The following is a 57,671-nucleotide window of genomic DNA, read 5'->3' as shown; positions in this document are numbered from 1 at the left end:
ATAAACAGAGTAATAGATAGAGAATACAAAGAAGCTAACAGGCAGACTTTCCTTGTATTAGATGCTACAACAGGACAAAATGCAGTGCAGCAGGCTAAGCAGTTTATGGAGGTTTGTCCTGTGAATGGTATAATACTTACTAAATTAGACGGAACTGCTAAAGGAGGGATAGTAATATCTATAAAACATATGTTAAATATACCAGTAAAATTAATAGGAGTTGGAGAAGGTATAGATGATTTACAGGAATTTAAAAGTAAAGAGTTTGTAGAAGCATTATTTTAAGTGTTAAGTAAAAATACTTGACACCTTCTGTGAATTTTGATATTATAAAATACGTTAAGAAATTTTAAATTGAGAGGGTATTATGGAAGAGAGAGTACAGCTTTCCATATTACTTGATATATATGGTAAGCTTTTAACAGAAAAACAGAGAAATGTTATGGAACTGTATTATAATGCAGATCTATCCCTTGCAGAAATAGCTGAACATACTAATACTAGCAGGCAGGCAGTATATGACATTATAAAAAGATGCCATATGATTTTATTACAATACGAAGATAAACTTAATTTAATGAAAGATAAAAAAAATATGGAAGAAAGTAAGAAATCTATTCTTAATTTTATAAACTCACTGTACCGTAGTGAAAATAAAGAACTATTAGATAAGATAAAAAATTATATAATAAATAATATTTGAGTTTAGGAGGATTAGCATGGCTTTTGAAGGATTAGCTTCTAAGCTCCAGGAGACCTTAAAAAAGCTTAGAGGTAAAGGCAAACTTTCTGAAAAAGATATAAAAGATGCTATGAGGGAAGTAAAACTGGCTCTTTTAGAGGCAGATGTTAACTATAAAGTAGTAAAGAATTTTGTTAAAGGTGTTAGTGAAAAATGTTTGGGAGAAGAAGTACTAAAGAGTTTGACTCCAGCACAGCAAGTTATAAAAATAGTAAATGAAGAACTTACATCTTTAATGGGTAACAGCCAGAGTTCTATTGAATATGCTTCTAATGGATTAACTATAATAATGCTAGTAGGACTTCAAGGTGCAGGAAAAACTACAATGTGTGGTAAATTGGCCCTACAGCTTAGAAAAAAGAATAAAAACCCACTTTTAGTAGCTTGTGATGTATATAGACCTGCAGCAATAAAACAGCTTCAAGTGGTTGGAAAAGAAATTGATATACCTGTATTTTCTATGGGAGATAAAGTAGGCCCAGTAGATATATGTAAAGGTGCTGTATCCTATGCTCAAAATAATGGTTTAAATGTAGTTATAATAGATACGGCAGGTAGACTTCAAATAGATGAAGAATTGATGGATGAATTAAAACAAATTAAAGAAAATATAAATCCCCATGAAATAATGCTGGTAGTGGATTCTATGACTGGTCAGGATGCTGTCAATGTGGCATCTAGCTTTGATCATCAGCTTAACATAAGTGGAGTTGTGCTTACAAAATTAGATGGAGATACAAGGGGTGGAGCGGCTCTTTCCATAAGAGCAATCACCGGTAAGCCTATAAAATTTGTAGGTGTCGGGGAAAAAATGAATGATTTTGAAGTGTTTTATCCAGATAGAATGGCCTCAAGAATATTAGGAATGGGAGATGTACTTTCACTTATAGAAAAGGCACAGCAGTCAATTGATGAAGAAGAAGCCAAAAAGTTAGGAGACAGAATGCTTAATAAGGAATTTAACTTTGAAGACTTTTTGGCAATAATGGAGCAAACTAAAAAACTAGGACCTATAAGTAAAATTATAGAAATGGTTCCTGGGGCAAATATGAAGGAATTAAAGGGAATAGATTTATCCCAGGGAGAAAAAGAACTTGTAAAAATTGAAGCCATAATTAATTCTATGACTTTAAAAGAAAGAAGAAAGCCTTCTATTGTAAGTGCTTCTTCTTCAAGAAAAAAAAGAATAGCAATGGGTTCTGGTACTACTATACAGACAGTAAATAAACTTCTTAAAGATTTTGAGAAGATAAAGAAAGCAATGAAGCAGTTTAGCGGAATGAAGAAAGGTTTTAAAAAGGGCCCATTTGGGAAACTTCCTTTTTAAAATATAATAATAGTATTTTAGCTTTTATACTACTAAGGAGGTGATATTAATGGCAGTAAAAATAAGATTAAGAAGAATGGGTGCTAAGAAAGCTCCATTTTATAGAATTGTTGTAGCAGATTCAAGATCCCCTAGGGATGGTAGATTTGTGGAAGAAATAGGATACTATAATCCTACAACTGAGCCAACTACCGTTAAGTTTGATGAAGAAAAAGCTGTAAAGTGGATAAAAAATGGTGCTCAACCAACAAATGTTGTAAAGAAGCTTTTTGATAAGGCAGGGCTGAAGGATAAGCTTGGTAAGTAATTAACTGGGGGTGTATTGAATGAAAGAATTAGTGGAAATTATCGCTAAATCGTTAGTGGATAACCCAGATATGGTTCAAGTAAATGAAATTGCAGGTGAGCAATCTATAATTCTTGAATTGAAAGTTGCACCAGAGGATATGGGAAAAGTAATAGGAAAGCAGGGGAGAATAGCTAAAGCTATAAGAACTGTAGTAAAAGCGGCAGCTATAAAGGAAAACAAAAGAGTTGTTGTAGAGATAATATAAGAGTTAGCTTACCTAACTCTTATATTATTATAAAATGCATTTTATGATTTTCTAATATTTAGCGAAAACGAGGTGAAATTGTCCTGGTTTATTTATAAAATATTTAATTAGTTATAATACAGGACATTATGTTCTATGAAAGAATTTATAACTGTAGGACAAATAATAAATACTCATGGAATAAAAGGAGAACTAAAAGTGTATCCTTTAACTGACGATATTAAAAGATTTAAAGACTTAAAATCTGTATATGTAGAAGGTATATTAAAAAATATAATTGGATGTAAACTTCAAGCAAAGAAGGTTATACTTAAAATTGAGGGTATAGATTCTATAGAAAAAGCCATGGCATATAAAGGAAAATATTTGGAAGTACCTAGAAAAGATGCAGTCAAATTAGAAGAGGGAAGATATTTTGTTGTAGATATGATAGGCTGCAGGGTAATAGATGAAAAAGGAGTTTATTATGGGAAGATATCAGAGGTATTGCATACTTACCGAAATGATGTTTATTGGATAAAAGGCCATAAGGAACTTTTAATTCCTGCAATAGAAGATATAGTTGTAAAAGTAGACGTGGAAAAGGGAGAAATAATTATAAAGCCGGTGGAAACATGGATGTAAAAATAGATATATTAACTCTTTTTCCAGAGATGTTTCATATATTTAACTGCAGTATAATTGGGAGGGCAATTCAAAAGAATATTTTAAATATAAATACCTTTAATATAAGAAATTTTACTGAAGATAAGCATAGAAAAGTAGATGGTTATCCTTATGGCGGGGGAGCAGGAATGATAATGACTGCCCAGCCTATTGTAGATTGTATAAAAAGTGTAAAGACTCAAAATGGAGGAAATGTAATAAGCTTAGGACCCAGAGGCAAAGTTTTTGATCAATCCATGGCAAAAAAATTATCAAAAGAAAAAGAGTTAATATTTTTATGCGGCCATTATGAGGGAATGGATGAGAGAATTTATAAGTATGTAGATTTAGAAATATCTATTGGCGATTTTGTAGTAACTGGTGGAGAAATGGCCTGTATTCCTATTGTAGACAGTATATGCAGGATGATACCTGGCGTACTTTCAAGCAGTGAAAGTTACACTGATGAATCTTTTTATAATGGGGTACTTGAGTATCCGCAATATACAAGACCAGAATGCTTTAGGGGAGAAAGTGTACCTGAAGTTCTTATATCAGGACATCATGAAAATATAAGAAAATGGAGAAGGGTAAAGTCTCTTATGTTAACTAAAGATAAAAGGCCAGATTTATTTAAAAAAATAAAATTATCAAAAGAAGATGAAAAACTAATAAACTTATATGAAAATGGATATACTGACTAAATGGTGTACATATAGATTTTAAGTTATAAATTGAAGATTTAAATTATAGGTTGAAAAAAATATATCATTGTGATAAAATTTTTTTTGTGCCATACCAGCGTTCCTCTATTTATAAATCATATTGGATAAGAACGTTGAATAATTATTTAGGAGGTTATGCACAATGTTAGACATAATAAAACAAATAGAATCAGAATATATTAGAACTGATTTACCGAACTTTAACATAGGAGATACAGTAAAGGTTCATGTAAAAATCAAAGAAGGAAATAGGCAGAGAGTACAGGTTTTTGAGGGTATAGTTTTGAAGAAACAAAATGGCGGCGTAAGAGAAACCTTTACAGTGAGAAGAGTTGCTTATGGTGTTGGTGTTGAAAGAACATTCCCAATTAATGCTCCTATAATAGAAAAAATAGACGTGGTAAGAAGGGGTAAAGTAAGAAGAGCCAAATTGTATTATTTAAGAGATAGAGTAGGTAAAGCAGCTAAAGTAAAAGAAATATTAAAATAGAAAAGGGGCCTTATAAAGTCCCTTTTTTGTATGTTAAGGTGGTGTGAGATTTTGTTAAAAGAGTTGATAGAGCTTGGTAAATCAATAATAGTAGCTATTATAGCGGCATTTTTAATCATAACTTTTGTGTTTGAAACTGTAAGCGTAGATGGTCATTCTATGGATCCTACCTTAAATAACAAGGATCGATTGATTGTAGAAAAAGTGAGTTATTATTTTAGAGCACCAAAACCTGGAGATATAGTAGTAATAAAATATCCGGCAGACCCCAAAGAGAAATTTATTAAAAGAGTAGTTGCTGTAGGTGGAGAAAGAGTAAAAATTGAAAATGGAAAGCTTTATATAAATGATGTACTTAAGAATGAGCCTTATATATTGGAGCCTATGGTAAGTGATTTTAATGAAGTTACAGTACCTGCAGATACGGTATTTGTACTTGGAGATAACAGGAATAACAGTAGGGATAGCAGATTTTCCGATGTAGGTTTTGTGAGTTATAAAATGGTAGTGGGAAGAGCAGCCTTTAGAATATATCCCTTTAATAGAATGGGAAGTTTAAGTTCAGCTGCAAATTAGAGAGGAAGGGAACATATGGCTATAAATTGGTTTCCTGGACATATGGCTAGGACTAAAAGGGAGATAAAAGAAAATCTGAAGCTAGTAGATGTTGTTATAGAAATGAGAGATGCCAGGATTATAAGAAGTAGTAAAAATCCAGATATAGATAATATCTGTAATAATAAACCCAGAATAATATTATTAAATAAAAGTGATTTAAGTGAAGAAGTTATAACTAAGAAGTGGATAAATTGTCTTTCACAAGAAAATATAAGGGTTTTGGCAGTAAATTGTAATACAGGTCAGGGATTGAAAAGTATAAGACCTATGTTAAATGAATTATTAGAAGAAAAGCATAATAGAATGAAAAAAAAAGGTGTTTCAAAAATAGTTGATAGAGTTATGGTAGTAGGAATACCAAATGTAGGTAAATCCTCGTTTATAAATAAAATGGCTAAAAGCAGTATAGCCAAAATAGCAGATAGACCGGGAGTTACAAGAAGTAGACAGTGGATTAAAACTAAATTAGGAGTAGAACTTATGGATACACCAGGTATACTGTGGCCCAAACTGGAAAGTGAAGAGACACAATTACATTTAGCTTTTACTGGGGCTATAAAAGATGAAATTATGGATATAGAAAATCTAGCATTGAGTCTTTTAAAAACCCTGTGCAAAGATTATGCTGACAGGATAATAAGTAGATATAAATTAGATAGTTTGAATGAGGATGCTTTAGAGAATATGGATACTATAGCAAGAAAGAGAGGTGCTATAGTATCTGGTGGAGGAATAGATTATAATAGAGTTTCTATAATGATATTAGATGAATTCAGAGGAGGAAAATTAGGGCCTATTTCTCTTGAAAGACCTTAAAATAATGTATTATTGAAATGAATTTTTTGAAAGGTGTAATTTTATATGGCTGAAGACAGGAATAAAATAGAAAATTTATTTTGGGATAACTTAGAAAAATTTAATTTTGAAAAAATAAAAAAAGAAGTTAATAATTTAAAACAAAATTATTTTAATTATGATAACCACCATAGCTTTATGAGGATTTTGGAAAATTTGAAAATGGATAAGAGAAAAAATGTAAATAATTTATATTTCAGTTTTTATAAATTTATTTTAAATAAAAAAAAGGAAATTGAAAGAGTAAAAAGCATGTATAAATTTGACAAGCGTTTTGGGAATTATACATATGTGGCAGGAACAGATGAGGTAGGAAGAGGTCCTCTAGCAGGTCCTATAGCTGCAGCTGCTGTTATATTGAACTTAGATTATGAAGAAGATAGTAAATTGATTTTGGGTATAAAAGATTCTAAAAAGCTTACTCCAAAATGTAGATATGAATTATCGGAGATCATAAAAGAAAAAGCCTTAGACTATAATATTGCAGTTATAAATAATAGGGAAATAGATAAGAGAGGAATTTCATGGTGTAACAATGAGGTTCTAAGAAGGGCTGTGTTGGGTTTGAAATTATCTGTAGATTTAGTTCTATCTGATGGTTATGTAGTTAGAAACTTACCTGTTCACAATGAATTTATAATAAAAGGTGATTCAAAAAGTGTAAGTATAGCATCAGCTTCAATTATAGCTAAAGTATATAGAGATGAGCTTATGAAAGAATATTCCAAAATTTATACCCAATATAATTTTCAGAATAATTCAGGATATGGAACTAAAGAACATATTGGTGCCATAAGGAAGTACGGCACCTGTAGAATACATAGGACCAGTTTTTTAAAAAACATAGTATAAAAAGCAGATAAAGTTATATTTGAAAAGCGTCTTTAATAAGTTTTATAGATGGAACATCATTATAGGTATTAAATATAATTTCTATTATATCAAATCTAAAGTTAAATTTAAATAACTTTTTTCTCATTATATATATATTGGCTGTTTTGTAGATTTTAAGACGCTTAGAATAATTTACAGATTCGCAGGGATTCCCGTATAATTTTCCATAACGGGATTTAACTTCTATAAAACAAATATAATCACCATCTCTTCCTATAATATCTACTTCACCTACTTTACACCGGAAGTTTCTCTCAAGTACAGTGTATCCAATTTGGTTTAAATAATTTTTAGCAATATCTTCGCCCAGGGAACCTATATCCTTGTTAAAAGAATGCATAAATTTTCCCCTTTCATTTGAAAACTTTTTTATTATTATATCATTTGTGATAAAAATTTGCTATGTGTACCTTATTTTTTATGTAGCAAATTTATAATAAACTATAACTATTATTTATTCATTCTGATTAATCCCCAATTTAAGTTGTGTATTAGATTAGGTATGTATATATTTATGAAAATTAATAAAAAAAATATAGAAAGTACACTTCCAATGCTTATAATATCAGTATTCCTCGTTTTTATTCCAATTAGAAACAATATAAGTCCAAATGTTAACCCAAGTATAACAGATATAAAATACATATAATCACCCTATTTCTTATAATTTTTGTATGAAATAACTTTTATTATACATATTATATAATTTTTGTAAAATAAAATAAAGATTTTTTTAAAAAATTCTATAATTTACAGTAAATTGATGCTATATAAAATCTTTATCCACAAATTTTCTGTAGTATAGGGCTTCTTTTATATGAGGTTCTTTTATATACTGGCAGTTTTCTAGGTCAGCTATAGTTCTGGACACCTTCAATATTTTACCATAAGCTCTAGTAGTTAAATTATATTTGGTATAAATTCTTTTTATTAGTTCTATAGATTTTCTATTAAGTTTACAGTATTTTCTTATAAGTGTACTGTTCATATCTGAATTGTAATGTATATCTTCTTTTTTAAATCTTTCTTTCTGGATTTTTCTGGCGTTCTCCACTCTTTTTTTTATATTTTTAGAGGATTCTCCTTTTGAATGATTTTCAATGTACTTAAAATCAAGGGGATTTACAGATGCAAATAGATCTATTCTATCGATAAAAGGCCTAGATAATTTTGATATATATCTTTTCCTCTCATAGTCAGTGCAAGTGCAAGGTCTATTAGATGCGAAATTTCCACAAGGACACAGGTTAGTAGCTAAAATAGTCATAAAGTTACATGGAAAAGTAACACTGCCAGAGGCTCTATTTATAACTATTTTTTTCTCTTCTAAAGGCTGTCTTAAAACTTCAAGAACATTTTTTTTGAATTCTAATATTTCATCCAAAAAGAGTATTCCATTATGGGCAAGAGATATTTCACCTGGCATTAGATTTTTTCCCCCTCCTACTAGAGAAATGGGGGTACTGGTATGGTGGGGACTTCTAAATGGAGGATTAGTTAGGAGTCCTTCGTTTTCAGTTAAATTTCCGCTTATACTGTATATTTTAGTAACTTCCAGGGCTTCTGCGTAACTTAAATTAGGTAATATGGTGGGCATTCTTTTAGCCATCATGGTTTTACCTGAACCAGGAGGTCCTGCCATGAGTATATTATGGTTCCCCGCAGCAGCAACTTCTAGGGCACGTTTGGAACTTTCCTGGCCTAATATATCTGAAAAATCAAGTGAAAAGTGTCTTTTTTGATATGTTTTTTTATAATTGTAGGGAAGCAAATCTCTATATTTTATAAAATATGATACTTCTTTTAAATTTTTAAAGGCATAGCAGTTACTTCCCTTTATTGAAGAGCATTCTTTTGCATTATTTAGAGGAACTATAAAATTTGTTATATTATTTTTTATGGCTTCCATTGTTATTGGAAGTACTCCTCTTATTTTATTTAAATCTCCGTACAGTGAAAGTTCCCCCATAATTAAAAAATCTTCTGAATCATGAAAGTTTATTTGATTTGTGGCAATCAATATTCCTATAGCTATAGGTAAATCAAAAAGGGAACCTACCTTTTTGATATCTGCAGGAGCCAAATTTACTGTTATTTTTTTTACGGGAAATTCAAATCCAGAATTTATAATAGAAGCTCTTACTCTCTCTTTAGATTCTTTTACTGAAGTATCTGCAAGACCTACTATATTAAAAGACGGGAATCCACGTTTCACATCTACTTCAACTGATATAATGTTTCCGTCTATACCTAAAAAAGAAGCTGTATTTATTTTAATAGACATCTATGTTATCACCTCTAGTTAATTCTTGACAATAACACGATAGTTTAATCTCTTAATGTAAAAATGTTATAATTTTTCATAGGTATTTTTCAGCAGCAGGGAGTCTTTTTCAAGTATAGGGCTCTCACATATTATGCACCCTTTCACCTGAAAGTTTTTTAAAGCCCTCAAGCATTCTATATAATTAAAATCACTTTCAAGAAAAGGTAAATGATTTAGCTCACCTTTTTGGCTGTAACGTATGCCGGATATATGTATATGCATATCCATTAAAGCTTCTTCGCCAAGATTTTCTTGTATATATTCTAAAATTTGTGCAAAATCATTATAATCTTTTAATGCGCCGTTATACCTGGCATGTATATGTGCAAAGTCTACGCATAATTTACAGGAAGGAACATCTTTGCATAGAGAGACCAATTCTTTTAAACTTCCAAATTGGCTGCCTTTACCTGTAGTTTCTAGGCGATAGTCTACATGCTCATAGGGTAATTTTAGTAAATTTTGTTTTATGGTATTATAAGTTTCTTCTTTAGAACTTTTTAAATAAAAGCCAGGATGAAATATTAAACTTCTTCCGTTGACTTTAGATAGTGCAGACGCACATTTTGAAATTCTTTCTAAGGATTGTAATTGTTTTTCTAATTCATCTGCATTCAAATTTATAAAATATGAGCCATGAGCAGAGAGATAAAAATTATTTTCTGTTTTTTTCTGCAGTATGGAATCTTTGTTTTTATCTGTTACATTTATGAAGCGGACAAAGGGTAATTCCATAGCATCAAGACCTAAAGAGGCTAGGTAGTCTATAGCAGAGGAATAATTAAATTTAGTAGTACCATCTCCTAATGGAAGTCCAGATATTCCAAATAATAATTTATTCATAATTATAATCTCCTCAATAAAATATATTATTTAATAAATAATATAACATATATAAACTATGTATGTAAATGTAACTTTTAGAAGGTGAATAGATTGTAAGTAAAATTTTATTAATTAGGAATAAAATATTTAAATTGTGAGCATAATTTTTACATATTATTGGCAAGGGGTGTGAATAGCACATGAATGTATATGATCTATGGTTTGCTTCTGTTAGGATATCTAATAAAATAAAAATTAATATTTTAAAAAAGTTTAAGAGTATGCAGGAAATATATGAACAAAATATTTGTAATAATAGTTACATATACTCTAGTAAGAACTGTGACAAAATATATATGGAATTAAATAAAGCCTGGGATATGGAAAAATTGAAAAGTATGCTGGAGTACTGTTTTAAAGAAGAAATCAAAACTGTAAACTTTTATGAAAAGGAATATCCTGAAAAGTTAAAAAATTATGAAGATTGCCCAGCAGTTTTATTTTATAAAGGTAACATTGAAAAGTTAAATACTAATTTAAGTGTTGCTATTGTAGGAGCTAGAAACTGTAGTTTTTATGGAGAAAATGCGGCTTCATTAATAAGTAAAGAAATTTCTGTGAACAATATTAATGTAATAAGTGGTATGGCTAGAGGAATTGACAGTTGTGCTCATAGAGCTTGTGTTGAAAATGCTGGATATACTTGTGGAGTACTTGGTTCAGGTGTAGATGTAATATATCCTGCTGAAAATAAAAAGTTATATGGGAATATTTCAAAAGATGGATGCGTATTATCTGAGTTTATTCCTAAAACAAAACCCTATCCTTACAATTTTCCATTAAGAAATAGAATCATAAGTGGACTTAGTGATCTTGTAATTATTGTTGAGGCAGAAGATAGAAGTGGAGCTTTAATAACGGCCAGTTGTGCATTAGAACAGGGAAAAGATGTTATGGCAGTACCTGGTTCTATATTTTCTTCTAAAAGTAAGGGAACAAATAAACTTATAAGAGATGGAGCTTATGTTTTTACATGTTTAGAGGATTTATTCCAGTTATTATCTTTACAGTATAGGAATAAAAACCATATAAAAGAGGACAAATTAAATGATAAAGAGGAAAAAATATTTAAGATTATAGGACAAATTCCTATACATATAGATGAAATATGTAGAATTACTAATGTTGACATAAAACAATTATATGAGTTATTATTTGAATTGCAGTTAAAAAATAAAATAATGTGTCTTTCTGGTAATTATTATGTAAAAATTGAAAGTGCTAAAAGTATTATAAAATAAGGTATATTTATTTAAATAAAGAATAATATTTAGTTAATTAAAGAGACTAAATATTAATGGGTAAAATAAGGGGGTGCAGTACTCTGGATTAGATTTCTATAATAACCAGAGCATAAAATGGGACAAAAATTAGTTATAGTTGAATCACCGGCAAAAGCTAAGACTATAGGAAAATATTTAGGCAAAAATTATGTAGTGGAAGCTTCAATGGGCCATGTTAGAGATCTTCCAAAAAGTCAATTGGGAGTTGATATAGATAATGAATACAATCCTAAATATATAACTATAAGGGGAAAAGGAGTGCTTCTGGATAAACTTAAGAAAGAGGCAAAAAAGAGCGAAAAAGTATATTTAGCTACAGACCCTGATAGGGAAGGAGAGGCTATTTCTTGGCATTTATCACATGTTCTTAAGTTAGATGAAAGTGAAAAGTGCAGAATAGAGTTCCACGAAATTACTAAAAATGCTGTGAAAGATTCCATAAAGTCTGCAAGGGCAATAAATTTGGATTTAGTTAATGCACAACAGGCAAGAAGAATACTGGATAGGCTAGTTGGATATAAAATAAGTCCAATACTCTGGAAAAAAGTCAAATGGGGATTAAGTGCAGGTAGAGTACAGTCTGTAGCACTTAAAATGATATGTGAGAGAGAAAAAAAAATATTAAGCTTTGTACCCGAGGAATACTGGACTGTGGAGTGTATGCTTCATAAAAAGGATGAGAGTAAGTGCTTTACTGTAAAACTTACTACTTTTAATAAAAAAAAGATTGAAATTTCTAATAAAGATGAAGTGGATAAGATTATTAAGGAGCTGGAAAGTGGAGATTTTATTGTAAAATCTATTAAAAATACCTGTAAAAATAAAAATCCTCTACCTCCGTTTATTACAAGTACTCTTCAGCAGGATGCATATAAGAAGCTGAATTTTTCCACTAAGAAAACTATGTCTATAGCTCAGCAGCTTTATGAGGGAGTGGACATAAAAGGTCATGGTACTGTGGGTCTTATAACTTATATGAGAACGGATTCTGTAAGGATTTCTAAAGAAGCTCAACAAGTCTGTAGGGATTTTATAACAGGGGAATTTGGAGAAAAATATATTGAAGCTAAGCCTAGAAATTTTAAAAGCAAAAAGAATATACAAGATGCTCACGAGGCCATAAGGCCTACCAATGTGGAAATAACTCCAGGTAAAGCTAAGGAAGATTTGAAACCGGATCAATATAAGGTTTATAAATTAATATGGGATAGATTTGTGGCAAGCCAAATGGCATCTGCAAAAATTGATGTTACCTCTATAGACATAGTTAATAATAATTATGGATTAAAAGTTGGTGGATCCAAAATAAAATTTGATGGATTTATGAAAGTATATGAGTATTTAACAGATGAAGAAAAATTGGATATAGTTTTACCAGAATTAGAGGAAGGAGAACTGGTATTTAAAAAATCTATAAATGGAAAGCAGCATTTTACACAGCCACCAGCTAGATTTTCAGAAGCGACTCTTGTAAAAACTCTTGAAGAAAACGGTATAGGGAGACCTAGTACATATGCTCCTATACTATCAACTCTTTTAGACAGAAAATATATACAAAGGGAGAAGAAAACTTTAATACCAACAGAATTAGGTGATATAGTAAACAATATACTTAGTGAGTATTTTAAACAGGTAGTAGATGTGGAATTCACTGCGGAAATAGAGTCGAAGCTGGATAATATTGAAGAAGGAAAAGATAATTGGAATAATGTGGTGGGGAAGTTCTATGAACCTTTAAAAAAATCTATTGAAATAGCTGAAAAAGAAGTCGCCAGAATTACTATAGAAGATAAGGTTACAGATATAAAGTGTGATAAATGTGGAAGAAATATGGTAATAAAGCATGGAAGATTCGGCGATTTTTTAGCATGTCCTGGATATCCAGAATGTAAAAATACAAAACCTATATTAGAAGAATTAGACGTCAAATGTCCTAAATGTGGAGGAAAAGTTTTAGTAAAGAAAAGTAGAAAAGGTAGAAAATTCTATGGATGCAGCCATTATCCAAACTGTGATTTTGTAAGTTGGCTAGAGCCTACAAATGAACAGTGCCCGTTATGCCACAGTTATATGCTAAAAAAGTATAGCAAATCAAAAGGAAATTATTTAGAATGTTCTAATTCAGAATGTAAACATAAAGAATATAAAAGCCTAGAAGATAATAAATGATAGTATGGAAGTTTAAAATGCAGAAAAGATTTAATGTTTAGATTAGATACTATATATTTAAGATTGTGTTAAAATACCTAGAGATATTTTATTAATTTTTTAAGAAATTTTAAAGTAATAAATCGGCATATGTTAGTAAATCATAGTTGAATTATGACAACTATTATGTTATCATAATTAATGGATAAAACATAATTCTAAATATTTTAAAAAATCAAAATTGTTAGCACTATAACTTAAAAATTTCTTTATATTGTTTTTGAAAAATATGTTGTTTTTTCAAATATAATTATATAATTAGGCTGTTATGTGTATTAAATAAATTTTAGTGGCAATGAGGAGGGTATAAATGGCAACATTATTAGATAAAACAAGAAAACTCAACAAGATATTACAAAAGTCAGGAGTAGAACCGGTAGTTTTTGATGATATATGTAAAATATTGAGTGAAGTTTTAGGCTGTAATGTCTATATTATAAGCAGAAGAGGTAAAGTATTAGGGTATAATTTTCCGGATGGATTTGAATGTGATACAGTAAAGAACAAAATAATAGGAGAAATGAGATTTCCAGAACAATATAATAATGAGTTGTTAAATTCTCATGAGACTCTTTCAAATTTATCAAATCATGGAATTTGTGTTTTTGAAGATGGAACCTCTTGCAATTTAGATAATAAAATTACAACTATAGTTCCTATAATAGGGAATAGAGAAAGATTAGGTACGTTGTTATTAGCAGGTTTTGGAGAAAAATTCACAGATGAAGATCTGGTGCTAGGAGAATACAGTGCTACTATTGTAGGCCTTGAAATATTAAGGGCTAAAAATGATGAGATAGAAGAAGAGGCTAGAAAAAAAGCTGTAGTTCAACTAGCTATTGGAACATTATCTTATTCAGAATTGGAAGCTGTAGAGCATATATTTAATGAGCTGGATGGAAAAGAAGGATTACTTGTGGCATCCAAAATAGCAGATAAGGTTGGTATAACCAGATCTGTAATAGTAAACGCGCTTAGAAAATTTGAAAGTGCCGGAGTAATAGAATCCAGATCTCTTGGAATGAAGGGAACTCATATTAAAATATTAAATGAGAAATTATTGGATGAGTTGAAAAAGATAAAATAATTTTATTACGGTTAAATATTGTAATTTTTTATTGAATAGATTTATACCATATGATATACTACATAAGGTATTAAAATACACACATTATCTAATTTATAAATAGGTGCCTTACAGGTTAATTTATAAATATGAAGATGATGGAGGGAGAACCTAGGAGGGAAAATATAATGTCAATTATTTCAATGAAACAATTATTAGAATCAGGTGTTCATTTTGGACATCAAACTAGAAGATGGAACCCTAAAATGGCTTCATACATTTTTACAGAAAGAAACGGGATCTATATAATCGATTTACAAAAAACAGTAAGAAAAATTGAAGACGCTTATGAATTTGTAAAGAAAGTTTCAGCTGATGGTAAAGATATATTATTTATAGGTACTAAAAAGCAGGCACAGGAAGCTATTAAGGAAGAAGCAAAGAGAAGTAATATGCACTATGTGAATAATAGGTGGCTTGGAGGTATGCTGACTAATTTCTTAACTATAAAAAATAGAATTAAAAAGTTAGAAGATTTAGAGAAAATGGAAGAAGACGGCACATTTGAAATTCTTTCAAAAAAAGAAGTTATAAAATTGAGAAATGAAAAACAAAAATTGGAGAAAAATTTAGGCGGAATCAAAGCCATGAATGCGGAAAACGTAGGTGCATTGTTTGTGGTTGATCCAAGAAAAGAAAAAAATGCTATTTCAGAAGCTAAAATTTTGGGTATTCCAGTTGTGGCTATAGTAGATACGAATTGTGATCCTGACGAAGTTGATTATGTTATACCTGGTAATGATGATGCGATAAGGGCAGTAAAATTAATCACAGCTAAAATGGCAGATGCCGTAATTGAAGGAAGACAGGGAGAACAATTAGCGGAAGAGTAGTTTAAATTCATAAAAGTATATATATTAGGGTCAAATACAAGTTAGGAGAGGAGTTGAAAAACCGTTATTGATAATTTTAACAATTGTCAGGTAGGGTGTGAAGCATCCGAATTTAAGCCCTGGGAGTACTGGACCAAATAGAAAGCATAGGCTTTAAATACTATGAACAGGGAAGTAAGTATAAGCTTTTCATCATGAAAAGTCTTATAATTTTACATAACGGGATATTTATGATAACTGCACAGATGGTAAAAGAGCTCAGGGAAAGAACTGGAGCAGGGATGATGGATTGCAAGAAAGCTTTAAATGAGGCAGGTGGAGAGCCTGAAAAGGCTGTTGAGATATTAAGAGAAAAGGGATTAGCAGCTGCAGCTAAAAAATCTGGTAGAATAGCTTCTGAAGGATTAGTTAAAACATATGTATCAGAAGATGGGAAAGTTGCTTCTATAGTAGAAGTAAATTGCGAAACAGACTTTGTAGCTGTAAATGCAGATTTTGTAGGCTTTGTTGATGATTTAGCAAAACAAATTTCTCTATCTAAGTCTGCTGCAGTGGAGCAGTTAGATGAAGAAAAATATATATCAGACAATACTAAGACTGTAAAAGAAACATTGGTAAATTTAATTGCAAAGCTTGGAGAAAACATGGCAGTAAGAAGATTTGATAGATTGTCTGTTTCAAATGGCTTAATTGAAAGCTACATTCATGGCGGTGGAAGAATAGGAGTTCTTGTTAAGCTTGAATGTGAAAAGGAAAGTGGAATTTTAAAAGAAGTTGCAAAAGATATAGCTATGCAGGTTGCTGCCACTAACCCACTATTTTTAAATAAAGAGGCAGTTGATGATTCCACTTTAGACAAAGAAAAAGAAATATATAAAGTTCAGGCGTTAAATGAGGGTAAACCTGAAAAAATTGCTGACAAAATAGTTATGGGAAGAGTTCAAAAGTACTATAAAGAAAATTGCTTAATTGAACAAGTGTGGGTGAAAGATTCTGATTTAACTATTGATAAATATTTAAAGAATAAATCAAAAGAAGTTGGAGCACCAATAAAAATATCTGCTTTTGTTAGATTTGAAAAAGGTGAAGGTATAGAGAAAAAAGAAGAAGATTTTGCTGAAGAGGTTAGAAAGCAGATAGAAGGTAAATAGTAACTGAAAAGAGGACACTGCGTGTTCTCTTTTTTGGGGTGTTAAAAAATATTTTTATTGTAGTTTCATTTTACTATAGTTTGGAGGTATAATATATATGTGTAAGCCTATGTACAAAAGGGTAATGCTCAAACTTTCGGGAGAAGCTCTTTCAGGAAATGCTGGATATGGAATAGATTTTGACATAACAAAAAGTATAGCGGTGGAAATAAAAAGATTAATATCCATGGGAGTATCAGTAGGAATCGTTGTGGGCGGTGGAAATATATGGAGAGGTAGAAGCGGAAAGGGAATGGATAGAACAACAGCAGATTATATGGGAATGCTCGCTACATGTATAAATGCTCTGGCACTTCAAGATTCACTGGAAAATTTAGATATAGATACTAGGGTACAGACGGCTATTGAGATGAAAGAAGTGGCAGAACCTTTTATAAGAAGGAGAGCAATGAGACATTTAGAAAAAAATAGAGTAGTAATATTTGCAGCAGGTACAGGAAATCCTTATTTTTCGACAGATACTACAGCATCTCTTAGGGCGGCAGAAATAGAAGCGGAAATTATATTGCTTGCTAAAAAAGTAGATGGTGTGTACGATAAAGATCCTTATAAATATAGTGATGCTCAGAAATTTGATAAATTAACTTATATTGAAGTACTGGAAAAGGGACTTCAGGTTATGGATTCTACAGCTACATCACTTTGTATGGACAACGATATACCTATTTTAGTATTTGGGCTGGATAAGCCGCAGAACATAAGTAAAATTGTTCTTGGTGAAAAAATTGGTACACTTGTTTGTAAAAAATAGAAATAAGGAGGTATTTTTTATGATTAAGGATATTTTAAATAAGGCAGATGAAAAAATGAATAAGACTGTAGATATTTTAGTTAAAGAATTGGCATCTATGAAAGCAGGAAGAGCTAATCCTGCCATATTGGATAAAATAGAAGTAGAGTACTATGGTGCCATGACCCCTGTAAATCAGTTGGCAGGTATATCTATTCCAGAAGCCAGAATACTTGTAATACAACCGTGGGATAGAAGTGCGCTAAAATCAATAGAAAAGGCAATATTGAAATCGGACTTGGGCATAAATCCATCAAGTGATGGAGAAGTAATAAGACTTGTAGTCCCTGAACTTACAGAAGAGACCAGAAAAAACATAGTTAAAAACGTAAAAAAAGTTGGTGAAGACTCAAAGATTGTTATAAGAACCATAAGAAGAGAATGCAACGATAAATTTAAGGCTTTAAAAAAGAAAAATGATATTTCAGAAGATGAAATAAAAAAGGGCGAGGAACAAATACAGAAAAAAACTGACAGTTTTATAAAGAATATAGATGCAATACTTGAAAAAAAGGAAAAGGAAATTATGTCATTATGATTAGATTTTAAAACCTGCCAACTTGCAGGTTTTTATTAAATATAAAATAAATTAACAACCAATATAAATTGTAATGAATGGAGATACACTTATGTTAAAGTTTTTTAATTCTCGTAAGAACAAAAAGTACAAAAGTGAACAAGTACATATTGATTTAAGTAATATTCCAAAACATATAGCTATTATAATGGATGGTAATGGAAGATGGGCTAAGGAAAGAAATTTTCCAAGAGTTATTGGACATAAAGCGGGTGTAGAAGCCATAAGAGAAATTGTAAAAGAATGCAGCAATTTAAATATAAAATATTTGACCCTTTATGCCTTTTCTACAGAAAATTGGAAAAGACCTAAAGAAGAAGTAAGCGCTCTTATGAATCTTCTTGTGGAATATTTAAAGAAAGAATTTAAAGAATTAGATGATAATAATGTTATAATAAATTACATAGGAAATATACATAGATTACCATCAGCGTGTGAAAAACAATTAATTATATCCCAGGAAAATACCAAAAATAATACGGGACTAACTTTAAATTTAGCATTGAATTATGGCGGAAGAAATGAAATAGTTAGAGCCTTTAAACTTATGTATAACGATATAGAATTAGGAAAGATTAGTAAGGATGATATAAATGAAGATACTCTAGCTGGATATTTATATACAAAAAATATGCCAGATCCTGATTTGATAATAAGACCAAGCGGAGAACAACGTTTGAGCAATTTTCTCTTATGGCAGTGTGCATATTCTGAGTTTTGGTATTCTGATATAAAATGGCCAGATTTTAAGGTAGAACACCTGCATAAAGCTATTATTGATTATCAAAATAGGAGTAGAAGATTTGGAAGTGTATAATTATATATAAAATCCCTACAATCTTTGACTTGTTATTTGTTAAAAGATACCTTATTGTGGAGGTGAAATATAGTGAATAGTAGATATTTGGGAGCCATTACATTGATACCCTTTATTCTCATACTATTTCTAGGTGGAGTTTATTTGAAGTATGGTGTTATGGTGATTTCTCTCATGGGAATGTATGAGTTCTATAAAGTAATCAAAATGAAAAATCTAAATCCAATAAATATAATAGGATATTTATTATGTGTAACTTATTATTTAAGTTTAAGAACAGAAGTAAATTACAAATTTTTATTTTTTACGGTTATGGTGTCGGTTTTTATGCTGTTATGTGTTTTAGTTGTGGATATAGAATATAATTTTTTAGATGTAGTTAGTACTTTATTTGGATTTTTATATGTAGCATTATTTTTTAGTACCATAACATTGGTGAATCAAGGTCCTTATGGGAAATATTTGATATGGATTATAGTTATATCGGCCTGGTGCTGCGATACTACAGCTTATTATACAGGTAAATTTATGGGTAAAAAAAAGCTTTGTCCAAAGGTAAGTCCCAAAAAAACTGTGGAAGGTGCTATAGGAGGAGTAATAGGAAGTACAGTAGTTTGTACTTTATTTGGATGGTTTGCCATTGTAAAAGAAATACCATTGTCTTTATATCATTACATAATATTAGGGATACTATGTGGAGTTTTTTGTCAATTTGGAGATTTAGCTGCTTCTTCAATAAAAAGATATGTAGGAGTAAAAGATTATGGCAATTTGATACCAGGGCATGGAGGTATTTTAGACAGATTTGACAGTATACTTTTTTCGGGAATTGTAGTGTATTATTATTTAATGTTTGTTGCATGTATTTATCCATACTAAAATTTATATTTACATACTTTATATTAAGAAATATATTTTGTATATAATTTACAGGATGTATTTCTTTATTATTTAAATTGTATTTTGCTTGGTATATATTTTAAATATTTAAAAATACAATAAATAATGTAAATTATATGAAAATAATAAGGTTATTTATTTTATAACATAAATATGGTATAGTTAATCATATTAAAATTGTGTTTGATTTGCAGTTGTATTAGAATGAGGAGTTGTTATAATGAAAAAAATTTCAGTCCTTGGTGTTACTGGTTCTATAGGCACTCAGACTTTAAATATATTAAGAAAGGATAAGGAAAATTTTAAACTTTTGGCAGTATCTGCACACAGTAGTGTAAATGAGCTTTTAGATATAGTTGATGAATTTAATCCTTCCTATGTTGTATTAACTGAAGAAAATGCTTACTTAAAATTTAAGGATTATTGTAGTAATAAAAATGTAAACGCGAAAGTATTATTTGGAATAGAGGGTTTAAATACTATAGCTAGTTTACCTGATGTTGATATGGTGGTTACCTCAGTGGTAGGGATGGTGGGACTAGTTCCAACCATAAATGCTATTAGGGCAGGAAAAGACATAGCATTGGCCAATAAGGAAACACTAGTAGTAGGAGGAGAACTGGTTACAAAATTAGCCAGGGATAATAAAATAAAGATAATTCCAGTGGATTCAGAGCATAGTGCCATTTTTCAATGCCTTAAAGGAAATGATTCTGATGATGTAGAAAAATTGATTTTGACTGCTTCAGGGGGGCCTTTTAGGAGAAAGACAAAAGAACAGCTTTTGAATGTTACTGTAAAACAAGCACTGAACCATCCCAGTTGGAAGATGGGTAAAAAACTTACTATAGATTCTGCTACTCTTATGAATAAAGGATTGGAAGTTATAGAGGCTCATTTTTTGTTTAATATATCTTACGACAAAATAAAAGTAGTAATTCACCCGGAAAGCATAGTTCACTCTATGGTAGAATATAAAGATGGAAGTGTTATAGCACAACTTTCAAGTACAGATATGAGGCTTCCAATACAGTATGCATTAAATTATCCTAAAAGAAGGGAGGCTGTAGTAGATAGGTTAGATTTTTATAATATGAAAAATTTAAGTTTTGAAAAACCTGACCTAGATACTTTTAAGCCACTTAAGTTAGCCTATGAGGCGGGAAGGATTGGAGGTACAATGCCAGCTATACTAAATTGTGCTAATGAAGCAGCAGTAGAGTTGTTCCTTTCTAATAAAATTAAATTTTTAGATATAATACGTATATTAGAAGAATGTATGAATAAATTCACTTATTGTGGTAGTTATACTTTAGAAGATTTACTCCATACAGAAATAAAAGTTAAAGAATATGTAAAAAATAAATTTGGTAAATAAGAAGTATAGTTAGGAGGAATACCATTTGTATATAATAGCGGCTATAATAGCCTTTGGCGTGTTAATTATAATTCATGAATTAGGACATTTTATACTAGCGAAAGTAAATGGTGTTAAGGTAGAGGAATTTTCTGTAGGTATGGGACCCAAACTTTTTGGGATAAAAGGAGGCGAAACTGAATATTTAATAAAGCTTTTTCCTATTGGCGGATATGTAAAAATGCTTGGTGATGAAGGAAAAAGTGAGGATCCGAGGGCATTTAATAATAAGAGTTCTATTAGAAAACTGAGTATTGTAATAGCAGGACCTATAATGAATTTTATATTGGGGGTAGTATTATTTTCTATTATAGCTTCTGCAAGAGGATATCTGTCACCTGTAGTAAGTAGAACTCTTTCTGGTGGACCTGCAGCTATGGCAGGAATTAAGGCTGGTGATAAAATAACCCAGGTTAATAATTCTAAAATATCAACTTGGGAAGATTTTGTAACAGAAATATATACTGCAAGTGGCAATTCAGTTAACATAACTTATGAAAGGCAGGGAGGGGTAAATCAGGTAAATGTAACCCCTGTAAAAGATGAGAAAGAAAATAGGTATATTGTAGGAATTGAGGGGACCCAGGTAAATAAACCCACACTAACCCAGTCTGTATCTTATGGATTTATAGAGACTAAATCCTTAATAAAACAAACAGTTAGCTTCTTTAAAACGTTATTTAAAGGTAAAGCATCCATGAATGATGTAGGAGGTCCTTTAACTATAATAAAAATTTCTGGCGCAGCGGCTAAAGCAGGTATATTAAGCTTACTTGCATTTTCAGCTTATATAAGTATACAGCTTGCCATATTTAATATAATACCATTTCCTGCTTTGGATGGAGGGTATATATTCCTATTTTTGTTTGAAATAATAACAGGTAAAAAAGTAGATGATAACAAAGTGGGAATACTAAACTATGTGGGTTTTGCCATACTTATGGCATTAATGGTATTAGTGACAGTAAAAGATATATTTTATCCCATAAAGTTTTAGCTAATGTCAATGCATATTATTGTTAAAGAAGGTGAAAAGGTGAATAGGGCAAATACTAAAAGAATAAAAGTAGGAGGTATAGCTATAGGAGAAAATTCTTCTATAGCTGTACAGTCCATGACTAATACAGATACAAAAGATGCATGGGCTACTATAACGCAAATACGTCAGCTTCAGGAGGCAGGATGTGATATAGTGCGGTGTGCAGTACCTGATATGGAAGCTTGTGATGCCTTGAAAACCATTATAAAAGAAATATCTTTACCGCTGGTGGCAGATATACACTTTGATTATAAATTAGCTCTTAAATCCATAGAAAATGGAGTATCAGCACTTAGAATAAATCCTGGAAATATTGGTGATATAACTAAAGTAAAGATGGTGGCAAAATTAGCAGGTGAGAGAGAAATTCCAATTAGGATAGGGGTGAATTCGGGTTCTCTGAAAAAAGATATTTTGAATAAATATGGTAAGGTATGTCCAGAAGCACTAGTGGAAAGTGCTTTAGAACATGTTAGAGTATTGGAAGACATAGGGTTTTATAATATAGTCATATCTATAAAATCTTCAAATGTAAATGATATGATAGAAAGCTACAGAAAAATATCTAAAATAGTAAATTATCCCCTTCATCTTGGAGTAACAGAAGCAGGGACTGTTTGGCGTGGTACCATAAAATCCAGTGTAGGAATTGGAACTCTATTAATGGAAGGAATAGGAGATACTATAAGAGTTTCTCTTACGGGAGATCCGCTTCAAGAGGTCAGAGTAGGCAAGGAAATATTAAAAGCCTGTGGATATTTAAAAGAAGGAATAGAATTCATATCATGTCCTACTTGTGGTAGAACAAAGATTGATTTAATTAAAATAGCCGAAGAAGTAGAAAGAAGACTTTCTGCTATGGACAAAAATATAAAGGTAGCTGTTATGGGATGTGTGGTAAATGGACCTGGAGAGGCAAAAGAAGCTGATATTGGTATAGCAGGAGGTGAAGGGGAAGGTCTTATATTCAAAAAAGGAAAAATATTAAGAAAAGTGAAGGAAAAGGATTTAGTAGAGGCGCTTATAGATGAAGTAAAAAATATTTAATTTTTCAAAGCATATATTTTTAAGTAGTTCGCTCTCACATACCATCTTTTTCAAGTTATAAGTAAAGGAGGTAAAAAATGGGCGTGGATATTGTAAAGATACTGCAGGAGGATTTAGATTTAGACAGTAATACTATGGGAGAAGATATAAAACTTTTAAAAATACAGTATCTTAGAAAAAGTAATAGATTAAAAATAATATTGAAGTCATCAGAGAATTTAGATGCCCGTATACAGAATAAAATACGGGATATAATTAATAAAAAACTAGAAGGCTTTTGTAGTATTGAGCTTATATGTTATAAAGATATATCTAATGTATGTCTAAAAGATATAAGTGAAGTTTATTGGATTGAACTTACAGGTATAATGGCTTCATATATTCCTATCTGCAAGGAACTTTTAGAAAAATGCTCCAGAGAAATAGAAGGTGATATACTTAAAATCTTTACTGGAAATGAGTTTATATGCAACCTATTAAAAAATAAAAATATAGAAAAGCTCATGGTTAGAACCATAAAGGATTTATTTGGTGTTAAGTGTTCCATAACTTTAAATTATGATAGAAAACTAAATGTTAAAGATTATCTGGAAGAAAGTAAAAATGAAGAAAAAAAATACATAGAAAACATTTTAAAGCATAGGGAAACTCACAATGCACCTATTGCATTAGAACAAAATAGAGAACATAAAATGTCAAATGAAAAGGAAGTTTATGCTGAGAAAGGACCGGTTATAATAGGGAAGATCATAAGTGGAATTCCTATGGAAATTGTAAGTATAACTGATATATCTAAAACAGTTATATTAAAAGGGGAAATATTTAAAAAAGAAATCATAGAAACTAAAACAGGAAGAAAAATAGTTACTTTTTACATAACTGATTATACAAGTTCCATTACAGTTAAATTTTTCCCTAAACCTAAAGATGCAGATAGGATAATAGGAGAGATTAAAGAAGGACTTTATTGTATGGTAAAAGGGGAAGCTGTAAATGACATTTATGCAAGAGAATTAGTTATAATGGCTAAGGATATAGTAAAAATAAAGAAAGAAGAAAAGATGGATACCTCAGAAGAAAAAAGAGTAGAACTCCACTTACATACTCAAATGAGTGCCATGGATGCCATTAGTTCTGCATCAGATCTTATCAAGAGGGCGGCTGTATGGGGACATAAAGCTATCGCAATAACTGATCACGGTGTGGTTCAGGCTTATCCGGAAGCTATGGATGCAGCTAAAAAGAATAATATTAAACTTATATATGGTATAGAAGCGTATATGGTGGATGACGGTATTCCCATTGCTGTAAATGGAGACAAAAAAACATTGGATGATGTTTATGTGATTTTTGATATTGAAACTACAGGTTTCTCCATGACAAATGATAATATAATAGAAATAGGTGCTGTAAAGATAAAGGAAGGAAAAATAATAGATAGATTCAGTGAATTTATAAATCCGGAAAGGCCAATACCTGAGCCTATTGTGGAGCTTACAGGCATCACTGACGAAATGGTAGCAAGCTGTAATAGCATAAAATCTGTTCTGCCTAAATTTATAGAATTTATAAATGATTCTGTAGTAGTAGCACATAATGCTAATTTTGATGTGGGATTTATAAAAAAGAACTGTATTGACTTAAATTTGAAATTCAAAAATCCAGTTATGGATACTGTACTTCTTTGCAAATTTTTATTTCCAGAACTTAAAAAATTCAAATTAAATGTAGTTGCAAAACATTTAGATATATCTTTAGAAAATCATCATAGAGCTGTAGATGATGCTGGAGCCACTTGCCAAATACTTTTAAAATGTTTTAAAATGCTTAGAGAAAAGAATATCTTAAATCTTGGAGATTTAAATAAAGAATTCTTAAGTAATGTGGATGTTAAAAAACAACCTATGTATCACCTTATAATATTGGTTAAAAATCAGATAGGACTTAAGAATTTATACAAAATGGTATCTGAATCTAATTTGAATTATTTTTTTAAAAAACCTAGAATGCCTAAAAGTCTTATAGCAAAATATAGGCAAGGTCTTATAATAGGAGGTGCCTGTGAAGCAGGTCAGGTATATAGGGAAGTATTAGGAGGTAAGAGCGATAGTGAGTTAAAAGATATATTAAACTTTTATGACTACTTAGAAATACAACCTGTAGAAAATAATTTGTTTATGGTGAGAAATGGTCTGGTGAAGGACATAGAACAGTTAAGAGATATAAACAGAAGAATATGTGAACTTGGCCATAGTAATAATATTCCCGTGGTAGCTACAGGAGATGTACATTTTATGGATCCTAAAGACGAGATATTTAGACGTATAATAATGGCAGGACAGGGTTATTCAGATGCTGATAACCAGCCTCCTCTTTATTTTAGAACTACTTATGAAATGCTTTCTGAATTTGAATATTTGGGTGAGAAAAAGGCAAGAGAAGTAGTAATTGAAAACACTAATAAAATTGCAGATATAATAGAAGAAGTAAAACCTATACCTGATGAGACCTTTCCTCCTAAGATAGAAGGTGCAGAGGAAGAAATTAAAAATATGACTCTTAAAAAGGTACACTATATATATGGAGATAATCTGCCGGAAATTGTACAACAAAGGCTAGATAAAGAGTTGAATTCCATAATAAACAATGGATATGCTGTACTTTATCTTATTGCACAAAAGTTAGTGGAAAAATCCTATGAGGATGGGTATCTGGTAGGTTCTAGAGGTTCTGTAGGATCTTCTTTTGTGGCAACTATGTCTAATATTACAGAAGTTAACGGACTGCCACCTCATTATGTATGTCCCAATTGTAAATACAGTGAGTTCTTTACGGATGGTTCTATAGGCTCTGGAGCAGATTTACCAGATAAAAGTTGTCCTGAGTGCGGTGAAAAACTTATAAAGGATGGTCATGATATACCTTTTGAAACTTTTTTGGGATTTGCAGGGGATAAGGAACCAGATATAGATTTGAATTTTTCTGGTGAATACCAGCCAGTAGTGCACAAATATACAGAAGTTTTATTCGGAAAAAATCATGTATTTAGAGCAGGTACTATAGGTACTATAGCAGAAAAAACTGCTTATGGGTATGTTAAAAAATACATATCAGAGAAGAATATGATTTTACCTCAGGCTGAAATAGAAAGACTCACAAAAGGATGTACTGGAATAAAGAGAACTACAGGACAGCATCCTGGAGGAGTTATGGTAGTTCCAGATGATAATGAGATATATAATTTTACACCAGTACAGCACCCTGCAGATGATAATAATACGGAAATAATAACTACACATTTTGATTACCATTCTATAAGCGGAAGACTTTTAAAACTTGATATACTGGGACACGATGATCCCACTGTACTTAGAATGCTTCAGGATTTAACAGGAGTTGATCCTAAAACTATACCTCTTGGGGATCCAAAGGTTATGAGTTTATTTACTTCTCCAGATGCCCTTGGAGTTAGTGAAAAAGATATTAGTTGTCCTGTAGGTACTTATGGATTGCCCGAGTTTGGAACTAAATTTGTAAGACAGATGTTAGTGGATACCCACCCTAAAACCTTTGCAGATTTAGTTAGAATATCAGGACTATCCCACGGTACAGATGTATGGCTTAACAATGCCCAGTATTATATAAAAGAAGGATATACTACATTAAGAGACTGTATAGCTTGTAGGGATGACATAATGATATATTTAATTCAAAAAGAACTCCCTCCCAAAGTATCTTTTACAATAATGGAAATGGTAAGAAAAGGAAAAGGACTTAAAGAAGAACATGAAGCCATAATGAGAGAACATAATGTACCAGATTGGTATATTGAATCCTGTAGAAAAATAAAATATATGTTTCCTAAAGGTCATGCGGTGGCTTATGTAATGATGGCAGTTAGGATAGCATATTTTAAGGTATACTATCCCAAGGCTTATTATGCTGCTTACTTTACTGTAAGAGCAAATGAGTTTGATGCAGACATAACTGTTCAAGGGGAAGATGCTATAAAGAAAAAAATGGATGAACTTTATGCCCAGGGTAATAATCTAACTCAGAAGGACAAAGGATTGCTTACAATATTAGAGTTGTGTTATGAGATGCATAAAAGGGGAATTAAATTCCTAAAGGTAGATTTATATAAATCCCATGCAGTAAAATTCTTAATAGAAGAGGATGGAATTAGGGTTCCTATAAATTCTCTTGCAGGTTTAGGAGAAAATGCAGCTAAAAATATAGTAAAGGCCAGAGAAGAAGGGGAATTTATATCTAAAGAAGATTTAAGAATGAGAGCAAAAATTTCTAAAACAGTAATAGATACTTTAAATAATCATGGATGTTTAAGAAATCTTCCAGAAACCAATCAATTGTCTTTATTTGCATAAGCTAGCATACTGTGCTTATTTCTTTGAAGGTACATTACATTCCTGAAGTTTTAATTGATAAAGTCTATAACTATTTACTGCCTTAAGTTATATATAATTTTTCTTGAAATACAATGTATGGTGTGTTAAAATAAAAGTGGTAAATCTACAGCAATTTGTTTAGTATGTAGGAGTGGGGTTGAACCCGCTCTTTCTATTTGTTAAAAACGCAGCGAAAGTTGCGTTTTTAAATTATTAATACTGTTAACATTTTTTTAAAAAACAATGTATAACATTATAAGTAAGGAGGGTACAAAATGGATAATAATATATTAATAAAAAAAATAGTAGAATTTATAAAACCAATAGTTAATAATTTAGATTTTGAATTATACCATTTAGAATTTAAAAAAGAAGGAAATAACAATTATTTAAGAATATATATAGATAAAAAAGAAGGAAATATATCACTAGAAGACTGTGAAACCGTAAGCAGGGCAGTTAGTGATATATTGGATAGAGAAGATCCCATAAAAGATCCTTATTATCTGGAAGTTTCATCACCAGGTATAGAGAGAATACTTGACAGTGATGAACATTTCAAAAGATACACTGGATATAATGTGCTAGTTAACATACATGGACTTTTAAAAGGAAAGAAAAAGTATGAGGGAGAACTTTTGTCCTTTGATGAGGATGCATTAAAAGTTAGTTGTGAAGGTGAAGAGATTATTATTCCAAGAAATAAAATTTCAACTGTAAATTTAAAAGGCGATTTTTAGGGGAGGTATATTTTAAAATGAATCAGGAATTTATAGAAGCCTTAAAAGAAATAGTTAAAGAAAAAGGTATAAGTGAAGATTTATTATTTACAACTATAGAAGATGCATTAGTTGCTGCTTATAAAAAAAATTATATGGGACATGGAGTAAGCAACCAAAATGTTAAGGTTACTATGAATAGAGAAAATGGAGAAATTCATGTTTATTCACAGAAAAATGTAGTAGATACTGCAGTAGACAACGTAAGTGAAATAAGTATAGAAGATGCAAAAGAAATAGATACCAATTATAATATAGGAGATATAGTAAATATAGAAGTTACCCCTAGAAAATTTGGAAGGGTAGCTGCACAGGCTGCAAAACAGGTAGTGATACAGAGAATAAAAGAAGAAGAAAGAAGAATTATATATAATGATTTTGTTGAAAAAGAAGATGATATAATAACGGGAACTGTAATTAGGAAAGATAAAAATAATATATTGGTAAACTTAGGTAAAACAGAGGCAGTTCTTGGACCTAATGAGCAAATACCTGGAGAAAGGTATAATTTCAATGATAAACTTAAATTGTATATTGTAGAAGTTAAAAATACTACTAAAGGAGCCCAAATTGTAATATCTAGAACTCATCCAGGCCTTATAAAGAGATTATTTGAACTTGAGGTACCAGAAGTATTTGATGGAACTGTTGATATAAAATCTATAGCAAGAGAAGCAGGGTCTAGAACTAAAATTGCAGTACATTCAAATGATGAAAATGTGGATCCTATGGGAGCTTGTGTTGGACCTAAAGGTGTAAGAGTTCAAAATATAGTGAATGAGTTAAAAAGTGAAAAAATAGATATAATAAAGTGGAGTAAGCTTCCAGAGGAGTATATAGCTAATGCACTCAGTCCTGCTAAGGTTTTAGATGTGACTTTAGATGAGGAAATGAAATTTGCCCAAATTGTGGTAGATGACAGCCAACTGTCTCTAGCTATAGGTAAAGAAGGTCAGAATGTGAGGTTAGCAGCAAAACTTACAGGATGGAAGATAGACATAAAAAGTAAATCACAAAGTGATATACAGGATGAAAAAATTGATTAAGAGGTGGTGTTTACATGAAAAAAAAGAAGGCGCCGCAGAGAATGTGTACAGGATGCATGGAAATGAAGCCTAAAAAAGAACTGATAAGAATAGTAAAGAATAAAGAAGGGGAAGTGTTTGTAGATCCTACAGGCAAGAAAAATGGAAGAGGTGCTTATATATGCAGAGATATTCAGTGCCTTGAAAAAGCTCTTAAAAATAAAAGGATTCAAAAAAACCTTGAAATACAAATAGATGAGGCATTATGTGATAGCTTAAAGGAACAGATAGAAAATGAAAAATAAATTTCTAGGTTTTATGGGAATAATAAAACGTGCAGGAAAACTTTTGGAAGGATATAATATATGTGAAGAAAAAATAAGAAAAAATAAAGTCTATTTTATTGTAATGTGTAATGATATTTCTGAAAATACGTGGAATAAATTTTTAAATTACAGTAATAAATATAAAGTACCAATTGCAAAGCTGCCATATAGTAAAGAAGAGCTTGGAAATGCAATAGGAGTAAAAGAGATAAAAATTATAGGCGTTGCAGATAGGGGTATGGGAAAAAAATTACTTGCTTTATGGCAAGAAGAGGAAAACTTTAGTTTCGGGGGTGAATAGTTTGTCAAAAATAAGAATTTATGAATTAGCTAAAGAATTAAATATATCAAGCAAAAAGTTAATTACATTACTCTTAGAGGAATTTGGAGTAGAGGTAAAAAATCACATGAGTGTAATAGAAGAAGAAGATGCAGATTTAATTAAAGAATTTATTGAAGAAAATGAAGGTAAGGATGAAGGATTGGAAGATAAATATAAAACTTTAGTAGAAGAAAAATCTGAAAAATTTAAGAAAAAGTCCACAGATGCGGTTAAAGTTGTAGATAAAAATAAATATAAATCTGATAAAATAACGAAAGATTTAAAAGAAAAAGCTTTCAGAGCAAATAAAGGAGAACAGGAAGAACAGGAAAATTGTGAAGTGGAAATGGAAGATACCATAACAGTAAAGGAGTTTTCTGAAAAAATAGGTAAACCAACTACTGAAGTTATTAAACAACTTATATTTATGGGAGTAATGGCAGCTATAAATCAGGAAATAGATTTTAGTACTGCAGAAAAATTAGGGGAAAAATTTGATGTTACAGTATTAAAAAAGGAGGAAGATATTGATAAAGGTGTAGCAGAACAAGAAGAGGATGAAGATGAAAGTATTAATCTAGAAAAAAGACCACCTGTTGTAACTGTTATGGGACACGTAGACCATGGAAAAACATCTTTACTAGATGCTATAAGAAAATCTAAAGTAACTGCCACAGAGGCAGGAGGAATAACACAGCATATAGGTGCTTACACTGTTACTATAAATGGAGAAAAAATAACTTTCCTGGATACTCCAGGACATGAAGCTTTCACCGCTATGAGAGCTAGAGGAGCTCAAATCACAGATATAGTTATTTTGGTAGTAGCTGCAGATGATGGAATAATGCCTCAAACTGCGGAAGCAATAAATCACTGTAAGGCAGCAAATGTTCCTATGGTTGTGGCTATAAATAAAATAGATAGACCAGGAGCTAATGTAGATAAAGTAAAGCAGGAACTTACAGAGTATGAACTTATACCAGAAGACTGGGGAGGAGATACTATATGTATTCCTGTATCTGCACATACCAAAGAAGGAATTGATACGCTTTTGGAAATGGTACTTTTAACAGCAGAAATGCAGGAATTGAGGGCAAACTCAAATAGAAATGGTAAAGGTACGGTAGTAGAAGCTAAATTGGATAAGGGTAGAGGAGCAGTTGCAACACTTCTTATTCAAAATGGAACACTTAGTGTGGGTGATTCTATAATAGTTGGAAGTACTTATGGTAGAATCAGAGCCATGTTTGATGATAAAGGAAATAAAATTAAATCAGCAGGACCTTCTATACCTGTAGAAATACTTGGATTATCCGAGGTACCTGCAGCAGGAGATAGGTTCCATCAGGTTAAAGATGAAAAAACTGCAAGAGATATAGCTGAAAAGAGAAAACAAAAAATAAGGGAAGAATATTTGCAGTCCACTCATAAAGTTTCACTGGAAGACTTATATAATCAAATAAAAGAGGGAAAAGTAAAAGAACTGGGTATAATAGTAAAGGCAGATGTTCAGGGTTCTATAGAGGCATTAAAGCAGTCTCTTCAAAAACTTTCCAATGAAGAAGTAAAAGTCAGAGTAATACATGGGGCAGTAGGAGCTATAACGGAAACAGATGTAACATTAGCTTCTGCATCAAATGCTATAATAATAGGATTTAATGTAAGACCTGATAGTAATGCACAGGCTGCTGCTGAAAAAGAATCTGTGGATATAAAGACTTATAGAGTTATATATAATGCTATAGAAGACATAAAGGCTGCTATGGTAGGAATGCTTGAACCGGATTACAAGGAAGTTATACTTGGAAAAGCAGAAATAAGACAGATTTATAAAATATCCAATATAGGTACTATTGCAGGATGTTATGTGCAAGAGGGTAAAATGGTAAGAAACTGTAAAGTTAGAATAATAAGAGATGGAATAGTTATATTTGAATCCCAACTGGCATCTCTAAAAAGGTTTAAAGACGATGTAAAAGAGGCAGCAGAAGGATATGAATGCGGGCTGTCTGTTGAGAAATTTAATGATATAAAAGAAGGGGATATTATAGAGGGCTATGATATAGAAGAGATTAAGAAAAAAGAGTTATAAATGGAGAGGTGATAATTTATGACTAATTATAGAAGTGGAAGAATAAATGAAGAAATGAAAAGAGAAATAAGTAATGTAATTAGAAATGATATAAAGGATCCCAGACTTAGTGCCATGGTAAGTGTTACAAAAGTTGATGTGACAAAAGATCAAAAATATGCAAAAGTATTCGTAAGTATTTATGGAGAAGATAGCTCAAAAGAAGATACATTCCAGGCGCTGAAAAATTCAGAGGGCTTTATAAGGAGGGAAGTAGGGCATAGAGTGAAACTTAGGAATACCCCGGAAATAATTATAGAAATGGATAATACCATAGAATATGGTATGCATATAAATGAACTCCTCCATAAAATAAAGGAGAATGAAAAACATGATAATGAATGATATAATTAACAAAATAAAGGCATGTGACAAAATAGCAATAACTTTTCATTCTTCTCCAGATGGAGATGCTATTGGAAGTTCGCTTGCATTATTCCAGGGATTAAAAAAAACCGGGAAAAAAGTTGAAATACTGGCAAGAGAAGAGGTACTGGGGGATTTTAAATTTTTATGTTGTAGTGAAAATATGGATGGTAAGAGTTTCCAGGTAAGTAATGATACTGAATGTGTAATAGTATTGGATTGTGGAGATGTAAAGAGAATAAATGCAGATTTGAATTTTGAAAACAAAGCGTATACTCTAATAAATATAGATCACCATGTATCAAACGAGTTATATGGAGATTTTAATTATGTGGATACAAATGCAGCGGCGGTATCAGAAATAGTGTATCAGATGCTTAGGCTTATGGGTATTACCATAGATAAAGGTATAGCAGAGTGCCTCTATACTTCAATAATTACGGATAGTGGTTCTTTTAAATATCCTTCTACTACTTCTGTAACCCATACAATAGCTGGAGATTTAATAAATACAGGTATAGACTTTAGTAAAATACACAGGATAGTTTTTGAAAATAAGAAGTTCGAAAGAATTAAACTTTATGGAAAAGCAATGGAAGCTATGGAATTGGCTGGGGATAAAATTTGTGTTATAGAAATTACAAAACATATGCTTTTAGAGGTAGGAATAACAAAAGATATAGATACTTCAGATATTATTGATATGGGCATGAAAATAGATACTGTAGAAGTTGGAATTCTATTAAAGGAAGTAGAAAAGGGAGTAAAAGTAAGTCTTAGATCTAAGTCAAAGGTGGATGTGAGAAAAATAGCAGAGGTTTTTAACGGCGGAGGACATTTAAGGGCTAGTGGACTCACTGTTTTAGATAAATCTATAATAGAGGTAAGAGATATGGTATTAAAGGAAGTTGAAAAAGAGTTTTTATGATGGATGGGATTTTAAACATAAATAAGCCTGAGGGTATGACTTCATTTAATGTAGTTAGAAAGGTAAAATCTATATTGAAAAATAAAAAAGTAGGTCATACAGGTACCCTTGATCCTATTGCCTCAGGAGTACTTCCGGTTTGTGTAGGCAGAGCTACAAAATTTGCAGATTATATAGTTGAAAGTAAAAAAGTATATTTGGCTGAGCTAAAACTTGGGATTACTACAGAAACTTATGATAGAGAAGGTAGTATAGTAAATACCAGAAGTGTTGATTTAGAAGAGAAAAATGTAGTTGATGGAATTTTAAGTTTTCAGGGACAAATAGAACAAATACCGCCTATGTATTCTGCTCTAAAAGTGAATGGCAAAAAGCTTTATGACCTGGCAAGGCAAGGCATAGAGATAGAGAGAAAGAAAAGAAAAATAACAATATATTCTATAGATATTGCGAATATAGAATTACCATATGTATTATTTGAAGTAACTTGTTCAAAAGGTACTTATATTAGGAGCCTATGCCATGATATAGGAAACAAATTGAATTGTGGCGGTACCATGTGGAATTTAAAGAGAATATCTACAGGTAATTTTAACATCAAAGATGCCATTAAGCTTGAAGATTTAAATGATGAAAATATATTACAGAACATCATACCTATAGACAAGGCTCTTAACAGGTATCCTGAAGTTATAATAGAAGACAAATATATAAAAAAGATATTAAATGGAATGAGTATAAAAGATGAAGAATTTTTGAATAAAATAATGACGGATCAGTTATATAGAGTTTATATACAAAACAATAAGTTTGTAGGTATGGGAATGAATAAAGATTTTCAATTTAGAATGGTAAAATTGTTTATTTGAGGTAGTTGAATATGATAGTGATGGAAGATAATTTTAAAAAGCATTTTATGAAGAATACATATATTGCTTTAGGAAGTTTTGATGGGCTTCATTTGGGACATATGAGTCTTATAAATAAGACTATTAAGCTTGCCAAAAATAATGGTGCAAAGAGTATGGTATTTACATTTAAAAATCATCCCCTCAGTACTATAAATCCAGATTTAGCACCTAAAATTTTAATGGATAATGAATCTAAAGTAAATGTATTAAGAAATGTAGGATTGGATATAATAAATATGGCAAACTTTAATGGAGAATTTATGAAAATATATCCTGAGGACTTTATAATTCATCTTCTAAATAATTACAGAGCTGAAGGCATTGTAGTTGGATTTAATTATAGATTTGGATATAAAAATTTAGGCGATGTGAGTTTATTAAAGAAGATGAGTAAAAATTATAAATTTTCTCTGAATATAATAGATTCCATAAAATATAAAGGGCAAGTAGTTAGCAGTTCAATTATAAGGACAGTTATATCAGATGAAGGTGATATGAAAAAAGTTAATAGGCTTTTAACAAGACCTTTTGTAATACAGGGAAAAGTAATACATGGAAAGCATTTGGGTAGAAAGCTAGGTTTCCCCACAATAAATTTGGACTATGACAAGAAGTTTGTAGTACCAAAAGGTGGAGTATACTATACTATGGTACAACTCGACAATAATATATTTAAGGGCATAACAAATGTAGGTTACAATCCCACTACATGTGATAATAAACTCGGTATTGAAACCCATATATTAAATTTTAATGAAGATGTATATGGTAAAAATGCAAAGATACACTTTATTGAAAGAATTAGAGACGAGTTAAAGTTTAATAGTTTATCAGAATTGGCACATCAGCTAAAAAAAGACAAGATATATGCAAGTAAGAAAAAATTACAAATTAATTTTAAAAATTAATTTACAATAACCACTTTATTTGTTATAATTACAGGCGTGATCCTTATGCTAAGAATTTCGATTTGCCGACGATATTCTTGGGATAAAGGGGAATAACAATTGGAGGTGTAACACAATGGAAAAGGCAGTTAAACAAGAAATAATGGAAAAATATGCAAGACATGAAGGAGATACAGGATCTCCGGAAGTTCAAATAGCATTGCTTACCACAAGAATTAATCATTTAAATGAGCATTTAAAGATTCATAAGAAAGACCACCATTCAAGAAGAGGTCTTTTAATGATGGTTGGTAAAAGAAGAGGACTTCTCAACTATTTAATTAAGCAAGATATTGAAAGATACCGTGCTATTATTAAGGCATTAAAATTAAGGAAATAATTTTTGGAGCGGCTTTTACCGCTCTATTATTTTAAAAAATTGTAATTCATTGAGAGGAGGTAAATTTTTAATGCAAGAAGTTATTCAAACTACTATTGCAGGAAGAACCTTAAAGGTTGATTGTAAAAAAGTAGGTATGTTGTCTAATTGCGGCATGCTTATAAGTTATGGAGATACAGTAGTTTTAATCAATGCAAATGCTTCAGATAGGCCAAGAGAAGGAATAGATTTTTTCCCTTTAAGCATAGAATATGAAGAAAGATTATATTCTGTAGGAAAGATTCCAGGAGGATTTATAAAAAGAGAAGGTAAGCCTTCTGAAAAAGCAGTATTGCATGCAAGAGCAATAGATAGACCGCTTAGGCCATTGTTTCCCAAGGGATATAGAAATGATGTTCAGGTAGTGTGTACTGTATTATCAGTAGATCAGGACAATTCACCTGATATATTGGCTATAAATGGAGCATCTTTAGCCTTATGCATGTCAAGTATTCCCTTTACAACTCCGGTGGCGGCTGTATCTGTAGGTCTAGTGGATGGAAATTTTATAATAAATCCCAACTTAGAGAATAGAGAAAAAAGCACTTTAAATCTTACAGTATGTGCCACTAAAGAAAAGGTCATGATGGTAGAAGCCGGAGGCGAAGAAATACCAGAAGATATTATGTATAATGCTATAATTTTTGGCTTTGAGGAATGTAAAAAAATAGCCTTGTTTCAAGAAGAGGCCATGAAGGAATATGGAAAGAAAAAAGATGAATCTAAGCTTTATAAAGTAGATGAGGATTTAGAAAATGAAGTAAAAGAATTTGCTTTCGATATGATAAGAGATGCCATGTATATAGTAGATAGAGATGAGAGAAATACAGTGCTAAAAGAAATTGATGAAAAGCTTGGGGAACAATTTTCTGAAAAGTATCCCGATAATGGAAGCGATATTTCAGATGTGGTATATAGAACAAAGAAGGAAATAGTGAGAAATATGCTTTTAAGGGAACACAGAAGGATAGATGGTAGAGGATTCGATGAAGTGAGGCCTATAAATTGTGAGGTAGGATTTCTTCCAAGAGTTCATGGTACAGGGTTATTTACTAGAGGATTGACCCAGGTAATGACTGCTGTTACACTAGGATCTTTAGGTGATGTACAGATACTTGACGGAGTGGGTCTTGAAGAGTCTAAAAGATATATGCATCACTATAACTTCCCATCTTATAGTACAGGAGAAGTAAGACCTTTAAGAGGACCGGGAAGAAGGGAAATAGGCCATGGCGCATTAGCGGAAAAAGCACTGGAACCACTTATACCTATAGAAGACGAATTTCCGTATACTATACGACTTGTATCAGAAGTTTTAAGTTCTAATGGTTCTACATCTCAAGCTAGTATATGCGGAAGTACATTAGCTCTTTTAGATGCAGGTGTCCCAATAAAAAGGCCTGCTGCTGGAATAGCTATGGGACTCGTAACTAACGAAGACTTGTCTCAAGAAGAAATATTGACGGATATACAAGGTTTGGAGGATTTCTTTGGAGATATGGACTTTAAAGTAGGTGGAACTGAAAAAGGTATTACAGCTATTCAATTTGATACAAAAATTCATGGACTATCCAATAAGTGTATAAAAGAAACTCTTGAGAAAGCAAGGGCAGCAAGGCTATATATATTAGAAAAAATGCGTCAGTGTATTCCAGTACCTAGAACCGAGGTGTCAAAGTATGCACCTAAGACTTATATTATGTCCATAGCACCTGAAAAGATAAGGGATGTAATAGGAGCAGGTGGAAAGGTTATTAATAAAATAATAGCAGAAACCGGAGTTAAAATAGATATAAAAGAAGATGGCAAGATATTTGTTATGTCGGAAGATAGCGAAAGTGCTAAAAGAGCACTAAAAATAATAGATGATCTTACTAGAGAAATAGTAGTGGGAGAAATATATTTAGGTAAGGTTACCAAAATAACTAATTTCGGAGCTTTTGTGGAAATACACCAAGGAAAAGAAGGCCTAGTTCATATATCAAAACTAGATTTTACCAGAGTCAACAAAGTAGAAGATATAGTTTCTGTAGGAGATGAAATATTAGTTAAGGTAATTGAAATAGACAGTCAGGGTAGGATAAACCTTTCAAGAAAAGACGCTATAAAAGATTCAGAGAAAAAGGATTTAAATGAGAAGGACATACAAAAAAAGGTGACAAAATAGAAGGGCGTAGGTGCCTTTTTATTTTTTAGATTAAACTATTTTTAAAATTTAGGAATTATTAATATGAAAGGGGTGACTTTCTATTGTATAATGTGTTTAAATTGGATAACGGTCTTAAGGTAGTTGTAGAAAATATAGAGTATGTGAACTCTATAAGTGTAGGGCTATGGGTAAAAAATGGTTCAAGAAATGAAAATGAACAAAACAATGGAATTTCTCATTTCATTGAACATATGTTTTTTAAGGGAACTACTCATAGAAGTGCCCTTCAAATAGCAGAATGTATAGAAGATGTAGGAGGCCAGATAAATGCATTTACTGGTAAGGAGGCCACATGCTTTTATATAAAAGCACTAGATTCACATCTGGAACTGGCCATAGATGTTATATCAGATATGTTATTTAACAGTAAATTTTTACCAGAAGATATCGAAAAAGAAAAAGGAGTTATAGCTGAAGAAATAAATATGAGTGAAGATTCCCCGGAAGACGTACTTTCTGATCTCCATAGTAAAGCTATGTGGGGAGAAGATTCTATATCTCTTCCAATATTAGGAATCATAGATACTGTAAAATCCTTTACACGTGAAGATTTAATAGAGTATATATCCTCCTATTATATACCGGAAAATTCTGTAATTTCTATAGCGGGAAATGTAAACTTAAATAAAGTTGAAAGATTAGTAGAAAAATATTTTGGTACATGGAATACACTAAATAAAAAAGTAACTAATTACTCTAAACCGGGGTTTTTAAACAATCATTTTTTTAAAAAGAAAAATATAGAACAGCTGCATCTTAGTTTAGGCATACCGGGAATTGAAAGTGGCAATGAGGATCTTTACTCTCTTTTGCTCCTAAACAACATGTATGGAGGAGGAGCTTCCTCTATATTGTTTCAAAAAATAAGGGAGGAAAGAGGACTTTGTTATTCAATTTACTCCTATATAACTTCTTTTAACAATGTGGGGGCAGTAATCGTTTATGCAGGATTGAATGTGAAATATGCTTATGATGTAATATGTAGAATAAAAGATGAAATGTTGAAATTTTCAACAACAGCTATAACAAAAGACAAATTAAAAAAAGCCAAAGAACAGCTAAAAGGTAATTATATATTAGGACTTGAGAGTATTAGCAGTAGGATGTTTAATAACGGGAAATCACTTTTGCTTTTAAATAAATTAAATATTCCATCAGATATTATAGATAAAGTAGATAAAATAGATGGAGAAAATCTTGAAAGAATAATGAAAAATACATTTTATACAAGTATAGTAAATTCTTCTTTTGTAGGAAAAGAAATAGATATATCTCTCATGGAAAATTTATTTGAAAAAGATACAATTTCATTTCCAAGATCAAAGAGCACTTTGATTTAAAAGCTTTGTTAAATATAGTATGGTAAATTTATTGATATCTAAACTCTGTAATAAGTAGAATATATTACTCATAATATTAGTATAACAGATAGAGTGGAGGAGATATCAATATGGATGAAAATATAAAGTTTTATAGTGAAATGGAAAGATATGAAATTATAAATGTAAATGATGGCAATAAGTTTAATTTTCTGGGTAATAATGACATAATAATGGATTCTTCAGGAAACTTAAGAATGCTTATTTTAAGTGATGGTAAATCAAGATTTAGTCTTTTTGGTAAAAGTGAATTTATAGAAGTACCTTGGGAATATGTAAAAAAAATAGGTACTAAAACTATTATAATAGATGTAGATGAAAAATCACTTAAAAAACTGCGTTAATGGTATACTTTAATAACATATTATAAGCCATTAGCATATTGTATATTATTAAGAAGTAATTTAAAACATATTTTTTAGAAATTTATATATTATGAATTTGTACTGAAATATGTAGTGGAGGATTAAAATGAGAATAATAATTCAGAAATTTGGAGGGACTTCTGTTTCTACCCATGAGAGAAGAGAGCAGGTAGTAAATAAAATATTAAAAGCAAAGGATAAAGGATTTCTTCCAGTTGTAGTAGTATCCGCTATGGGAAGAAAAGGGGAACCTTATGCTACGGATACACTGCTTTCTCTAATAAAGGAGGATTTCAAAATTAAAAATCCTTTAGGAGTAGATTTGCTTATGAGTTGTGGTGAAATTATAAGTACTGTGATTTTAGCAGATGAACTTTCAAAGTACAACCTAAAAGTTGTACCCTTAAGTGGGGGACAAGCAGGGATAATTACTGATAATAATTATAATAATGCTTCTATTTTAAAGGTAGAAAAAGAAAGATTGTTAGGTCTACTTAATGAAGGCAAAATTCCCATAATTGCAGGATTTCAAGGAATAAGTGAAAGTGGATATACAACTACCTTAGGCAGAGGTGGCAGCGATGTTACTGCAGCAATTTTAGGTGTTGCATTGAATTCTGAGTCCATAGAAATATATACAGATGTGGATGGCATAATGACTGCAGATCCCGGAATAGTATCAGAAGCATATTTAATCGAAAAAATAAGTTATAATGAGGTTTTCCAATTTGCAGATCAAGGGGCAAAAGTAATACATCCAAGGGCTGTAAAGATAGCTATGAGTGGTAATATACCTTTAATTGTAAAAAATACTTTAAACGAATGTAAAGGTACAGTAATAACTAATTCGGTTACAGAGGACTCAAGCAAAATAGTAAATGGCATAACATCTATGGATAACAGAGTTCAAGTTACGGTAAAATATAATAAAAGTAAAAATGCATATAATGCCTTATTTGATGAACTGGCAAATAATGAAATAAGTATAGATTTGATAAATGTATTCCCTGACAATCAGATTTTTACTATAGATAATAAAGATATAGAAAAATTGAAGATAATAATAAAAGATCTAAATCTTGAATACTCGTTAATAGAAAATTGCAGTAAAATATCTCTTATAGGAAATGGCATGAGAGGTATACCTGGAGTTATGGCTAGAATATTGAAAACATTATATAAAGAGGATATAGAAGTATTACAGACAGCAGATTCACATACCACAATATGGTGTCTTGTCAAAGGCAGTGAAACAATAAGGGCAATAAATGCACTTCATAAAGAATTTTTATTAGATGTAAAGTAAAAGGTATATCAATCTCCACAAATGCATAAGATAAGTTTGTTTAAGGAGGAGATTAAAATGCCGCAAAGGATGAATAATGAAATAAATGATAAACATTCCAATGATAAATTGGAAAATGTAAAAGAACTAGGTGTCACCAATCTGGCAGAGGGAAATAATAAGATTCAAATACTTCCTATAATAGGCCAAATAGAGGGTCATGTAACCCTTCCACCTGAAACTAAGGCAACTAAATATGAACATGTAATACCTAATTTAATTGCCATTGAAAATGATTCTAGGGTTGAAGGAGTACTGGTAGTTTTGAATACTATAGGGGGAGATGTAGAAGCGGGTCTTGCTATAGCGGAGATGATAAGGAGTTTGAGTAAACCTACAGTCTCTTTAGTTATAGGGGGAGGCCACTCTATAGGAGTTCCTCTTGCTACAGCTTCGGATTATTCTTTTATATCTCCTACAGCTACTATGATTGTACATCCAATAAGAATGAACGGACTAATTATTGGGGTGCCTCAAACCTTTGAATATTTTAATAAAATGCAGGAAAGGATAAATGAATTTATAGTAAGGACATCTAGAATAACTAGAGAAAAGTTAAGTGAATTAATGCTTCAATCGGATGATTTGTTAAATGACATGGGAACCATATTAATTGGAAAACAGGCTGTAGAACAGGGACTAATTGATAAAGTCGGGGGAATAAGTGACGCTATTAAGAAGTTAAATACTATGATAGAAAAATAATATGGATATTAAATTTCACCATAGGGTAAATCCTATGGTAATTTAATTATGTGCCTTAGCTCTTATTCGAGAGTAATATTAGGACAAGTAAATTATCTTTTAAGAAATATTAGAGGAAAAATAAACATAGTGTAGAATATTTTTTATATAGGATATATTTAATAATATACTGGAGGTGATAATATATGTCTAGAATTAAACAAAAAAAAAAATATTCATTAGATGAAGATATAAAAGGTATATTGTTAACTACATTGGGAATACTCATGATAATAAGTGTATTTTCACCATCTTCTTCTGGTATAGTCGGAAAACTAATAAAGAAAATTTTAATAGTAGTATTTGGGATAGGAGCCTTTATATTTCCTATATTGATAATATTTATTGGAATTTGTTTTATTATAAAAAGGAATAAGATAACTTTTAATAATAAGTTTTATGGTATTTTACTTTTTACAGTAGACACCCTTTTGATTATACATATGATAGCAATGTCTAATTATTACATGGAATATAATTTGTTTTTGGCCATAAAGAGATTGTACAATTCTAACAATATATTTCATGGGGGCATAATAGGAGTTTTGATAGATATACCTTTGTTTCGCTTATTTGGAAGTATTGGGTGTTACGTCATTTTTTTCTCTCTCTATGTAATATCTTTTATAATAATGAGTAAATTTACTATTTATGATATACTAAACGAGTTAAGAAAATCATTAATAAGAAAGAATAGAGGAGAAAGTAATAAAATACAGCAAAAATCTTTAAAGGAAGATAATGACGAAAATAGCGAAGTAAAAAATAAAGATTTTATTAGAGGGCTAAGTAAAATTAAAATATTGGATTTTATGAAGTCAGGAAATGTGGATAAAAAAGACGAATCAAATGATGGGGTAGAAAGCAATGAGAATTTAAAATGTCCCATAGAAGATACAGAACATATTGCTTATGATAAAAAGTTAGACCCCATAAATACAGAACTTGAAGAAAAAATGATACAAAGCGGAAAAAATTCAGTTTTTCTATATAGTTTTCCGCCCTTGGATTTGTTAAATCAAAATGTGCAGCTGAAATTAAATAAACAGGATAAGAAAGAATTAATAAACAGTGCCAGTAAGTTAGAAGAGACTCTTGCAAGTTTTGGAGTGGATGTAAAAATACTTCAGGTTAGTAGAGGGCCTTCTGTAACTAGATTTGAGCTTCAACCAGGTTCTGGAATTAAGGTAAGTAAAATTGTAAATCTATCTGATGATATTGCCCTTGGCCTTGCTGCTTCTGCGGTTAGAATAGAAGCTCCCATACCTGGAAAATCTGTCATTGGAATAGAAGTTCCAAATAAGGAACTTACGTCTGTTTATTTACGGGAAGTTGTTGAATCGGAAGAATTTAAAAATTCTAAGAATAGATTAGCTTATTGCCTAGGTAAGGATATAGGTGGAAACTGTATAGTGTCCGATCTTACAGAAATGCCTCATATGCTTATTGCAGGGGCAACGGGTTCCGGTAAAAGTGTATGTATAAATAGTCTTATAGTAAGTTTGCTTTATAAATATGCGCCTGAAGATGTTAGACTTTTAATGATAGATCCCAAAGTGGTTGAACTTAGTGTATACAATGGAATCCCACACTTGTTAATACCTGTAGTTATAGATCCTAAAAAAGCTGCAGGAGCTTTGAATTGGGCTGTACAGGAAATGAACAGGAGGTATAAATTATTTGCAGAAAGTGGAGTTAGAAATATAGAAGGATATAATGATTTATTTGAAAGAGGTATACTAGAAGGAAAGCTTCCTTTTGTGGTTATAATAATTGACGAGCTTTCAGATTTAATGATGGTGTGTCCAAATGAAGTTGAAGACTATATAGGGCGTCTTGCACAAATGGCAAGAGCGGCAGGAATGCATCTGGTTATAGCAACTCAGAGACCTTCTGTAGATGTAATTACAGGGGTGATTAAAGCAAATATACCTTCAAGAATATCTTTCGCAGTATCCAGCCAAATTGACTCTAGAACCATATTAGATAGTAGTGGAGCAGAACGGTTACTTGGAAAAGGGGATATGCTATTTTATCCTGTAGGTACGTCAAAACCGGTTAGAATACAGGGAGCTTTTATATCAGAGACAGAAGTTGAAAAAGTAGTATATTATATAAAAAATAATGAAGGTGAACCTCAATATGAGGATAAGATAATAGAACAAATAGATACGGGAATTAATTCTAATGTTAGCAATAATTATGATGAGTTTTTAGACAGAGCCATTGAAATTGTCTTAAATGAGGGACAAGTATCTACCTCGTTACTTCAAAGACGGCTTAGAATAGGATATAATAGGGCAGCTAGAATAATAGAAGAAATGGAAGGTAGAAAAATAATATCAAAAAAGGATGGGACTAAACCACGGCAGATTTTAATTGATAGAAAAGACCAACTTTAAAGAAGTATATGGAGTATTAAAGTTGAAAAGTTTTTATATAAGTTGTATATTAAAATGAAGTATTTTTATTTTTAAATAACTAAACAGGAGGAGACTTAGTGAATAAATTAAAGGTTGGGCTAATAAGTTTAGGCTGTGATAAAAATAGGGTAGATTCTGAGATAATACTAGGCAATATAAAGTCAGAATATAAAATAGTTGCAAATCCTGAATCAGCCGATGTTATAATTATAAACACCTGTGGCTTTATAGAGTCTGCTAAGCAGGAATCCATAGATACTATACTTGAAATGTCACGGTATAAGGAAAAATTTAATTGTAAAGCTATTGTAGTAACAGGATGTCTTGCACAGAGATATGGTAGAGAGCTTATGGAACTTTTACCAGAAATAGATATAATGCTTGGAGTAAATGATTATCATAAATTAAAAGAAAATATAAAAGGGTTTATTGAAAACAAACAGAATAAAATTTATAGTTGTGGTTATAGTGATTTTAATATAAATGAGGGTGAAAGAATACTTACCACAAGGTCTCATACTGCTTATTTAAGGATTGCAGAAGGGTGTGATAATTGTTGTACTTATTGTATAATTCCTAAAATAAGAGGAAAGTATAGGAGCAGAAGTATGGAAAGTATATTGCAAGAATGTACTCAATTGGCCCTTCAAGGGGTTAAAGAAGTAATACTTATTGCCCAGGATACCACAAGGTATGGGTTAGATTTATATAATAAAAAAATGCTTCCTGAACTTATGAGGAGTATATCTGAAATAGAAGGAATAGAATGGATTAGATTACTTTACTGTTATCCAGAGGAAATAACAGATAGTATTATAGATGAAATAGCTGTAAACGACAAAATATGTAATTATATAGATATACCTCTCCAGCATATAAGCAATAACATATTAAAGCTTATGGGGAGAAGAGGCAGAAAGAAAGATATATTAAGAAATATAAATGAACTTAGAAAAAAGGTAAAAGATATAACAATTAGAACTACTATAATAGTTGGATTTCCAGGGGAAACTGAAACAGATTTTAAAGAATTAAAGGATTTTGTAGAAAATGTTAGATTTGATAACCTGGGAGTATTTAAGTATTCTCAGGAAGAGGGAACTATAGCTTGCGAAATGAAAAATCAAATTCCAGAAGAATTAAAAACTGCAAGGGAAGGGGAGCTAATGCTCCTTCAGAAACAGATTGCCCAATCAATACAAAAGGAAAAGATCGGAAGTGTTTATAATGTACTTGTGGAGGGCAAAAAAGACAATTTATGGTATGGAAGAAACTATACAATGGCTCCGGATATAGATGGTGTTATATACATAAAAAGTGAAAAAGAGCTGCAAATAGGTATTATGATTAATGTAAAAATTATAGATAGTCTTGAATATGATTTAGTAGGAGTTGTATGTGATGAATTTGGCAAATAGACTTACAATACTTAGAATTTTGTTAATTCCGTTTTTTTTGATTTTTATAACTTTAGAGGGTATGCCTTATGGAAAGGTTATCGCAATAGTTATTTTTATATTGGCATCTATAACCGATAAATTAGATGGGTATATAGCTAGAAGTAGAAATCAAATAACTCGTTTTGGTAAATTCATGGATCCACTAGCAGATAAGCTTTTAGTTACTGCAGCACTTATATCTTTGGTGGAATATCACATAATACCCACCTGGGTTGCAATGATAATAATAGCTAGGGAATTTGCAGTAACAGGTCTTAGGACAGTGGCAGCATCAGAAGGTATTGTAATAGCTGCAAGTCCATGGGGTAAAGCTAAGACTGTAACCCAGATAGTTGCTATAATACTTGCACTTGTAAATTTGAACTATAATCATGTATCTTTAAGATTTATAGGAAATTTGATAAATCATCCTCATAAAGTTTTGAATTGGATTACGGATATTGCCATGGTTTTAGCAATAGTAATCACTTTAATTTCTGGCATAGATTATTTTCTGAAAAACAAAGATGCATTAAATACAGATAAATAATAGTATGCTAAATTGATTAAAAAAATACCTATAGGTTTATAATTAAAATATAATTTAGGTGAAATTGTTGACTATATAAATAATATGATATATAATTTATATAGAACATACGTTCGCACAAGAAAGGAAGTGTTTTTTTTGGGAACTATAAATAATGAAAAATTACAGGCTATAGAATCTGCTATGTTACAAATAGAAAAACAATTCGGAAAGGGTGCAGTAATGAAACTTGGAGAAAATAGCACCTTGAATATAGATGCTGTTTCAACAGGCTGCCTTGATTTAGATATAGCACTTGGTATTGGTGGGGTACCGAGAGGAAGGGTAATAGAAATATTTGGTCCGGAATCCTCAGGTAAAACAACAGTGGCGCTTCATATAATTGCGGAAGCCCAAAAAAGCGGTGGGGCAGCAGCTTTTATAGATGCTGAACACTCACTTGATCCCTCCTATGCAAAAAATTTAGGAGTAGATATAGAAAATTTAATTGTATCCCAGCCGGATAATGGAGAGCAGGCACTTGAAATAGCAGAGGCACTGGTTAGATCTAACGCCATAGATGTGCTGGTAGTGGATTCAGTAGCAGCATTAGTACCAAAGGCTGAAATAGAGGGAGAAATGGGAGATTCTCATGTGGGACTTCAGGCCAGACTTATGTCTCAGGCTCTTAGAAAACTTACATCCTCCATAAATAAATCAAAATGCGTTACTATATTTGTAAATCAATTAAGAGAAAAAGTAGGAGTTATGTTTGGAAACCCTGAAGTTACACCTGGTGGAAGGGCACTAAAATTTTATTCTTCTGTTAGACTGGATGTGAGAAGAGTAGATTCTATAAAACAGGGAGATGCTATGGTAGGAAATAGAACAAAAGTGAAAGTTATTAAGAATAAAGTAGCACCTCCTTTTAAACAGGCTGAATTTGATATAATGTATAATCAGGGTATTTCAAGAGAAGGAAATGTGCTGGATGTGGGAGTTAGAGAAGAATTTGTGCAAAAAAGTGGTGCATGGTTTTCATATAAAGAAATAAGACTTGGACAAGGGAGAGAAAATGCAAAACAATTTTTAAGAGAAAATTCAGATATATTATTTGAAATTGAAAATAAAATAAGGGAAAAGTACAAACTTCCTCTGGCAAAAAATGATTTGCCGCATAGTAAAGATGAAGGCCGAAAAAATAGTAAAGACGAAGAGAAAAATCAGGAACATAAAAATTTGTCAAAATAAAGTGATATTTTAAAATGATCAGTCAGTGTACCAGTGTACTTTGTATAATGTTTTTTAGTAGAAATCTATTGTAGCTGAATTATGAAATTGATTTGCTCTATAATTATGTATAAAATAATATTAGTGTTTTTGGGTTATCACTTATTTTCAGAGAATAATTTTTACGAGTTAAATAAAAAAATAGTAGGTCATTATCGGTATATTGAATAAAATCATATAACTTGACAATAATTAAAATATAATATAAAATTAATACAAATTCTGGTTTATCATGTATTTAGGAATTGCCAATTGAATAATATGACACCTTTTCTATGCTTGCATATTTAACGAAAATATAGATTTGCATCATAAGAGCAAAGGAGGTGTTCATGTGGATTCCAAAATAATATATGAGATTATTGCTGGTATACTAGTAGCTGTTGCCACATTAATTTATTTTAATATAGTGAAAAATAAAGTAGCAGCTATAAAATCACAGGCTCTTAATGAGTCTAATAGATTGAAGGAAGAAGCGAAACGAGAAGCTGAATCCCAAAAAAAAGAAGCTATACTAGAAGCTAAAGAAGAAGTTCATAAGTTAAGAAACGATTTAGAAAAAGAATCTAGGGATAGAAGAATTGAGATTCAAAGATTAGAAAAAAGAGTATTGCAAAGAGAAGAGTTATTAGATAAAAAGAGCGATATCCTTGAAAGAAGAGAAAGTAGCTTAGATAAAAAGCAGCAAGAGATTGATAAGTTACAGGTAAAAGTAGAAGAATTATATCAGAAGCAAAGAGGAGAACTTGAAAGGCTATCGGGCTTGAATTCTGAAGAGGCTAAGGATATCTTATTGCAAGAAGTTAGTAAAGAAATAAAGCATGAATCTGCTATGATGATTAAAGAAGTTGAAACAAAAGCAAAAGAGGAAGCTGATAAAAAAGCAAGAGAGATTATAACCTGTGCAATTCAAAGGTGTGCAGCAGATCATGTAGCAGAAACTACAGTGCATGTTGTAACACTCCCTAATGATGAAATGAAGGGAAGAATAATAGGTAGGGAAGGTAGAAATATAAGAACCCTTGAGACTTTGACAGGTGTAGACTTAATAATAGACGATACACCTGAAGCTGTAATATTATCAGGTTTTGATCCTATAAGGAGAGAAGTTGCTAGAATAGCACTAGAAAAGCTTATAATTGATGGAAGAATACATCCGGCAAGGATTGAAGAAATGGTTGAAAAGGCTGAAAAGGAATTGGAAAATGACATTAAAGAGGAAGGAGAACAAGCAACTTTTGAAACTGGTGTACATGGTCTTCATATGGAATTAATAAAATTATTAGGAAGATTGAAATATAGAACTAGTTATGGTCAAAATGTCTTAAAACACTCTATAGAAGTTGCGTACCTAGCTGGACTCATGGCCTCAGAGATTGGAATAGAGCCAACTATAGCAAAAAGAGCAGGATTACTTCATGATATAGGTAAGGCTGTAGATCATGAAGTTGAAGGACCACATGCTATTATAGGGGCAGAAATTGCTAAAAAGTACAGAGAATCACCAATAGTTGTAAACGCTATTGGTGCTCACCATGGAGATCTAGAATTCCGATCTTTAGAAGATGTACTTGTTCAGGCAGCAGATGCTATTTCCGCTGCAAGGCCTGGAGCTAGAAGGGAAACATTAGAAGCTTATATTAAACGTTTGGAAAAATTAGAGAAAATAGCAAATACATGTGAAGGCGTAGAAAAGTCATATGCCATTCAAGCGGGAAGAGAACTTAGAATTATGGTTAAACCAGAAGATATTGACGATGCAGGAGCCCTTGAGATGGCAAGGAACATAGTAAAGAAAATTGAAGAAGAACTAGAGTATCCTGGCCAAATTAAGGTGAATGTTATTAGAGAAACTCGTGCAATTGAATATGCAAAATAAATTAAGTAGTGTAAGTAATAAATTAATATAACATAGAAAAGTATTCCTTTTAGGTTTTGTAAAGCCAAAACCTAAAAGGAATTTTTGATTTTATGTAGAATAGTATATAGTAAGTAGTATTAATAACAAATAAAGTTAATATAATATTAATAGGAGGTTTATTATGGAGGTATTAAAGGTTTCAGCAAAATCAAGTCCAAATTCAGTGGCAGGAGCGTTAGCAGGAGTTTTAAGGGAGAGAGGTGCAGCGGAGATACAAGCTATAGGGGCAGGAGCATTAAATCAAGCTATTAAGGCTGTAGCGATTGCTAGGGGGTTTGTAGCACCTAGTGGAATCGATTTAATATGTATTCCGGCATTCACGGACATTGAAATAGATGGGGAAGAGAGAACTGCTATTAAATTAATAGTGCAACCAAGATAATAATTAGTGTTTATTAAAGGGCTTGTGATTTATCTCAAGTCCTTATTGATATTTTAATTGTCCTATACCGTATTCAAATAGTAGTTTAAAATAGAAAGTTTTATACATAGTTTTAAATTATGAATTAATACTCTGTAAATGTTGTGTTGACTATATCATATACTGTGATAAAATGTAAAAAGATGTACAGCTAAGTAATATGGTGTATGTATACTGGAGGGAAATTTATGATAGCAGCAATTGAATTAATGAGACCTAAACAGTGGATTAAGAATTTTTTTGTATTTGCAGCAATTATGTTTTCGGGGAATTTTTTTAAATTAGAATTATTAAAAAATAATTTATTAACTTATATTTTATTTTGTATTGCATCTTCTACAATTTATATATTAAATGATATAGCTGATATTGAAAAAGATAGGTGCCATCCTGATAAAAAGAATAGACCTCTTCCTAGTGGACGTATGTCTAAAAATAAAGCTTTTGCTTTAGACGGAATACTATTTATTTTAATAATATATTGTACATATGTTTTTTTAGATATAAAAATTTTATTTATAATCTTACTGTATATTGTAGTAAATATATGCTATACTTTTAAACTTAAAAATTTAGTTATAATAGACGTTATGACTATTGCTTTTGGTTTTGTACTTAGGGTTGAAAGTGGAAGTATTGCCACAGGGGTAAGAGTATCACCATGGCTATTTTTATGTACAGTGCTTTTATCTTTATTTTTAGCTTTGAATAAGAGAAAAAGTGAGCTTATAACTTTAAAAGATAAGAGTAGTTTTTCAAGGACAATACTTGCAAAGTATTCTACTGAAAATATTGATAAAATGCTCACTATAGTAAATCCATCTATATTAATGGCCTATTGTCTATATACTTTTAGTTCTATACAAAGTAATACAATGATATTTACTATACCTTTTGTGTTATATGGTATATTTAGGTATGAATATTTAATGGATAGAAAAAATATAGGGGGAAAACCAGAAGATGTGTTTGAAAAGGATATACCTTTTTTGGTCAATATATTATTGTGGATTATAGCTGTTATAATTATAATATACTTAAAACTATAGAAAGGACATTAATTTAAGTATGGAAATTAAAAATTTTTGGTACAAAGGATACCGTGAACAAGAATATAGTATAAATAAAAATAATGCTTATTATAATATAATTATGATTCTTGGAATGGTTTTATCTATACTATGGGTAATTTTTATAAATGCAAAGCCCTTTTCAGATTTTGACTACTACTACAGTTTAGCAGTAAACATAGCAAATGGTGGTTTATGGGGAGATACCTATACTTCTGTAGGATATCCTATAGTGCTGGGGGGAATATTTAAGCTTTTTGGAGCCAGTGTGCTTACAGCTAAAATATTTAATTTGCTTATAACTTTTATAAATTATTTATGTTTTAAAGCTATTTTGTTTAAAGTAAACTTAAAGGAAATAGATAGAAAGATTATATTTACAATGTTTGTGTTATTTCCAAATAATATATTTTATAATAACATTTTAGGTACAGAGTTACTTTTTACAGCTGTACTTCTTATAATAACTTATTTATATTTTGGAAATATAAAGTATAGGTACTTCTTAATGGGAATACTTACAGGATTAAATACAATTATAAAACCGTTTTTTGTAATATTTTTCTTTGCTGTATTTTTAGTTGATATTATAAAACATAAAAAATTTTTAAGTGCGGTATTGAATTCTTTAATTGTACTTATAATGTGCATTATTGTAATTTCACCCTGGATATATAGAAATACAAAATTGATGGGGCAATTTACCTATGTATCTAATAATGGAGGAATAGTACTTTATATAAATAATAATTCTCAAAATCATTCAGGAAGATGGATGGACGCATCTAATGTGGAAAATTCTATTGTAAATACCCATCAGTATAAGCAATCCAATAAGACAGAACAAAATAAAATGTTAAATGATGCAGCAAAAAAATGGATAAAAACTCATCCTCTGCAATTTATAGAGTTAGGATTCAAAAGATTATATAATACATATTTTTGGGGGGATGATGTTTGGTATAGTACCCACCAAAGTGGAGTGAGTGCTTATTGGAATAAAATTTTATTCATGGTTACAAATGCCATAAGAGTGGTTGTATTTTTACCGGCTATTTTATACATTTTAATATATTCTTTAAAAGTGATTATTAGTATGTTTAAAGGTAGGTTATATGCATTGGATAAATTTCCCGTATATTTGGCTGTAGTATTTTTTATGTTTACTTCTGTATATTTTATAACGGAAGGACAAGGAAGGTATTCTTTCCCAGAAATATTTATAATAATTTATTATTTTTACTTTTTTTTAAAGCATTCATTTCAGAGAGTTAGGAGATAGACCTATGATTCCGTTAATACTTGTATCAGTTTTTTTAGGGGCAATAGGGCAAGTGCTTGTAAAATATGGTGCTGGGAATTTAGAATTGAATTTTACTATAAAATATTTAATGCCTAGCATTTTAAGTATATTGAAGAGTGTTCCTGTGATGCTTGGAATTATATCCTATGGATTAAGTTTTCTCTTATGGATAAAAGTTTTAAGTAAAATGGAATTAAGCTATGCTTATCCAATGGTGAGCTTAGGATATGTAGTAACTATGATATTTTCTTATTTCATATTTAAAGAAAATATATCTTTTGTAAGAATATTGGGGGTAGCTTTTATAATATTAGGAGTGATATTGGTATCAAGAAGTTAAAAAATAAAATGCACTTTTAAATCTTAGCCATTATGTTAGTGCATTTCACTTCTTATTTATTTTAGGGTACCTTAATGTGTAAATTTGTATACTATTAATTGAGATAATTTAAATTTAAATTGCAATGGAGGAATAAAAATGATACTATCAAGAAAAGCTGAAAAAATTGAACCATCTATAACTCTGGCTATAACTGCCAAAGCTAAAAAAATGAAGTCGGAAGGAATTGATGTAATAGGATTTGGGGCAGGAGAGCCGGATTTTAATACGCCAGAAAATATTCAACAGGCTGCAGTACGTGCTATGAAAGAAGGATATACAAAATATACTCCTGCATCCGGTATTGTAGAGTTCAAACAAGCTATTATTACAAAATTTAAAAAAGATAATAACCTAGATTATGATGTAGATCAAATTATAATATCTACTGGGGCAAAACAGTGTCTTGCAAACGTATTTGCAGCAACTTTAAATCCTGGAGATGAAGTTGTTATAGCTGTACCATACTGGGTGAGCTATCCTGAATTAGTGAAACTTGCAGATGGAGTGCCAGTGTTTGTGGATACAAAAGAAGAAAATGACTTTAAGTATACTGTAGAGGATTTAGAAAGAGTATATAATGAGAATACTAAAATGATTGTAATAAATAATCCTAATAACCCCACAGGTACTATTTATTCAAAAGAGGAACTTAAAAGAATAGCGGATTTTGCAAAGGAAAAGGATATTCTTATTTTATCAGATGAGATATATGAAAAATTAATATATGGTAATATGAAGCATGTTAGTATAGCAAGTTTATCTGAAGATGCTTATAATAGGACTATTGTTATAAATGGAGTTTCTAAGACTTATGCCATGACGGGATGGAGAATAGGATATGCCGCAGGGAGTAAAGGTATAATTAAATTAATGTCTAATATCCAAAGTCATACTACTGGAAATCCTAACTCAATAGCTCAATATGCTGCAGTAGCAGCTTTAAAGGGGGAAGAGTCCCAGATAACAGATATGGTTTATGAATTTAAAAAGAGAAGAGATTATATGCTAGATAGGATGAGTAAAATACAGGATGTTTCATATCTAAATCCTCAGGGTGCTTTTTATGTAATGTTAAACATATCAAAGCTCTTTGGAAAGACTATAGAGGGTACTATTATAAATAACTCATTAAGTTTTTCACAGCAGCTTCTGGAAAAAGAAAAAGTTGCGGTAGTACCGGGAATGGGATTTGGAATAGATGGATATGTAAGGTTGTCTTATGCTACTTCCATGGAAAATATAAAAGAAGGATTAGATAGAATAGAGAGATTTATATTAAGTCTAGAATAAAAGAATTAAAAGTCCAAGTTTAGATAATATAAAAAGATAGAGGTGAATTATATGGTTTCTAGAGAAGTTGTAGTTAAAAGTCCAACAGGATTACATGCAAGACCGGCCACTCTTTTAGTTAAGAAGGCTTCCTCATTTAAATCTGAGTTATATATAGAGTTTAAAGGGAAAAAAGCTAATATAAAGAGTTTAATTGGAGTACTTTCATTAGGAGTAATTAGAGGAGCAACTGTAAAAATTACTGCATGTGGAGACGATGAGTCCCTAGCAATAGAAGAGGTAGTCAGATTGATAAAGTCACTAGAAGAGTAATATATTTAGATGAAAAAACAGAAGATCTTAATAGAAAAGGTCTTCTGTTTTAATTGATTTTATTTACAGCTATTTTTGGTCTTGAAAAATAGCATAATCATATTTAATCCTGCTACCCCTATGATTATGTATAATATCCTCCCTATCAGATTTACTGGATCTCCAAATATAATTTCTATTATATTAAAATTAAATAAACCTATAAGTCCCCAATTTAATGCACCTACAACAATTAGAATCAAAGAAACTTTGTCGATAATACTAAATTTATACATATTTTTCATCTATTGAGAAAGCATGAATTGCCTAACCCAATAAAAAATCACCTGCCTTTGTTAAATAATTACTTAGTTAAATTATATTAATAATTTAGTAAAATAGAACTTTATAAATACTTTATTTTCGCACAATAGTGTAACTATTGTGTTATAATGTGAATGAAAAAATTTAATTACATATATATTGGAGGTATTTTTACATGAGAGATACATATAGCACGCCTTTGAATACAAGGTATGCATCTAGAGAAATGAGTTACATATTTTCAGATGATGTAAAGTTTAAGACATGGAGAAAACTTTGGGTGGCTCTTGCAGAATGTGAAAAGGAATTGGGACTTAATATAACTTCTGAACAAATAGATGAGTTAAAAGCTAATATGGAAAATATAAATTATGAGGATGCCAAAAAAAGAGAAAAAGAAGTTCGGCATGATGTTATGAGTCATGTGTATGCCTATGGACTTCAGTGTCCTAAAGCAAAAGGAATAATACATTTAGGGGCAACAAGTTGTTACGTAGGAGACAATACGGATTTAATAATTATGAGAAAAGCACTTTATATATTGAAAAGAAAAATATTAAATGTTATAAATTATCTTGCTGATTTTGCACTAAAATATAAAGATTTACCTACTCTTGGTTTTACTCATCTTCAGCCGGCACAGCTTACCACAGTGGGGAAAAGGGCAACTCTTTGGATACAGGACTTATATCTAGATATTGAAAATATTGAGTTTGTAATAGATAAAATGAGGTTCAGGGGAGTAAAAGGAACTACTGGAACTCAGGCTAGTTTTATGGAACTGTTTAATGGGGACGAAGAAAAAGTGAAAAAATTAGATGAAATGGTAACTGAAAGAATGAATTTTAAGGAAGCATTCATGGTTACAGGCCAGACATATACAAGAAAGTTAGATTCCATAATATTAAATACTCTTTCAGAAATAGCTCAAAGTGCTTATAAATTCAGTAATGATTTAAGACTATTGCAGAGCATGAAGGAAATGGAAGAACCTTTTGAAAAAAATCAGATAGGATCCTCAGCTATGGCTTATAAAAGGAATCCTATGAGATCTGAGAGAATTGGAGCTCTTGCCAGGTATGTAATAGTGAATACCTTAAATCCAGCCATTACTGCTGCCACACAGTGGTTTGAAAGGACTTTAGATGATTCTGCCAATAAAAGAATAGCTATACCGGAGGCATTTTTAGCACTAGATGGAATATTAAATTTATATATGAACGTATCTGAAAATATGGTAGTGTATCCAAATGTAATTCAATCCCATGTAGCCAGTGAACTTCCTTTCATGTGTACAGAAAATATAATAATGGAAGCGGTTAAAAGGGGCGGGGACAGACAGGAACTTCATGAAAGAATCAGAGTACATTCTATGGAAGCAGCTAAACAGGTAAAGGAACATGGAATGGAAAATGACCTGTTAGATAGAGTTGCAAAAGATTCTTTCTTTAAGATGACTCCAGAGGAAATAACATCTCTTGTAGATGCTAAAAAATTTATAGGAAGGGCACCAGGTCAGGTAGTAGATTTTATAGAATGCAGTATAAGGCCTTTACTTGAGGAAAATAAAGAATTTTTAGGAGAAGAGGCTGAAATAAATGTTTAAATGTATTCTATCAAGTGATTCTTAGGTTCAGATGGAGTTTGCTTATAAGGGATGACTTTCTCCAGCTGAACCTTAGAAGAACTTATCCAGGCGCGTAGCAGTGCTTATCCCCCACTTTGGTAGAAGATGGGGGTGTTAGCAATGGTAGCGATCGGATGAATAATCCTTAACTATGTTTAAAGGATTTGTTAGTAACTATAAGATAAAGACTTCATATTCTAATATTGTACCATATTCAGAATTGTGGAGGTATTTAATGAAAAAAACGGGAAATAATATAGATGATTTAATGCAGTTGGCCTTATATATGATACCTAAGTATATGAAAAGAATAGACAGACATAATAGAAGGCATTCTAAGAATTTGGAACATGATAAAGAGTATCATGAACGGCAATACATTGACAGTAAGGATTTAATTAGATTTATAGAAAAAAATATCTTTGAAAAAGATGGAATTTTATTAGGAAAGAAAGATAAAGATAAGTTAAAAGAAACAAATAAGATTTCAGATGATAATGTAAGTGGAGAAGTGAAAAGTCAGAAGCAGGAAGAAAAAAGTAAAGAACCTGAAGATAAAAAGGAAGAAGACAGCAAAAAAGAACCTGAAAATAAAAAGGAAGAGGACAGCGCAAAAGAACCTGAAAATAAAAAGGAAGAGGACAGCGCAAAAGAACCTGAAAATAAAATAGAAGAAGACAGCAAAAAAGAGCCTGATAATGAAAAAGAAGAAGACAGCAAAAAAGAGCTTGATAATAAAAAAGAAGATAGCAAAAAAGAATCTGACGATAAAGAAGAAAAACAGATAAAAAAAATAGATGGAGCTGTTAAAAGAAAATATAATTTACTATCTTCCAGTAAATGTTTTAGTACTTGTAATAGGGGAGTGTCAAACCTATTAAATAAATTAGTTGGTGAGAAATTAGACATATGTGTTAAAGATGATAAGATGAGTACACTTAATGGAGTAAATTTGGTACATTCAGATGAAATCTTAATTAAACTTAGTAATGAATCAGGGGAAATTATTGTAATACCCGTAAAAAACATAGTTGGCTTACAGTCAGAGAAACTTTCTTCTGATGATAAAAATTTAGAACAAGTACACAAGAGAGCCTATTGTACAGTTGAAAAAAGGATGGAAGATTACTTTAATTCTATTATTGGTAAAAAAGTAATAATACAAACAGGGGGACAAGGGAAATTTGGATATATATATAATAAGACCATTACCAAAGTGGGAGTAGGATTTATAATAATTGATAATAACATGATGGTGACATTTCAAAGTATAGTACTTGTAAGGGAGTTAGAGAGTGACCAACGTAAAGATATAGAATATCCTGAGCTCTGATTTATTTTATGATAAGAGCCTATGAAGAAGGTCTGTAAATGCAGTTTTCTATGATAGAATAATATTATCATAGGAGGCTGTTTTAGTACCATAAAAGTGTAATTGTTAAACACATCATTAGTGATTTAACATTTGCACTTATTTTTTTATAATAAAG

General features: G+C 31.0%; 56 protein-coding genes (1 of these 56 running past the window's edge). 52 read left to right on the top strand and 4 right to left on the bottom strand.

All coding sequences use genetic code 11. The features are described from left to right. The 11 genes from ftsY to ACJDU8_RS10165 all read left to right on the top strand — a co-directional run. Window positions 1-285, top strand: partial view of a signal recognition particle-docking protein FtsY gene (ftsY, locus tag ACJDU8_RS10215; RefSeq protein WP_406792051.1) — the end only. Its footprint begins 627 nt before the window's first position; the window shows 285 of its 912 coding nt (coding positions 628-912); the start codon falls outside the window, past its left edge; it ends in the stop codon at window positions 283-285. An 82-nt stretch (window positions 286-367) separates the two neighbouring features. After that, entirely contained in the window at window positions 368-703 is a 336-nt protein-coding gene (locus ACJDU8_RS10210; RefSeq protein ID WP_406792050.1) for a putative DNA-binding protein, read from the top strand. Between the two features lie 16 nt (window positions 704-719). Next, the gene (gene ffh / locus ACJDU8_RS10205) at window positions 720-2,069 is read left to right on the top strand and encodes a signal recognition particle protein (protein WP_406792049.1); all 1,350 of its coding nucleotides are present in this window, start codon (window positions 720-722) and stop codon (window positions 2,067-2,069) included. A gap of 49 nt (window positions 2,070-2,118) precedes the next feature. Next, window positions 2,119-2,376, top strand: a complete 258-nt coding sequence (gene rpsP, locus ACJDU8_RS10200; protein WP_406792048.1) for a 30S ribosomal protein S16 — start codon at window positions 2,119-2,121, stop codon at window positions 2,374-2,376. 19 nt (window positions 2,377-2,395) lie between these two features. Then, entirely contained in the window at window positions 2,396-2,623 is a 228-nt protein-coding gene (locus tag ACJDU8_RS10195; protein WP_261671555.1) for a KH domain-containing protein, read from the top strand. Window positions 2,624-2,758: 135 nt separating this feature from the next. Then, window positions 2,759-3,247 carry a ribosome maturation factor RimM gene (gene rimM / locus ACJDU8_RS10190; RefSeq protein ID WP_406792047.1) on the top strand — a complete coding sequence of 163 codons (489 nt, stop codon included), beginning with the start codon at window positions 2,759-2,761 and terminating at the stop codon, window positions 3,245-3,247. Further along, window positions 3,238-3,972, top strand: a complete 735-nt coding sequence (gene trmD / locus ACJDU8_RS10185; protein WP_406792046.1) for a tRNA (guanosine(37)-N1)-methyltransferase TrmD — start codon at window positions 3,238-3,240, stop codon at window positions 3,970-3,972. Before rimM ends, trmD begins: the two co-directional genes overlap by 10 nt. Before the next feature lie 163 nt (window positions 3,973-4,135). Next, window positions 4,136-4,483, top strand: a complete 348-nt coding sequence (gene rplS, locus ACJDU8_RS10180; RefSeq protein ID WP_406792045.1) for a 50S ribosomal protein L19 — start codon at window positions 4,136-4,138, stop codon at window positions 4,481-4,483. A 51-nt stretch (window positions 4,484-4,534) separates the two neighbouring features. Further along, window positions 4,535-5,059 (top strand): signal peptidase I, encoded by a 525-nt coding sequence (lepB, locus tag ACJDU8_RS10175; RefSeq protein WP_406792044.1) that lies wholly within the window; start codon window positions 4,535-4,537, stop codon window positions 5,057-5,059. Between the two features lie 15 nt (window positions 5,060-5,074). Further along, entirely contained in the window at window positions 5,075-5,917 is an 843-nt protein-coding gene (ylqF, locus tag ACJDU8_RS10170; protein ID WP_406792043.1) for a ribosome biogenesis GTPase YlqF, read from the top strand. 45 nt (window positions 5,918-5,962) lie between these two features. Further along, a complete protein-coding gene (locus ACJDU8_RS10165; RefSeq protein WP_406792042.1) occupies window positions 5,963-6,808 on the top strand; it encodes a ribonuclease HII in 846 nt (281 codons plus the stop codon). 13 nt (window positions 6,809-6,821) lie between these two features. On the opposite strand, the gene ACJDU8_RS10160 is transcribed toward ACJDU8_RS10165, so the two are convergent. The 3 genes from ACJDU8_RS10160 to ACJDU8_RS10150 form a co-directional block, all read right to left on the bottom strand. Next, window positions 6,822-7,190, bottom strand: a complete 369-nt coding sequence (locus tag ACJDU8_RS10160) for a YraN family protein (RefSeq protein WP_406792041.1) — start codon at window positions 7,188-7,190, stop codon at window positions 6,822-6,824. 426 nt (window positions 7,191-7,616) lie between these two features. Continuing rightward, complete coding sequence (locus ACJDU8_RS10155) at window positions 7,617-9,134, bottom strand: YifB family Mg chelatase-like AAA ATPase (protein ID WP_406792040.1); 1,518 nt, start codon at window positions 9,132-9,134, stop codon at window positions 7,617-7,619. 66 nt (window positions 9,135-9,200) lie between these two features. Then, window positions 9,201-10,019, bottom strand: coding sequence for a TIM barrel protein (locus ACJDU8_RS10150; RefSeq protein ID WP_406792039.1), 819 nt, complete (start codon window positions 10,017-10,019; stop codon window positions 9,201-9,203). Between the two features lie 182 nt (window positions 10,020-10,201). Between ACJDU8_RS10150 and dprA the strand changes: the two genes are divergently transcribed. The 39 genes from dprA (at window position 10,202) to ACJDU8_RS09955 (ending at window position 54,251) form a co-directional block, all read left to right on the top strand. After that, the gene (gene dprA, locus ACJDU8_RS10145; protein ID WP_406792038.1) at window positions 10,202-11,302 is read left to right on the top strand and encodes a DNA-processing protein DprA; all 1,101 of its coding nucleotides are present in this window, start codon (window positions 10,202-10,204) and stop codon (window positions 11,300-11,302) included. A 117-nt stretch (window positions 11,303-11,419) separates the two neighbouring features. Then, window positions 11,420-13,513, top strand: coding sequence for a type I DNA topoisomerase (gene topA, locus ACJDU8_RS10140; RefSeq protein ID WP_406792037.1), 2,094 nt, complete (start codon window positions 11,420-11,422; stop codon window positions 13,511-13,513). 349 nt (window positions 13,514-13,862) lie between these two features. After that, complete coding sequence (gene codY, locus ACJDU8_RS10135; RefSeq protein ID WP_406792036.1) at window positions 13,863-14,639, top strand: GTP-sensing pleiotropic transcriptional regulator CodY; 777 nt, start codon at window positions 13,863-13,865, stop codon at window positions 14,637-14,639. A 167-nt stretch (window positions 14,640-14,806) separates the two neighbouring features. Further along, on the top strand, window positions 14,807-15,511 hold the full coding sequence (gene rpsB, locus ACJDU8_RS10130) for a 30S ribosomal protein S2 (protein WP_406792035.1): 705 nt from the start codon (window positions 14,807-14,809) through the stop codon (window positions 15,509-15,511). A gap of 230 nt (window positions 15,512-15,741) precedes the next feature. Beyond that, complete coding sequence (gene tsf / locus ACJDU8_RS10125) at window positions 15,742-16,662, top strand: translation elongation factor Ts (protein ID WP_406792034.1); 921 nt, start codon at window positions 15,742-15,744, stop codon at window positions 16,660-16,662. A 97-nt stretch (window positions 16,663-16,759) separates the two neighbouring features. Beyond that, window positions 16,760-17,473: a UMP kinase gene (gene pyrH / locus ACJDU8_RS10120; RefSeq protein WP_406792033.1), complete on the top strand. Its 714-nt coding sequence runs from the start codon at window positions 16,760-16,762 to the stop codon at window positions 17,471-17,473. A 19-nt stretch (window positions 17,474-17,492) separates the two neighbouring features. After that, window positions 17,493-18,050 carry a ribosome recycling factor gene (frr, locus tag ACJDU8_RS10115; protein ID WP_406792032.1) on the top strand — a complete coding sequence of 186 codons (558 nt, stop codon included), beginning with the start codon at window positions 17,493-17,495 and terminating at the stop codon, window positions 18,048-18,050. 91 nt (window positions 18,051-18,141) lie between these two features. Continuing rightward, complete coding sequence (locus ACJDU8_RS10110; protein ID WP_406792031.1) at window positions 18,142-18,906, top strand: isoprenyl transferase; 765 nt, start codon at window positions 18,142-18,144, stop codon at window positions 18,904-18,906. 72 nt (window positions 18,907-18,978) lie between these two features. Next, window positions 18,979-19,785 carry a phosphatidate cytidylyltransferase gene (locus ACJDU8_RS10105; RefSeq protein WP_406792030.1) on the top strand — a complete coding sequence of 269 codons (807 nt, stop codon included), beginning with the start codon at window positions 18,979-18,981 and terminating at the stop codon, window positions 19,783-19,785. A 241-nt stretch (window positions 19,786-20,026) separates the two neighbouring features. Then, window positions 20,027-21,184, top strand: a complete 1,158-nt coding sequence (locus tag ACJDU8_RS10100; protein WP_406792029.1) for a 1-deoxy-D-xylulose-5-phosphate reductoisomerase — start codon at window positions 20,027-20,029, stop codon at window positions 21,182-21,184. Window positions 21,185-21,209: 25 nt separating this feature from the next. Beyond that, on the top strand, window positions 21,210-22,220 hold the full coding sequence (rseP, locus tag ACJDU8_RS10095) for an RIP metalloprotease RseP (protein WP_406792028.1): 1,011 nt from the start codon (window positions 21,210-21,212) through the stop codon (window positions 22,218-22,220). Window positions 22,221-22,259: 39 nt separating this feature from the next. Continuing rightward, on the top strand, window positions 22,260-23,309 hold the full coding sequence (gene ispG / locus ACJDU8_RS10090) for a flavodoxin-dependent (E)-4-hydroxy-3-methylbut-2-enyl-diphosphate synthase (RefSeq protein WP_406792027.1): 1,050 nt from the start codon (window positions 22,260-22,262) through the stop codon (window positions 23,307-23,309). 77 nt (window positions 23,310-23,386) lie between these two features. After that, window positions 23,387-27,694 carry a PolC-type DNA polymerase III gene (locus tag ACJDU8_RS10085; protein ID WP_406792026.1) on the top strand — a complete coding sequence of 1,436 codons (4,308 nt, stop codon included), beginning with the start codon at window positions 23,387-23,389 and terminating at the stop codon, window positions 27,692-27,694. Window positions 27,695-27,990: 296 nt separating this feature from the next. Next, window positions 27,991-28,455 carry a ribosome maturation factor RimP gene (rimP, locus tag ACJDU8_RS10080; protein WP_406792025.1) on the top strand — a complete coding sequence of 155 codons (465 nt, stop codon included), beginning with the start codon at window positions 27,991-27,993 and terminating at the stop codon, window positions 28,453-28,455. Between the two features lie 17 nt (window positions 28,456-28,472). Continuing rightward, complete coding sequence (nusA, locus tag ACJDU8_RS10075; protein ID WP_406792024.1) at window positions 28,473-29,540, top strand: transcription termination factor NusA; 1,068 nt, start codon at window positions 28,473-28,475, stop codon at window positions 29,538-29,540. Between the two features lie 14 nt (window positions 29,541-29,554). Further along, on the top strand, window positions 29,555-29,824 hold the full coding sequence (gene rnpM, locus ACJDU8_RS10070) for an RNase P modulator RnpM (RefSeq protein WP_406792023.1): 270 nt from the start codon (window positions 29,555-29,557) through the stop codon (window positions 29,822-29,824). Continuing rightward, entirely contained in the window at window positions 29,814-30,146 is a 333-nt protein-coding gene (locus tag ACJDU8_RS10065) for a ribosomal L7Ae/L30e/S12e/Gadd45 family protein (RefSeq protein ID WP_406792022.1), read from the top strand. Before rnpM ends, ACJDU8_RS10065 begins: the two co-directional genes overlap by 11 nt. A 1-nt stretch (window position 30,147) precedes the next feature. Beyond that, window positions 30,148-32,259 (top strand): translation initiation factor IF-2, encoded by a 2,112-nt coding sequence (gene infB / locus ACJDU8_RS10060; RefSeq protein WP_406792021.1) that lies wholly within the window; start codon window positions 30,148-30,150, stop codon window positions 32,257-32,259. An 18-nt stretch (window positions 32,260-32,277) separates the two neighbouring features. After that, entirely contained in the window at window positions 32,278-32,643 is a 366-nt protein-coding gene (gene rbfA / locus ACJDU8_RS10055; protein ID WP_406792020.1) for a 30S ribosome-binding factor RbfA, read from the top strand. Next, a complete protein-coding gene (locus ACJDU8_RS10050; RefSeq protein ID WP_406792019.1) occupies window positions 32,630-33,592 on the top strand; it encodes a DHH family phosphoesterase in 963 nt (320 codons plus the stop codon). Before rbfA ends, ACJDU8_RS10050 begins: the two co-directional genes overlap by 14 nt. Then, on the top strand, window positions 33,592-34,461 hold the full coding sequence (gene truB / locus ACJDU8_RS10045; protein WP_406792107.1) for a tRNA pseudouridine(55) synthase TruB: 870 nt from the start codon (window positions 33,592-33,594) through the stop codon (window positions 34,459-34,461). The genes ACJDU8_RS10050 and truB overlap by 1 nt, the downstream gene beginning before the upstream one ends. Window positions 34,462-34,472: 11 nt before the next feature. Further along, on the top strand, window positions 34,473-35,411 hold the full coding sequence (locus ACJDU8_RS10040) for a bifunctional riboflavin kinase/FAD synthetase (protein WP_406792018.1): 939 nt from the start codon (window positions 34,473-34,475) through the stop codon (window positions 35,409-35,411). Window positions 35,412-35,526: 115 nt separating this feature from the next. After that, window positions 35,527-35,790 carry a 30S ribosomal protein S15 gene (rpsO, locus tag ACJDU8_RS10035; RefSeq protein WP_406792017.1) on the top strand — a complete coding sequence of 88 codons (264 nt, stop codon included), beginning with the start codon at window positions 35,527-35,529 and terminating at the stop codon, window positions 35,788-35,790. Window positions 35,791-35,860: 70 nt separating this feature from the next. Continuing rightward, window positions 35,861-37,996 carry a polyribonucleotide nucleotidyltransferase gene (locus ACJDU8_RS10030; RefSeq protein WP_406792016.1) on the top strand — a complete coding sequence of 712 codons (2,136 nt, stop codon included), beginning with the start codon at window positions 35,861-35,863 and terminating at the stop codon, window positions 37,994-37,996. An 83-nt stretch (window positions 37,997-38,079) separates the two neighbouring features. Next, complete coding sequence (locus tag ACJDU8_RS10025) at window positions 38,080-39,378, top strand: M16 family metallopeptidase (RefSeq protein ID WP_406792015.1); 1,299 nt, start codon at window positions 38,080-38,082, stop codon at window positions 39,376-39,378. Between the two features lie 110 nt (window positions 39,379-39,488). Continuing rightward, window positions 39,489-39,761, top strand: a complete 273-nt coding sequence (locus ACJDU8_RS10020; RefSeq protein ID WP_406792014.1) for a YlmC/YmxH family sporulation protein — start codon at window positions 39,489-39,491, stop codon at window positions 39,759-39,761. A 127-nt stretch (window positions 39,762-39,888) separates the two neighbouring features. Next, entirely contained in the window at window positions 39,889-41,088 is a 1,200-nt protein-coding gene (dapG, locus tag ACJDU8_RS10015; protein WP_406792013.1) for an aspartate kinase, read from the top strand. Between the two features lie 69 nt (window positions 41,089-41,157). Then, entirely contained in the window at window positions 41,158-41,832 is a 675-nt protein-coding gene (locus tag ACJDU8_RS10010; RefSeq protein WP_406792106.1) for a ClpP family protease, read from the top strand. 185 nt (window positions 41,833-42,017) lie between these two features. After that, window positions 42,018-44,273, top strand: coding sequence for a DNA translocase FtsK (locus ACJDU8_RS10005; RefSeq protein WP_406792012.1), 2,256 nt, complete (start codon window positions 42,018-42,020; stop codon window positions 44,271-44,273). Between the two features lie 98 nt (window positions 44,274-44,371). Continuing rightward, window positions 44,372-45,712 carry a 30S ribosomal protein S12 methylthiotransferase RimO gene (rimO, locus tag ACJDU8_RS10000; protein ID WP_406792011.1) on the top strand — a complete coding sequence of 447 codons (1,341 nt, stop codon included), beginning with the start codon at window positions 44,372-44,374 and terminating at the stop codon, window positions 45,710-45,712. Further along, a complete protein-coding gene (gene pgsA / locus ACJDU8_RS09995) occupies window positions 45,696-46,283 on the top strand; it encodes a CDP-diacylglycerol--glycerol-3-phosphate 3-phosphatidyltransferase (protein ID WP_406792010.1) in 588 nt (195 codons plus the stop codon). Before rimO ends, pgsA begins: the two co-directional genes overlap by 17 nt. A 147-nt stretch (window positions 46,284-46,430) precedes the next feature. Then, a complete protein-coding gene (recA, locus tag ACJDU8_RS09990) occupies window positions 46,431-47,513 on the top strand; it encodes a recombinase RecA (protein ID WP_406792105.1) in 1,083 nt (360 codons plus the stop codon). Between the two features lie 373 nt (window positions 47,514-47,886). Beyond that, window positions 47,887-49,431 carry a ribonuclease Y gene (rny, locus tag ACJDU8_RS09985; RefSeq protein WP_406792009.1) on the top strand — a complete coding sequence of 515 codons (1,545 nt, stop codon included), beginning with the start codon at window positions 47,887-47,889 and terminating at the stop codon, window positions 49,429-49,431. Between the two features lie 163 nt (window positions 49,432-49,594). Further along, window positions 49,595-49,855, top strand: coding sequence for a stage V sporulation protein SpoVS (gene spoVS, locus ACJDU8_RS09980; protein ID WP_012101836.1), 261 nt, complete (start codon window positions 49,595-49,597; stop codon window positions 49,853-49,855). 227 nt (window positions 49,856-50,082) lie between these two features. Beyond that, entirely contained in the window at window positions 50,083-50,943 is an 861-nt protein-coding gene (locus ACJDU8_RS09975) for a decaprenyl-phosphate phosphoribosyltransferase (RefSeq protein WP_406792008.1), read from the top strand. 19 nt (window positions 50,944-50,962) lie between these two features. Further along, window positions 50,963-52,246, top strand: coding sequence for a hypothetical protein (locus ACJDU8_RS09970; RefSeq protein ID WP_406792007.1), 1,284 nt, complete (start codon window positions 50,963-50,965; stop codon window positions 52,244-52,246). Window positions 52,247-52,250: 4 nt separating this feature from the next. After that, window positions 52,251-52,607 carry an SMR family transporter gene (locus ACJDU8_RS09965; RefSeq protein ID WP_406792006.1) on the top strand — a complete coding sequence of 119 codons (357 nt, stop codon included), beginning with the start codon at window positions 52,251-52,253 and terminating at the stop codon, window positions 52,605-52,607. 138 nt (window positions 52,608-52,745) lie between these two features. Further along, a complete protein-coding gene (locus ACJDU8_RS09960; protein WP_406792005.1) occupies window positions 52,746-53,939 on the top strand; it encodes a pyridoxal phosphate-dependent aminotransferase in 1,194 nt (397 codons plus the stop codon). Between the two features lie 51 nt (window positions 53,940-53,990). Further along, complete coding sequence (locus tag ACJDU8_RS09955; protein ID WP_406792004.1) at window positions 53,991-54,251, top strand: HPr family phosphocarrier protein; 261 nt, start codon at window positions 53,991-53,993, stop codon at window positions 54,249-54,251. A 59-nt stretch (window positions 54,252-54,310) separates the two neighbouring features. Here the strand turns inward: ACJDU8_RS09955 and ACJDU8_RS09950 are convergent, their stop codons facing one another. Then, complete coding sequence (locus ACJDU8_RS09950) at window positions 54,311-54,526, bottom strand: DUF378 domain-containing protein (RefSeq protein WP_406792003.1); 216 nt, start codon at window positions 54,524-54,526, stop codon at window positions 54,311-54,313. A gap of 203 nt (window positions 54,527-54,729) precedes the next feature. Between ACJDU8_RS09950 and purB the strand changes: the two genes are divergently transcribed. Next, complete coding sequence (gene purB / locus ACJDU8_RS09945) at window positions 54,730-56,160, top strand: adenylosuccinate lyase (protein ID WP_406792002.1); 1,431 nt, start codon at window positions 54,730-54,732, stop codon at window positions 56,158-56,160. A 256-nt stretch (window positions 56,161-56,416) separates the two neighbouring features. Beyond that, the gene (locus tag ACJDU8_RS09940) at window positions 56,417-57,514 is read left to right on the top strand and encodes a hypothetical protein (protein ID WP_406792001.1); all 1,098 of its coding nucleotides are present in this window, start codon (window positions 56,417-56,419) and stop codon (window positions 57,512-57,514) included. Window positions 57,515-57,671: the final 157 nt, after the last annotated feature.

This window comes from Candidatus Clostridium eludens (genome assembly GCF_045310515.1).
Classification (GTDB): domain Bacteria; phylum Bacillota; class Clostridia; order Clostridiales; family Clostridiaceae; genus Clostridium_B; species Clostridium_B eludens.
The sequence above is the reverse complement of the archived record's forward strand: the minus strand, read 5'-3'. Positions and strand labels throughout refer to the sequence as shown.

Excerpts from the sequence above, each read along its gene's own strand:
- rbfA (WP_406792020.1), top strand. The coding sequence starts at position 32,278 with ATGACTAATTATAGAAGTGGAAGAATAAATGAAGAAATGAAAAGAGAA.
- ACJDU8_RS10160 (WP_406792041.1), bottom strand. The coding sequence starts at position 7,190 with ATGCATTCTTTTAACAAGGATATAGGTTCCCTGGGCGAAGATATTGCT.
- ACJDU8_RS10010 (WP_406792106.1), top strand. The coding sequence starts at position 41,158 with ATGAATAATGAAATAAATGATAAACATTCCAATGATAAATTGGAAAAT.
- tsf (WP_406792034.1), top strand. The coding sequence starts at position 15,742 with ATGATAACTGCACAGATGGTAAAAGAGCTCAGGGAAAGAACTGGAGCA.
- ylqF (WP_406792043.1), top strand. The coding sequence starts at position 5,075 with ATGGCTATAAATTGGTTTCCTGGACATATGGCTAGGACTAAAAGGGAG.
- ACJDU8_RS10065 (WP_406792022.1), top strand. The coding sequence starts at position 29,814 with ATGAAAAATAAATTTCTAGGTTTTATGGGAATAATAAAACGTGCAGGA.
- pyrH (WP_406792033.1), top strand. The coding sequence starts at position 16,760 with ATGTGTAAGCCTATGTACAAAAGGGTAATGCTCAAACTTTCGGGAGAA.
- ACJDU8_RS09955 (WP_406792004.1), top strand. The coding sequence starts at position 53,991 with ATGGTTTCTAGAGAAGTTGTAGTTAAAAGTCCAACAGGATTACATGCA.
- dprA (WP_406792038.1), top strand. The coding sequence starts at position 10,202 with ATGAATGTATATGATCTATGGTTTGCTTCTGTTAGGATATCTAATAAA.
- ACJDU8_RS10005 (WP_406792012.1), top strand. The coding sequence starts at position 42,018 with ATGTCTAGAATTAAACAAAAAAAAAAATATTCATTAGATGAAGATATA.
- ACJDU8_RS10210 (WP_406792050.1), top strand. The coding sequence starts at position 368 with ATGGAAGAGAGAGTACAGCTTTCCATATTACTTGATATATATGGTAAG.
- rpsB (WP_406792035.1), top strand. The coding sequence starts at position 14,807 with ATGTCAATTATTTCAATGAAACAATTATTAGAATCAGGTGTTCATTTT.
- ACJDU8_RS09960 (WP_406792005.1), top strand. The coding sequence starts at position 52,746 with ATGATACTATCAAGAAAAGCTGAAAAAATTGAACCATCTATAACTCTG.
- codY (WP_406792036.1), top strand. The coding sequence starts at position 13,863 with ATGGCAACATTATTAGATAAAACAAGAAAACTCAACAAGATATTACAA.
- rnpM (WP_406792023.1), top strand. The coding sequence starts at position 29,555 with ATGAAAAAAAAGAAGGCGCCGCAGAGAATGTGTACAGGATGCATGGAA.
- ACJDU8_RS09965 (WP_406792006.1), top strand. The coding sequence starts at position 52,251 with ATGATTCCGTTAATACTTGTATCAGTTTTTTTAGGGGCAATAGGGCAA.
- ACJDU8_RS10020 (WP_406792014.1), top strand. The coding sequence starts at position 39,489 with ATGGATGAAAATATAAAGTTTTATAGTGAAATGGAAAGATATGAAATT.
- purB (WP_406792002.1), top strand. The coding sequence starts at position 54,730 with ATGAGAGATACATATAGCACGCCTTTGAATACAAGGTATGCATCTAGA.
- rimM (WP_406792047.1), top strand. The coding sequence starts at position 2,759 with ATGAAAGAATTTATAACTGTAGGACAAATAATAAATACTCATGGAATA.
- ACJDU8_RS10165 (WP_406792042.1), top strand. The coding sequence starts at position 5,963 with ATGGCTGAAGACAGGAATAAAATAGAAAATTTATTTTGGGATAACTTA.
- ACJDU8_RS09950 (WP_406792003.1), bottom strand. The coding sequence starts at position 54,526 with ATGTATAAATTTAGTATTATCGACAAAGTTTCTTTGATTCTAATTGTT.
- ACJDU8_RS10150 (WP_406792039.1), bottom strand. The coding sequence starts at position 10,019 with ATGAATAAATTATTATTTGGAATATCTGGACTTCCATTAGGAGATGGT.
- ACJDU8_RS09975 (WP_406792008.1), top strand. The coding sequence starts at position 50,083 with ATGATAGCAGCAATTGAATTAATGAGACCTAAACAGTGGATTAAGAAT.
- ACJDU8_RS09970 (WP_406792007.1), top strand. The coding sequence starts at position 50,963 with ATGGAAATTAAAAATTTTTGGTACAAAGGATACCGTGAACAAGAATAT.
- truB (WP_406792107.1), top strand. The coding sequence starts at position 33,592 with ATGGATGGGATTTTAAACATAAATAAGCCTGAGGGTATGACTTCATTT.
- ACJDU8_RS10110 (WP_406792031.1), top strand. The coding sequence starts at position 18,142 with ATGTTAAAGTTTTTTAATTCTCGTAAGAACAAAAAGTACAAAAGTGAA.
- spoVS (WP_012101836.1), top strand. The coding sequence starts at position 49,595 with ATGGAGGTATTAAAGGTTTCAGCAAAATCAAGTCCAAATTCAGTGGCA.
- ACJDU8_RS09940 (WP_406792001.1), top strand. The coding sequence starts at position 56,417 with ATGAAAAAAACGGGAAATAATATAGATGATTTAATGCAGTTGGCCTTA.
- ACJDU8_RS10155 (WP_406792040.1), bottom strand. The coding sequence starts at position 9,134 with ATGTCTATTAAAATAAATACAGCTTCTTTTTTAGGTATAGACGGAAAC.
- ACJDU8_RS10085 (WP_406792026.1), top strand. The coding sequence starts at position 23,387 with ATGGGCGTGGATATTGTAAAGATACTGCAGGAGGATTTAGATTTAGAC.
- pgsA (WP_406792010.1), top strand. The coding sequence starts at position 45,696 with ATGAATTTGGCAAATAGACTTACAATACTTAGAATTTTGTTAATTCCG.
- rpsP (WP_406792048.1), top strand. The coding sequence starts at position 2,119 with ATGGCAGTAAAAATAAGATTAAGAAGAATGGGTGCTAAGAAAGCTCCA.
- ACJDU8_RS10030 (WP_406792016.1), top strand. The coding sequence starts at position 35,861 with ATGCAAGAAGTTATTCAAACTACTATTGCAGGAAGAACCTTAAAGGTT.
- topA (WP_406792037.1), top strand. The coding sequence starts at position 11,420 with ATGGGACAAAAATTAGTTATAGTTGAATCACCGGCAAAAGCTAAGACT.
- dapG (WP_406792013.1), top strand. The coding sequence starts at position 39,889 with ATGAGAATAATAATTCAGAAATTTGGAGGGACTTCTGTTTCTACCCAT.
- rplS (WP_406792045.1), top strand. The coding sequence starts at position 4,136 with ATGTTAGACATAATAAAACAAATAGAATCAGAATATATTAGAACTGAT.
- ACJDU8_RS10195 (WP_261671555.1), top strand. The coding sequence starts at position 2,396 with ATGAAAGAATTAGTGGAAATTATCGCTAAATCGTTAGTGGATAACCCA.
- rimP (WP_406792025.1), top strand. The coding sequence starts at position 27,991 with ATGGATAATAATATATTAATAAAAAAAATAGTAGAATTTATAAAACCA.
- ACJDU8_RS10100 (WP_406792029.1), top strand. The coding sequence starts at position 20,027 with ATGAAAAAAATTTCAGTCCTTGGTGTTACTGGTTCTATAGGCACTCAG.
- nusA (WP_406792024.1), top strand. The coding sequence starts at position 28,473 with ATGAATCAGGAATTTATAGAAGCCTTAAAAGAAATAGTTAAAGAAAAA.
- ACJDU8_RS10050 (WP_406792019.1), top strand. The coding sequence starts at position 32,630 with ATGATAATGAATGATATAATTAACAAAATAAAGGCATGTGACAAAATA.
- ffh (WP_406792049.1), top strand. The coding sequence starts at position 720 with ATGGCTTTTGAAGGATTAGCTTCTAAGCTCCAGGAGACCTTAAAAAAG.
- rpsO (WP_406792017.1), top strand. The coding sequence starts at position 35,527 with ATGGAAAAGGCAGTTAAACAAGAAATAATGGAAAAATATGCAAGACAT.
- ACJDU8_RS10040 (WP_406792018.1), top strand. The coding sequence starts at position 34,473 with ATGATAGTGATGGAAGATAATTTTAAAAAGCATTTTATGAAGAATACA.
- trmD (WP_406792046.1), top strand. The coding sequence starts at position 3,238 with ATGGATGTAAAAATAGATATATTAACTCTTTTTCCAGAGATGTTTCAT.
- frr (WP_406792032.1), top strand. The coding sequence starts at position 17,493 with ATGATTAAGGATATTTTAAATAAGGCAGATGAAAAAATGAATAAGACT.